The sequence below is a fragment of the Brevundimonas sp. UBA7507 genome (genome assembly GCF_002478355.1).
In the GTDB taxonomy this organism is placed as follows: domain Bacteria; phylum Pseudomonadota; class Alphaproteobacteria; order Caulobacterales; family Caulobacteraceae; genus Brevundimonas; species Brevundimonas diminuta_D.
This window is the reverse complement of record NZ_DLNP01000014.1, coordinates 89815-144919: the sequence shown is the minus strand read 5'-3', so window position 1 is coordinate 144919 and position 55105 is coordinate 89815. Positions and strand designations below refer to the sequence as shown.

Below are 55105 nucleotides of genomic sequence, written 5' to 3'. Positions count from 1 at the left end.
CAGCGCATAGGCGCTGTCCAGGTCCAGCCCCGCATCGGGCCGCAGCAGGACGATGGCCCGCCGCCCCTCGGCGTCGGTCATCACCGCATCGGTGGCGAAGGGCACGGCCTCGGCCAGGCGGTTGCGCAGGGCCGCCGCCGGATCAGGGGCCGCCGACTGGCTGGTCTGCACGGCGCGCGCCGCCGCCTGCGGATCGGCCACGACGATTTGGTCCAGGGTCGCCGACACCGGCACGTGCAGGGCGCCCGTCAGCCGCTCCTGCAGCCGCGCCTGGGCGTCGGCCACCAGCTTGCGCGTGCTGACCAGGGCCGAGACCGTCACGCCGCGCCCCTCGCTGCGCGCGTCCAGCAGGGTGATGCGCGACTCGGCGCCGGCGAAGATGTCCTCGACCGCCACCCGGGTCTCGGCCGTGGCCCGGCTCTCCAGGGCTATGCTGCGCAGCGACAGGGCCAAGGGCGCGGCCAGCAGAACGAATACGACCATGACCGCCACCCCGCGCCAGGGCTTGGGCCGCTCCAGCAGACGCGGCCGGAAGCCGTAGAAGCCCGCCGTCACCGTCGCCGCCAGGGCGATGGCCACCAGGTTGGTCATGAACAGGAAGAAGGCGCCCCCCGCGATCGACAGGTCGCCGGTCCCCAGGCCGAAGCCCACCGTCGCGACCGGCGGCATCAGTGCGGTGGCGATGGCCACGCCGATGATGGTCTCGCCGCGCTGGCGGATCACCGCATAGGCGCCCGCGATCCCGGAGAAAACCGCGATCAGCAGGTCGAAGAAGTTCGGCCGGGTGCGGGCCAGGATCTCGGCCGTCGGCTCCTTCAGCGGCGACAGCAGGGTCAGCAGGATCGCCACGAACAGGGCCAGCCCCACCCCGACGCCCAGCGCCGTCAGCGACTGCTTCAGCTCGTTCCAGTCCAGCAGGGCCAGGGAGAAGCCCAGGGCCACGATCGGCCCCATCATCGGCGACACCAGCATGGCCCCGATCACCACCGCCGGCGACGACAGCATCAGACCCAGGGCCGCGATGGCCGCCGAGATCACCGTCATCATCAGATAGCGGCCGCTCAGCCCGCCGTTCTCATAGACGGCGGCGGCCGCCTCGGCGTGATCCACGCCGCGCCGGGCGCCGACCAGCAGGCGGCGCAGCAGGTTTCGGGTCTGGGCGGCGGCGGGCGTTTCGGCGGTCATGCCCGTTTCATATCCCTCCACGCAGCGTGACGGAACGACAGGCGTCGCGAAATCGGGAATCAGCGCCTAAATAGGAGTCATGACCCAAGCTAAAGCCCCAGCCCGCACCGTCCGCGTCGCCATCATCGGTTCCGGCCCCGCCGGCTGGACCGCCGCCATATACGCCGCCCGCGCGTCGCTGAACCCGGTGGTCATCGCCGGCCTGCAGCCCGGCGGGCAGCTGACCATCACCACGGACGTAGAGAACTATCCCGGCTTCGCCGAGACCATCCAGGGCCCCTGGCTGATGCAGCAGATGCAGGCCCAGGCCGAGCACGTCGGCACGGAGGTCATCCACGACATCGTCACCCAGGCCGACCTGTCCCAACGCCCCTTCCGCCTGACGCTGGACTCGGGCGCCGAGATCCTGGCCGAGACCGTCATCATCTCCACCGGCGCCCAGGCCAAATGGCTGGGCCTGGACTCCGAGGCTGAGTATCAGGGCTTCGGCGTCTCGGCCTGCGCCACCTGCGACGGCTTCTTCTATCGCGGCAAGCAGGTAGTCGTCGTCGGCGGCGGCAACACCGCCGTCGAGGAAGCCCTGTTCCTGACCAACTTCGCCGAGACCGTCACCGTGGTTCACCGCCGCGACGAGTTCCGCGCCGAGAAGATCCTGCAGGACCGCCTGTTCGCCCACCCCAAGATCAAGGTGATCTGGGACGTGGCCGTCGAGGAGATCGTCGGCGTCGTCGACGGCGTGGCCCGCAACGTCACCGGCGTGCGCCTGAAGAACGTCAAGACCGGCGAGATCAGCGAAATCCCCGCCGACGGCGTCTTCATCGCCATCGGCCACGCCCCCTCGTCCGAACTGTTCAAGGGCCAGCTCGAGACCAACTCCGGCGGCTACCTGCGGGTCAAGCCGGGCACGGCGGCGACCGCCATCGAGGGCGTCTGGGCCGCCGGCGACGTCACCGACGACGTCTATCGCCAGGCCGTGACCGCCGCTGGCATGGGCTGTATGGCCGCGCTGGAAGCCGCCCGCTTCCTCGCCGAGGAAGACCACAAGGCCGCCCAACACCCCATCAGCCACAAGGAAGCCGAGAAGATCGGCGCCTGGTGAGTCCTCAGGCCCCGCCCTGATCCGACAGGGCGGGCGCCGCCCGCGGCAGGCGCACCGTCGCCCGCAATCCGCCCTCGGGGCGATTGTTCAGAGCCACGCCGCCGCCGCTGCGCTCGATGATCGAACGGCTGATCGCCAGGCCCAACCCCGCCCCGCCCGTGGCGCGGCTGCGCGACGCCTCCAGCCTGTGAAAAGGCGAGAACACCGCTTCCAGCTGATCTGGCGGCAGGCCCGGCCCTGAGTCGTCGATGATGCAGACGACCGCGCCCTTCTCGGACGTCACGGCGACCTCGGCCCGATCGCCATACAGGACGGCGTTGTCGATCAGATTGGACAGCGCCCGGTCCAGTTGGTCCCGATCGCCGTTGACCAGATGCTCTGCGTCCGCCGTCAGCCTCACGGCCCGCCCCATCGCGACCTGCCGCGCTACGACCTCGTGCGCCAGATCCGCCAGGTCGACAGGCTCGACGGTCCACGGCGCATCCTCGCCCCGCACATAGGTCAGCAGTTGGGCGATCAGCCGCTCCATGCGCGCGATGTCGGCCGCCGCCGCCTCGCGCGGCGCGGCCGCCAGCCCCTCGACCCTCAGACGCAGGCCGGTCAGCGGCGTGCGCAGGTCATGGGCGACGGCGGCCATGATGGCGGTGCGCTCTTTCAGCGCCTCGCCCAGACGCTCTCGCATGGCGTCCAGCGCCTGCGCGGCGTCCTGCGCCTCGCGCGGACCGCCGACGAAGGCCGCCGCACGACGGTCCCCCCGCGCCGCCTCGGCCAGGCGTTGAAACGGCGCAGTCAACCGTCCGGCGCCCCACAAGGCCAGCGGCATCAGGACAGCGGCGGCGATCAGGAAGGCCAGCGCCATGCGCAGGCGCTGCGGCGTCAGCCAAGGCGACGGCGGCGTCGCCACGACCCAGCGCCCGTCCGCCTGACGCGCCGCCGCCTCAAAGGGCGCAAAGCTTATTCCCGGCGACAGGGCCATGCCCGCCAGCAGGGCCTTCAACCTCTCGGACGGCGGTCCTGACGGCGCGGGCGGCCCGCCCGCCGGGGCGCGCTCGGGGCTCGACGGCCGCACCCGCACCTCAGCGTCCAGCAGCACCGCCAGCCCGGCCTGAGCCACCAGGGCCTGCCCCTCGTGCGCCGCCTTGAACGGCGGCGCGGCGACGACGCGACGCCGCCAGCCGGTCTCCGCGTCTCCCGTCACAGCCGCCTCGGCCTCGGCCAGCGTCACCCGCGCAGGCGGCGGGGCGGGAAAGGCCAGGGCGATGACGAAGGCGACCGTCAGACTCAGCAGGATAGCCGCGACGGTGAAGCCCGCCGCCAAGGTGCGAATGGACAGGCTGCGGATGCTCATCCCCGCACCGGCGTTCGGAAGCGATAGCCCGCCCCGCGCACCGTCTCGATCAACGGCGCCTGTCCCGGCCGGTCCAACTTGCGCCGCAGGCGGCTGACCGCCAGATCGACCGCTCGGTCGAAATTCTCGGCCAGCGGCCCGTGGGTGTTCTCCAGAATCTGATCGCGGCTGAGGATGCGCCCAGACGATCGCAGGAAGGTCAGCAGCAGGGCGAACTCGCCCCCTGTCAGCTCGACCGGCGCCCCCGCCGGATCGGTCAGGCGCCGCGCCTCGACCTCCAGCGTCCAACCCTCGAAGATCAGCGGCCGATCCGTCGCCTCGTCCAGAAGGGTCGGGCGACGCAACACGGCGCGGATGCGGGCTAGGAGCTCGCGCGGCTCGAACGGCTTGGGCAGATAGTCGGCGGCCCCGACCTCCAGCCCGACGATGCGGTCGGTGGTCTCGCCCATGGCGCTCAGCATCAGCACCGGCGCCCGTCCCTGCAGCCGTCGACAGATCGACAACCCGTCCTCGCCCGGCATCATCACGTCCAGCACGACCAGATCGGGTATGGCCTCGGCCAACCGCGCGTCCAGCGCCGCGCCGCCGTCAGCGGTCCGCACGGCATAGCCGGCGCCCGACAGATAGTCCTGCAGCGCCGCCCTCAGGCTGGCGTCGTCATCAACGATCAGAATGTCGGCCGTCGCGTTCATGCTCCCCCTTTTCTTCTTCCCCCTTGTATCTCTCGTGTGTCGGAGCGCCCTCGGCAAGCGCCCGCAGCCGACATGAAGGCGATACGAACGCCCACGAGCCTGTCTTCCCATCTTCGGAGACGCCCATGCTCGCCCTCGTCCTGCTGCTGACCTCGACCGCCCCCTCCGCAGTCCCCGATCCGATGTGCGCCCGCGCCCTGCGCGTCGCCCCCGCTCTCAGTTGCGCGGCGGCGGATCACGGCGTCGTCCTGGCCTCAGCCCAGCCGGAGGCGGACCGGCTTGCGACCTACGCACGCGCGGGCGAAATCCGCTTCAGCACCCGCTTCGAGCGCGACATCGCCCCCTATGTCGTCGTCTCGACCCCGCCCCTGCCCGACCGGGCCGCGCTGAACGCCGCGGGCTTCTCTCACATCCTGCCCTGGCCCGCGCCACGGGCGTTCGACGAGGCGGCGCGCCGCAGCGTCGAACAAGGCGCGCGCCGTTTCGCCGCCTCCCAGAACATGAGCCCGGCCCAGACCGAGGAAGTCGTCGCCCGCGCCCTTTCCCAGATCCCCGACGCCAAGGCCCAGGCCGCGCTGGACGCCGGCATGGTCCCGCATGAACTGGGCCACCTGTGGTTCACCGCCGCCTTCTGGCCCGAGCGCCCCGAGACGGACACCAAGACGGACCCCGGCGCCCCGCGCCATTACGGCGGCCCCGGCCCCGACTGGCTGGACGAAGCCGCCGCCGTCATTCTGGAAGACGAGCCGACCGCCGCGCAGCGCCGCGACCACTTCCGCGCCCTGATGAAAGGAGAGGCGGTCCCCGCCGTCGGTCCCATCGAGGGCCGCGCCATACTGCTGGACCTGCCCGGCTTGCTGGCGCGCGAGCATCCCGGTCTGGCGCGCGCTGTCGCAGTCGCGCCCGAACTGGCCGTCAAAGGCGGCGTCGGCGTCAGCTTCACCCCGGCGGGCGCCGGTCCTCGCCCGGCCGCGCTCGAGCGCGTCTTCTACATCCAGACCCGTGTCTTCGCCGACTATTTGATCCGCACCACAGACCGCCCGGCCATCCTGGCTGATATCGCTCAAGCGATGGCGGGCGGACGCAGCTTCGAAGACTGGTTGGCGTCTGACGGCGCAGCCCATGGCCTGCCCTCGACCCTCTCCGCCCTCAGCGACGACTGGCGAGACTACGCCTTAGGCGTTTAGGCGATCGCCCGCCCTCAACCCTGCGGCTTGCCGACCTCTTCGACCGCCATCGGGGTGACGCCCGCAGGCGGCGGAGCGGTCACGGTCACGCTGGGGACGGCGCCGCTCTCGAAAGCCTTGAGCCGTTCGTTGATGGCGGCGATCTCATCCTTGCCGGCCTGGCGGCGGCCGCCCAGGCTGGCGACGCCCACCACGCGGGTCTGGCCGTCGATCTCGACCGTGCGCAGTTCGCCCGACTTGGCGCCCTCCAGCGCCGCTTCCACGCTGTCGGCGGCCGTGGCCAGCAGGATGCGCGACTGGGCGAAGCGGGCCTCGTCGATCGACGGCTCGCGGCCGGAATAGGCGGTGACGAAGGCGGCCGTCTCTCCGGCCGCGCCCTTCCAGCGATAGAAGATGTGCGCCCCGACCTGGGTGATCTTGGCCAGGCTGGGCGACCACCAGGGGTGGACGTAGTCGGCGTGGTAGTGGGTCGCCGTGCCGACGCGCTCGGACACATGGCCGTTCAGGGCGCGCGCCGCGACCCGCTCGGCCCGGTCCCAGGCCCAGCGCACCGGCCCGCGCGCCAGGGAGCCGTCGCAGGTGAAGCTGAACTGGCAGCCCGTGGTCCGCTCGGCGCCCTGATAGACGACGCCGCAGACGCTGGAGGGATAGTTGGGATCGCGCACCCGGTTCAGCACGACCTGGGCCACGCCCTCCTGCCCCTCGGTCGGCTCCAGCGCCGCCTCGTAATAGACCGCCTGAGTCAGGCAGCGCAGGGCGCGCTTGCGCGACGCCTCGTCCGCCGGGCGGAACAGGAAGGGCCGCGCGGGCTGAAGCGCGCCCAAGGCGTTGGGCATGGCGGCGTTCAACTGCTGCGCCGCGACGCCGGCCACGCCCTGATCCAAAGAGGGCTTGCCGCCCAGGGTCAGGCTCTCCCAGCCGGGGGTCAGGCCGTAAAGCTCGGGCAGGCCAAGAGCCGGGTCGTGCCGACGCGCGATCGCCAGCTGCCCCGCATCCATCCGCGCCGTCACCGCCGCCAGGCCGTCCGGCCCCAGGTCGCCGCCCGTGGCGCGGGCCACGGCTTCGGCGGTGCGGTCGATGTCGGGGCGCGGGGTCGAACTGGCCGACATGGCCACGCCCATCGCCGCCAGGGTCACGGCCATGGCGGCGGGCGCCGCTGCCACAGCCCGGCGTCCGGTCGTCTTCAGCGGCGTAAGGCGGCCGAGATTCATGCGGTATCCGTATAGCGGCGTCTGACGGCGCCGGAAATCAGCGATCTGCATGACCGCCCAATCCGGCGCTTTTCAGACGCGAAGATTACCGTTCCGTGAGGCGGAAGCGGCGATCTCCTCGCCGCTTAACGATCGCCCAGGCTGGAGCGCAGCATCCAGGCGGCCTTTTCGTGGGCGGCCAGACGCTGCGTCATCAGGTCGACCGAGGCCTCGTCCCCCACCTCGTCGGCGGCGTCCAGGGCCGCGCGCGCGGTCGAGATGACCACGCCGTGGTCCTTGATCAGCTCCTTGAGCATCTCGGACGAATCCTTCTCCGGATCGCCGTCCTTGATCGAGGTCAGATTGGCGAAGGCCGAGGCGCTCTGCGGGGCCAGTTCGCCCAGGGCGCGGATGCGCTCGGCGATGTCGTCCAGGGCGGCCCAGATCTCGCGGTACTGCTCTTCCAGCAGGTTGTGCAGGCTGAAGAACTCCGGCCCGCGCACGTTCCAGTGATAGCCGTGCGTCTTCAGATAGAGGGCGTAGCTGTCGGCCAGGGCCTTGGACAGTTCGCGCGCAACGTCGGCGCGTTCCTTGGGCTTGAGACCGGTGTCGATGGCGTTCATGACGGCTCCCGTTAGCAGTGCTGTGTGAAGATCAGCCTTGCAGTTAGGTCGCCGAACGCACGATCCAAGAGGTCGGCGGCGACGCGTCGCAGGAATCTTCGCCCCTGTAACGCGACGGCCGCTTGAGCGTTGCCCCTCCCGGTCAAGGAGGGGGCATGGCGCGTGCTTAGCGCTGGCGCGCCTTGCGGGCGGCGTAGCGCGCGTCGCGGGCCGCCTTCTGCTCTTCCTTGGTCAGTTGCTTGCGCTCCTTGCGGGCGGCGCGCTTGGCGGCGTCGACCTCTTCCTGGGCGGCCATTTCGGCGGCCAGGCGGGCGGCTTCCTTCTCAGCCTTCTCGCGGCGCGCCTCGGCCTTGGCCAGTTCGTGCTGCTGGCGGATCGCTTCCTTCTCGGCGGCGCGCTTTTCGGCGAGTTTCTCGAACTCGGGATCCTGAACGGTCGGCTTCGGCTTGAACCGGGCCAGCAGGGCTTGTTTGGCGTCTTTCTGGGCGGACAGGCGGTCGTTGAAGCCGGTGTTCTTGAGGTCGCGCATGCTGAGAGGCGGGTGTCCTTGATAGGGAATGGAGACGACGAAAAAGGCCGATCGCCAGGGCGACGGCCGCAGATCGGGCCGGAAGACGCATCTCGACGCGCTCGACCCGGCGCGAGGCCAAAGCCGAATTTCACGCCGAAATCAAGCTCTACGGCCCGTTTTCATGGGATTTAGCGGCGATGGGGCCGCCAGAACGCAGAATACGGCCGCTCGACGCGGCCGCATCCATGTCGATGAATCAATGCGGCTTCTGTGCGTGGCCGACGGCCGCGCCGGCGGCGCCGCCGACCGCCGCCCCGACCGGGCCGGCCACCACGGCCCCGGCGACCGCGCCGGTGGCGGCCTTCTGTTCAATGCTGTGGCCGCAGGCCGACAGGGCCAGGGCTCCGGCGCCGGCCAGCGCCACGACGGCCAGACGGGAAGCGATGCGGGTCATGGGTCAACTCCTTGAAATAGCACAGCTTGCAACGCGAGAGTCGCAGGCAGGTTCCCATCTGTGGCGCGACTCTGACGAACAAGATGTCATACCCTGATCAATAGCTTATTCGCACCCCACGCACATCAGAGCCAATCTTTCATAAGCACATAAATACAGTCTTCGTAAGAAATTCTAAGGCGCAATTTCGTCACGATTAAAAACAATCCAAATAATGACTGAATGTCGTTTTCCCTATGCTGAGGAAATTACAATTCTAGCGAATCAGTCACATTGAGGCCATGATCGGATGGATAAAGGCCCGCCTTCGAGGGCCGGCGTTCAGTCGGCGTTCGCCCGACCTGCTTAAGCGCGACGCGTCCTTGTCGCCGGGGTTCGGGATCTACGGGGGCGGCATCCTCGCCCTGTTGTACAGGACTACGCCTTTGTTTCTCTCCTCGAAGACGCGTGCGCTGATGCACGCCGCCCGCTCATTCCGCCTGCGCCCCACGACGGCTGCGGCGGCGTTCGGCGGCGTCGTCGGCCTCGCAGTCGGAGGGGCCTATCTGGGCGGCCTGGCCGCCCAGGCCTCGACCGTGCGCGCCCAGGCCGAGCGCCTGCAGGACGCCGGCGCCGGCGGCTATACTCAGGAAGCCCTGGCCCAGGCGGCCGGCGGTCTGGACGCCAGCGCCCTGACCATCGCCCATCGCCATGACCCCTATTCCGTCGCCGGCTCGGCCCAGCGCGACCGCCAGGCCGAACTGCTGACCGCCCGCCTGGAGCAGCTTCAGGGCCAGGACGGCCTGCGCCGTGAGTCCGCGACCAAGGTCTCCGCCGCCCGTCCTTTTCGCCTCGACGGCGCCCTGGACCAGTCGCGCGACCTCGATTGCCTGACCCAGGCCGTCTATTATGAAGCGCGCGGCGAAGGCCGCGACGGCATGAAGGCCGTGGCCCAGGTGGTGCTGAACCGCGCCCGCCATCCCGCCTTCCCCAACACCGTCTGCAGCGTCGTCTATCAGGGCGCCAACCGCAGCACGGGCTGCCAGTTCAGCTTCACCTGCAACGGCGCCATGCGCGGCCGCGTCAATCGCGCCGCCTGGAACCGCGCTCGCGAAGTGGCGACCAAGGCTCTGTCGGGCCAGGTCTTCGCCGCCGTCGGCAACGCCACCCACTTCCACACCACCGCCGTCTCGCCGTCATGGCGCAACAGCCTGGTGCGCGTGAACCAGGTCGGCGACCACCTGTTCTACCGCTTCGGCGGCCGCTCGGGCGGCAGCCAGGCCTTCGCCTACAACCCGCGCCCGTCGGGTCCGGCCGAGCAGGCTCCGCGTCTGATTCAGGCCAGCCTCGACCCGGTAGAAACCGCCCGCAACGCCTCGGGCGCCGTGGCCTACACCGCCGTCCTGGCCCGCGAAGCCCTGACCTCCGGCGGCAAGACGGAAGAGCGTCCGGCCGCCGCGTCGCGCGCCTCCACTACGCCCGCAGCGACGGCGACGCCCCCGGCTGCGCCGAAGCCCGCCGCCGCACCCGTCACGGTCAACGCCGAGGCTTGATCGCGCGCCTCAAGGGTGCGTCTGGCGGTGGGTCGTCAGATTCTGCTGCAGATTGCCGTAGCGCCCCTGCTGGCTCAGGTTGACGTCTGCGTCGCCCGGTTGACCGGACTGCACGCCGTTCGCCTGGTCGCGCCGATCAGCGGCGGCCTCATCCTTCAGCTGGGCGCCGCGATCGGCGAAGCTGCGTTGCTCCCTGGGCGGCTGTGGGGCCCTGGTCATGGCGTCTCTCCTTCGAGGTCGCGCCCTCCCGCCCCACGAAAACGGCCCCCCGCCGGGCCCGTTCCCCGAAAAACCCTGGTCCGCGTCCGCTCAGCCGGCGTCCAGGCCGATATCGAGCTGCATGACCGAATGGGTCAGGGCGCCCACGGAGATGACGTCCACCCCCGTCGCGGCGATGTCGGCCACCGTGCTCAGGTTCACCCCGCCCGACGCCTCCAGCACCACCGGCCCGAAGGCGCTGTCCCGCACCCGCCGCACCGCCTCGGCCATGTCGTCCAGGCTGAAGTTGTCCAGCATGACGACGTCCGGCCGCTCGGGCAGCACCTCGTCCAGCTGATCCAGGCCGTCGACCTCGACCTCAACCTTCATCAGATGGGGCGCGAAGGCCCTGGCGCGGCGCACCGCCTCGCCCGCCCCGCCGCAGACGGCGACGTGGTTGTCCTTGATCAGGATGGCGTCATCCAGCCCGAAGCGATGGTTCAGCCCCCCGCCGCAGGCGACCGCGTGCTTCTCCAGCGCCCGCAGGCCGGGCGTCGTCTTGCGCGTGTCGGCGATGCGCGCCCTGGTCCCCTCGACCGCCTGCACATAGGTCCGCGTCAGGGTGGCGATGCCGCACACTCGGCCCAGCAGGTTCAGCGCCGTCCGCTCGGCCGCCAGCAGGGCGCGCGCGTTGGCCTCGACCGCGACCAGCACCGCTCCTGCCTCGAACGCCTCGCCGTCGGCGACCTTCACCGTCACCGTCGCCTGCGGGTCGAGCGCATGGACGGCGATCCTGACCACCGCCCCGCCCGCCATCACCCCGGCCTGCCGCGCTGAAAACACGGCGCTGAAGCGTGCGTCCTCGGGGATGCAGGCCTGCGCCGTCACATCGCCCGTGCGGCCCAGATCCTCAGCCAGCGCCATGCGCACCACGGGCTCGATCAGCAGGTCCGGCAGGGTTCGGGTCACGGAAACGTCCTTCGTCATTCAGATCACGGCCGCTAGGGCGGCGAGCGTCGCCGCCTCGGCCTCCTCGTCGCGCGCCGGCGCCGGCGCTGCGCGCATCCGCGTGTGCTCGGCCTTCGGCAGGCTGTCGGGGAAGTCGCGGCGATAGTGGCCGCCCCGGCTCTCGCGCCGGTTCAGCGCCCCTTCTGCGACCAGCCGCGCCGCCGTCAGGCACGCCGCCGTCGGATGGCCCTTCGCCAGGTCGTCGATCAGGGCCAGCAGCGCCGTCAGCCCCGCCTCGTCCCGCACCACGCCCGCATGGCGCGTCATGGCCGCGCGCAAGGCCGCCAGCGCCTCGGGCGGCAGATCCGTCATCGCCTGCGCCGCCGCCAGCGGCCGCCGCTCGGGCTGGACCTCGCCCGCCGCCGCCCGCCCCGTACGCCGCCCGAAGGCGCCCGCCTCCAGCAGGGAGTTGGACGCCAGCCGGTTGGCCCCATGCACCCCCGTCGCCGCGCACTCGCCGATGGCGAACAGGCCTGGGACGGTCGTGCGCCCCTCGTCGTCGGCGACGATCCCGCCCATGTGATAGTGGGCCGCCGCCGCCACGGGGATAGGGCTGACGCGCGGATCCAGCCCAGCCCTCATGCAGGCGGCGAAGACAGCCGGAAACTCATGCGGAAAAGCCTCGCCCACCGCCTGGGTCGCATCAAGGAAAGCCCCGCGCCCCTCGACGCGAGCCGCGTGCACCGCCCGCGCCACGATGTCCCTCGGCGCCAGATCGGCGTCAGGATGATCCCCCAGCAGGAAGGCGCCGCGCCCATCGACCAGCCGCGCACCCTCGCCGCGCAGCGCCTCGGTCGCCAAGGGCGCCGGGTCCAGCCCCACATCGATCGCCGTCGGGTGGAACTGCACGAACTCGGGGTCCAGAATCTCGGCCCCGGCCTGATAGGCCAGCGCCAACCCCTCGCCGCGCAGGGCCGACGGATTGGTCGTCGCCTCTAACAGGCCGCCGATCCCCCCGGTGGCCAGCACCACGGCGGGGGCGAACACTTCATCCAACCGGCCGCCGCGCCGCTCGATCACCGCGCCGCGCACCCGGCCGTCGACGTCGCGGATCAGGCCGCGCAGCCGCCCGTCTTCCCAGATTTCAATGGCCTTCGTCGCCCGCGCGGCGGCCACCACAGCCGACAGTATGGCCCGGCCCGCGCCGTCGCCGCCGACCCGCGCCACGCGCGGCAGGCTGTGCGCCGCCTCCAGACTGACGGAAAAGCCGCCGTCGGCGTCGCGGTCGAAGGGCGCGCCCAGCGCCGCCAGCCACTCGACCGTCTCGCGCCCCCGCGTCGTCAGGGCGCGCGCCGCTTCAGCCTCGACCAGACCCGCGCCCGCGCCTTCGGTGTCCTTGGCGTGCAGGGCCGCGCTGTCCTGCGGCGACAGGGCCGCCGCCATCCCGCCCTGCGCCCAGGCCGAGGAGCAGGCGTTCAGCAAGGGCTCGGGCGTCACCACCAGCACCTTGCCGTCCGACCCCAGCGCCTCGGCCGCCTCCAGCGCCGCCGAGAGGCCCGCCAGCCCGCCGCCGATGATCAGAGGACCGTCATGCCGGATGCGCGCCATTCGCCTAGCGGCCTCCCAGCCCGAAGAACCGCAGGCCCATCTCGAACGCCGGTTCGACCGCCCCGCCCGTCAGCGGCAGCAGGGCGCCGATCGCCGCCGCCGCGCAGACCACGGCCGTCAGCAGGTAGAGGGCCAGGCTGCGCCCCGCCTCGGGCCAGCTCAGCCGCCCCCAGGCCGCGCGCCAGACGCCGCGCTTCAGATGGCCGAACACCGCCAGTCCCAGAAACACCGCCAGGATGAACCGCCCCGTCGACACGCCCCACCACACGGCCAGGCCGCCGATGAGCAGCAGCACGACCTGCTCCAGCCGCGGATGCACCCGCGTCAGCACCGGCCCCAGCGCCTTTGACCCGTCCAGCGGCGGCGCCGGCAACAGGTTCAGCAGATTGATCATGGCGATGAAGAAGGCTCCCCTCAGCCAGTCGGCCTCGCGCAGCACCAGCCCCGCCGCCACGAAGGGGATCATGGCCAGCAGGCCGAACGCCGGTCCCGCCAGCGACACCAGCACCCCGTGCCACTCGCTCTTCGGTTCGCGCTGGCCCTTCGCCAGCCCGCCCAGGAAGGGGATGATGTAGATGCGCGCCGGCCCCATGCCGACCCGGTTCATCGCCAGCACATGGCCGTACTCGTGCACGAACAGGCCGAACAGAACGGCCCCCGCCACCACCCAGCTGCCGGTCAGGAACCACAGGAACCCCGCCATCAGCAGGGTCGAGACCACCGCCCAGACCGGGTGCTGGCCCTTGTCCTCCTGCGGCGTTTCATGGCGCGCGCTGTAGCGCGGCGTCTCGCGCGCAGGCTCAGGCGAGGAGCCGTCGCGCGCGCCCCAAGGCCCCTCGACGCTCATCCTTCTCCCCTCGGGGGAGAAGGTGGACGGCGGAGCCGGACGGATGAGGGGGATGCCAGCCACCCCCTCGCCGTCTCGCCCGTATCCGACAGCCCCCTCATCCGAGGCGCTGCGCGCCCCACCTTCTCCCCCGAGGGGAGAAGGATTGCGGACAGGGCCATCAGATCAGCTCCACATCGACATGATGCCGCGCCTTGACCAAGTCGTAGCGCGCGGGCTTCGACGGCGGCGGCAGGTCGATCATCCGCTGCACCGCCAGAGCCGCCTTCTCCAGCATCTCTTCCGGCACCGTCACCTCGAACTGCATGTGCAGCAGGCAGTCGCGGATGTTCTCCAGCGTGATGCGCTTCATGTGCGGGCACAGGTTGCAGGGGCCGACGAACTCCACCTCGGGCACGTCGCCCTTGATGTTCGAGGCCATCGAGCATTCGGTGATCAGCACCACCCGCTTGGGCCGGCGCTGCTCGACATATTCGGTCATGGCGGCGGTCGAACCGGCGAAGTCGGCCGCGCGCAAAATCTCTTCGGGGCATTCCGGGTGAGCCAGCACCTCGGCGTCCGGCCAGGCGTCGCGCATGTCGGCGATGTCCTGCGTGGTGAAGCGCTTGTGCACCTCGCAGTGGCCCGCCCAGGCGATGATGCCCACCGTCGTCTGCGCCGCGACATTGCGCGCCAGATATTCGTCGGGGATCAGGATGACCTTGTCGACGCCCCACTCCTTCGCCGCCCATTCGACGACCTGAACGGCGTTGGCGCTGGTGCAGCAGATATCGGTTTCGGCCTTCACATCGGCCGTGGTGTTAACATAGGTGACGACCGGCAGGCCCGGGTGCCGCTCCTTGATCAGTCGCACGTCCGCCCCCGTGATCGAGGACGCCAGCGAACAGCCCGCGCGCAGGTCGGGAATCAGCACCGTCTTGTCCGGTGACAGGATCTTGGACGTCTCGGCCATGAAGTGAACGCCCGCCTGAACGATCACCTTGGCCTTGGACTTGGCGGCCTCCTTGGCCAGCCCCAGGCTGTCGCCGACATAGTCGCCCACGCCGTGGAAGATCTCGGGCGTCATATAGTTGTGGGCCAGGATGACGGCGTCGCGCTCGCGCTTCAGCCGGTTGATCTCGCTGATCAGCCGGGCCTGCTGCGGCCACTCCAGCGGGGTGACGTGGTCCTTGACCTTCTCCCACACCGGGGCGGTCTCTTCCGCCAGTTCCTTCGACAGACCGAAAGCGCCGTCCGCCATCGTCCCTACTCCCTATCGGCCGTCTACGCGGCCCCGACTTATGCTCAAACTTAGCATAAGCAGGCGCAATGTAGGCTCTTCCGCACACGGCGCAAGGGAAATCGGCTCAGTCTTCCAGGGTGAACAGGGCGTCCAGCGGCGCGCCCAGCGCCTGCGCCAGCGTCAGAGCTACCAGCACCGAAGGGGTGAAGACCCCGTTCTCCACCGTATTCACCGTCTTGCGCGACAGCCCGGCCCGGTCGGCCAACTCCTGCTGCGTCAGGCCCGCCGCCGTGCGCGCGGCCTTCAGCTTCACGACCAGACGCGGATCAGCCACCGGCGGCCCGCCGATCCAGCTGCCAGTAACGCAGCCCCGCCGCCGAGGCCGTGACGAACATCAGCCCCGGCATGGCCGCCACTGCCGCCTGCGGCTTCCACAGACCGAGGGCGAAGACGACCACCATCCCCGCCAGCGCCACGCCCAAAGCTGCGTTCAGCGCCGAACGTCTGAATGACAGGGTGAGTTCGTCCTCCAGCAGTCGCTTCATCTTCTTGTCGCCACGAATATCGAAACCCGTGACCATCATCAGGTGCACCGCCGACATCATCGGCGACAGCGCCACCATCTTCCAGTTCAGCGCCTCGCCCTGACCTCCGGCGATAGCCCAGGCCGAGATCGTGCCCTGATAGACAAGAAAGAGCGACGCAAACGGCATGAACGCCATCGCCACAGCCCGCTTCTTCTGAACGCGGTCGCGATAGCCCCCTTTGGAGCGCTCCACCCGGATGGTGTCGGAATCCGGCCCATTGTGCATTCCGAGCACCGCCGAAGCGACGACAGCGCAGAGTCCGAGCAAGGCCAGGATAGCTCCAACGGTCGCTGCGTGCTCTTCGCTACGCTGGGCCAGAAATACACCGCAGAAAGCAACTGCAAGACCAACACCGCCCAGCGCCGCGATCATCCGCAGCCGCCGCACCCGCCGTCGCTCATTCATCTTCGCCCGCTTCAGCTCGTCGTCCATCGGCGCCTCCGGTGATACCTACAGGTTACATATCACCTATGGGTTACATCGCAAGCCCAAGCTTCCTTCTCCCCTTGTGGGAGAAGATGGCTCGCGCAGCGAGACGGATGAGGGGTCTCGCCCCGCCTTCCATTGAGCGAAAGCCCAGTGCTCAAGGTTGAGAGACCCCTCATCCGACGGCCTTCGGCCGCCACCTTCTCCCACAAGGGGAGAAGGGCCGATTCGCAATTTTCGTTCTCATGCGCCGCAGCATCGCCTAGACCGGAACACGCTTCATCCTCCCCTGCGCCGCCTGACCGAGATCATCGTGCAAGATACTGTCCGCCGCATCCTGACCGCCCGCGTCTATGACGTGGCTGTAGAGACCCCGCTCGATCCGCTGAGGCGGCTGTCGGCCCGCATCGGCCGCCCCGCCCTGCTGAAACGCGAGGATCTGCAGCCGGTCTTCTCGTTCAAGATCCGCGGCGCCTACAACAAGATCGCGGCCCTGAGCGAGGCCGAACTGGCGCGCGGCGTCATCTGCGCCTCGGCGGGCAATCACGCGCAGGGGGTGGCGCTGGCCGCGGCCAAACGCGGCGCGGCGGCGACCATCGTCATGCCGACCACCACGCCAGGCATCAAGGTGGCGGCGGTCCAGGGGCTGGGCGGTCAGGTGGTGCTGCACGGCGAAAGCTTCGACGACGCCTACGCCCACGCCCGCGCGCTGGAGAAACAGACCGGCGCGACCTTCGTCCATCCCTTCGACGACCCCGACGTCATCGCGGGGCAAGGCACGGTCGGGCTGGAGATCCTGCGCCAGCACCCGGACCCGATCGACGCCGTCTTCATTCCCATCGGCGGCGGCGGGCTGGCGGCGGGCGCAGCGGCCATCGTCCGCTTCCTGCGGCCCGAGACGCGGCTGATCGGCGTCGAACCCGCCGAGGCCCCGACGATGAAGAGCGCCATCGAGGCGGGGCGCGTGGTCGATCTGGATCAGGTCGGCCTGTTCGCCGACGGGGTGGCGGTGCGCCGTGCGGGCGAAGAGACCTTCCGCCTGTGCCGCGACCTGCTGGACGAGATCGTGCTGGTCGACACCGACGCCATCTGCGCGGCGGTGAAAGACATCTTCGACGACGTGCGCGCCGTGGCCGAACCGTCAGGCGCCGTGGCGCTGGCGGGCCTCAAGGCGTGGGCCGCGCGCAATCCGGGATCAGGCGCGCTGGTCGCGATCAACTCGGGCGCCAACGTCAACTTCGACCGCCTGCGCCACGTCGCCGAGCGGGCCGAGATCGGCGAGGGCGCCGAGGCGCTGTTCGCCGTCTCCATGCCCGATCGGCGCGACGACTATCACAGCTTCCTGCGCAGCCTGGACGGCCGCTCGATCACGGAATTCAACTACCGCTGGTCCGGCGACGGCGCGGCCCAGATCTTCGTCGGCGTAGCCCTGCGCAACGGCGCCGCCGAGCGCGAAAGCCTGCTCAAACGTCTCACCGCCGACGGCTACCGCGTGGTGGACATGAGCGACAATGAAACGGCCAAGCTGCACGTCCGCCACATGGTCGGCGGGCGCACCATCGGCCTGCCGCACGAACGGCTGCTGCGCTTCGAATTCCCCGAACGGCCCGGCGCCTTCCTGCGCTTCCTCAACAGCCTTCAGCCCGCCTGGGCCCTGACCCTGTTCCACTATCGCAACCACGGCGACGACGCGGGCCGGGTGCTGGCGGGGGTCAGCGTCCCGCCGGATCAACAGGCGGCCCTCAGCGCCGCGCTGGACGAACTGGGCTACCCCTACGTCGACGAGACGGACAACCCGGCTTGCCGCCTGTTCCTCGACGGGGCGGCCTAGCCGCGCGGCCGGGCGAAACAGCGCCAGACGAACAGCACCACGATCACCCCCATCGTCGCAAAGGCCACCGCCCCGTGCGACATCTCCAGAAAGCTAGTCTGCCAGGGATGTTCGGCGCGGGTGGCGGCGTCGAACGTCCACCATGTGTCCGATCCCCGGACGCCGGCGCCCCTGCGGATCATCTCGCCGCCGAGGCGCTCCGCCATGACCGGCCTCAGCACGGCATTCAACAGGACGCCGATCGCCAGCGGGATCAGATACCAGAGAGAATCGATCAGGGCCTTGCGCCGCGGCGTCGTCATGGCTGGAACCAGAAAAGCCCCGCAGGCCGATGTCAACGCCGCCGCGCGGGTCTTTACGCTCGGCTGATCGCCTCGGCGATTTCCTCGGCGGGGCGGCCGGCCAGATCCTTGGCGATCTCGCCGACCAGGCGCTGCTCCAACGTCTTGTGCCAATGCTTGCGCAGCTGGCCCAGGGTCTTGGGCGCGGCGACGACGGCCAAGGCCTCGATCTTGTTGGTCAGGGCCATGTGGTTCAGCGCCTCGGCCACGCCCATGGCGAAACCGTCCTCGGCCTGGGTGTCGTTGTCGGGGTTGGCGTCGCTGGATCGGCGGCCCGGCGCGCCGGACAGGCGTTCGGGAATTTCGGGCGTCGCCATCGGCTTGAGCTGGATGTCGAGGTTGTGGCCGGTGTTGCGGAACAGGCTCAGCTTCTCGCCGTCGGCGACGGCGACCAGGGCCCCGTTGGGCAGGTTCATCATCAGACTCCCGAAATGAGCGCCGAAAGGGAGGGCGCTGTCAGTCCAGCGCAAACGCCCCCTGTCCTGTTCCATCCTGCGACGCTTCGTGCGCCAGCAGCCACCGCTTGCGCTCCAGCCCGCCCGCATAGCCGGTCAGGGTTCCATTGGCGCCGACGACCCGGTGGCAGGGCACGATGACGCCGATCGGATTGGCCCCGTTGGCCAGGCCCACGGCGCGCACGGCGGCGGGCTTGCCGATGGCCTGGGCCAGTTGGCCGTAGCTCCAGGTCCGGCCCGCCGGAATGGTCCGCAGCGCCGCCCAGACCGCGCGCTGGAACTCCGTGCCGCCGGTCTTCACGGCGAGGCCGTCCAACGCCGTCAGATCGCCGTCGAAATAGGCGACAATGGCCTTCCGCACCGTTTCGGGCGCGCGCCCCGGCGTCAGCCGAACCTCGCCATAATGGCGGGCCAGCAGCTTCATCATCCGCGCCTCATAGTCGGTGAAGTCGAAGGCGCGCACGGCGCCGTCCGCGTCCACGACCAGCAGCACCTCGCCCACCGGCGTGGCGATGCGGTCCAGGGTGAGGGCTTCAGGCTGCGTCTTTTTCATCGTCGTTCTCCATGATCGTCATGCCGTCGATCCCCGCCTCGCGCAGGTGCAGCACGCCATAGGCCCGCCAGGGCCGCCATCGCTCGGCCCGCCCCGCCAGCCGCTCGTCTTCCAGCCGGTCGCTGGCCATGTCGGCCGCTTCGTCGTTCCAGACGCCCGGCAGCCGCAGGCCCGGCCGCGCCTTCACCAGCGGCGCCAGCGCAGGGTCCGCAGACAGGTCGCGCCGGATCGCCTCGGGGTCGGACGACAGGTCGAACAGCCGCCGCACCCGCGCCAGCACCCCCGGCAGGGCCTTCAGGTCAACCAGCGCCGCCGTGACCGCCAGCCGGTCGCCCGCCTCGAACCGGGCCGAAACCTCGCCCGCCGCCCCGTCCGTCGCCAAGGCCAGAACGCGGCGCCAGACCCCGCCCTCGACCGTCTCGCCGTTCGCCTTCAGGGCGGCCAGCATGGCCTCGACCTCATAGGGCGGGCGATAGGGCAGGCTCAGCCGCACGCCTCCATCCCACGGCCGCTCGGCCCGCGCGCGCAGCGCCGACGGCGGCCGTCCATACAGGGCCTGAAACGTCTCATTGAAGCGCCGCACGCTGCCGAAACCGGACGCCATCGCCACCTCGGCCATCGGCAGGTCGGTCTGGTGAATCAGGGCCTTGGCCAGCAGGACGCGGCGCGTCTGGGCCACGCTGACCGGGGCGGCGCCCAGGTGCTGGCGGAACAGACGGCGCAGGTGCCGCTCGCCCACCCCCAGCCGCGCGGCCAGGGCGTCGACGTCGCCCTCATCCAGAGCCCCCGCCTCAATCAGGTTCAGCGCCCGACTGACGGTGTTGGAGGTGCCGCGCCACGCGCCCATGTCGGGCGCGGTCTCCGGCCGACAGCGCAGGCAGGCGCGAAACCCGGCCTCCTCTGCCGCCGCCGCGCTGGCGACGAAGCGCATGTTCTCACGCTTGGGCGTCCGCGCCGGGCAGACCGGGCGGCAATAGATTCCAGTGGACTTCACACAGGTGAAGAAGCGCCCGTCGAAGCGCGGGTCGCGCGTCAGGACGGCCCGGTAGCAGGCCTCCTGATCCAGACTGTCGCGGGCGTTTTCCATGCCCGCAACATGCGCCCGCCGCGCCGCCCTGTCTCGCGGTTTTCGGACATGGCGGCGCCGCAGCCAGTTAATCTCTTGCTATCGTCACTCGCCACATCTGCCGCAGGATATCCACCGCCAGCCCCAGCATCAGCGCCGCCAACACCCAGCTCAGCACCGTCGACAGCGTCATGGCGGTGTCGATCACGCCTCGCCCAGCGTCGTTGATGGCGCCCAGAGCCTCCATGCTCAGATGGGTCGGGCGTCCTTCGATCGGCGCCGTCTGATCGCCCTGCGCCAGGGTGAACCAGCTATCCGCCTGGAACAGGCGCCAGCCTAGCCACAGCCCCGCCGCCGCCACCGGAATCTTGAGTAAGGCCCGCAGCCGTTCCGCATGGGGCCAGAACAGGCCGGTCACATCCACGGCGATCCCCGCTACGGCCCAGGCCAGGATCGGCGCGAACAGGACACCCCAGATCGGCGCGGCCGTCACCACGACGTCGCCGCCCCTCATGCCAAAATTGTGCAGGCCGGGGATATGCAGGGCGCCGATCCACCACAGGACGAAAACGCCGCCGCCGATCAACGACCACAGAGCCTCGGCCGCGGGGGGCGTCTGGCCCCTCAGGCCCCAGACCTTGGCGTCCCTCGGCAGCCATTCGGCCTTGGCCTTGTCGGTTCCGGCCATCGACGCGCCCCACTTCGCCGGGTCGGCCAGACCGAAGGCCGACAGGTCGCGCACCCGCCATTTCGTCAGCCAAGTCGGCTTGATGCCGTAATATTCCCAGATCGCCCCGGCCAGGGTCAGCGCCCCCAGCAGGGTCAGCGCCCCGGAGAAGAAGCCGTGGAAAGCCTGGCTGATCGCCCGCCCGAAATCGGCCGGAGCGCCCAGCACGGCAATCAGCAGCCCCAGCGCCTGCACCGCCGCAATGACGATCAGCCCGGCCTTGGCCCCGAACAGCCAATAAGGGAACAGCTCCGGCCCGATCAGGCTGTCGGGCCCCTTGCGATAGCGGGCGGCGACGATCAGCGGGTGGCCGATCTCGTGCAGGATCGCTTCCTTCTCATCATCCGTCAGCGCCCGGCCCAGTTCCTCCTCGCGCGCCTCGACGCGGCTCAGGATCAGATCGCGCAGCTCGGCGACGATGTCCTCGCGGTCCTCGGTCGGCAGTTGCGCGGCCACGGCCTCCAGATAGCGTTCGATGATGTCCATCGCGCCCACTCCCATCCCTTTTAGAGAATCCGTTCCAGCGAGGCGTTGATGCCGCGCCATTCCTCGGTCAGGGCGGTCAGCATGGCCTCGCCCCCCGGCGACAGGACGTAGAAGCGCTTCTTTCGCTTCTCCTCCTCGCGCCACTCGCTGGTCAGCAGCCCCTGCCCCTCCAACCGCCGCAGCAGGGGGTAGAGGGTGGATTCCTCCATCTCCAGCCCGTCCGCCGCCAGCGCCTGCCGCAGGGTGTAGCCGTAGCGTTCGGTCCGCAGGCAGGCGAGCACCGCCAGGACCAGCGTCCCGCGCCGCAGCTCCAGCCGCATCGTCTCGAACAGTTCCCGATCCACGTCGCCGCCTCACTCGTCGCCACATAGTGTGTGACATACAGTATGAGACTGTCAACAACCTTCGCTAGCGGCACGAGAATCCCAAAGCTTGAAGCGCCGCCCCGAAGCGCCCAAAGTGGTTCCATTCAGCGTCTATGCAGGCGTCGACAGCCGCTCGCCAGAGACCTGACGATGAAGGCTCAGTTCTTCTCAATGAGAACCGGTGACGCCTTCATCGCCTACCTTGATCAGCTCGCAGCACAAGCCACCGACGCGGTTCGTCGATATGCCGAAGAGGCTTATGGCGTGACCTAGTCGTTGGGTGGCGGCCGGCGTCTATGTCGCGTTCGTTATACCTACTTGGGTAGCCGCGGCCGATGTCGACTAGGTCGTGTCTGCGTCTGCGGGTAACAAGGCATGGCGTGTCCTGACCTTCGATAACACATTCTCTTCGTGACAGGCTTCGAAGTCAGCGACGCTGGAGATGGAATGGGCAAGGAACCCCGTAAGCCGGTCCTCGGCGATCATGTTCCGATGAAGCGCCGACTCATTCCGCCATTCGTAAGTGCGTTTGGAGGCAAGCTGGCCCAATACTCTTGGACCCGGCAACTCGTTCCAGAGGCGCTGTGGCTCGGGCTCGTTATCGACCGGTTAGGTTGGTCGCAAAGCATAGCTGCCCCCCCAGGTCGCTACTTGCTTGGGAATGCATCGACCGCCTGAGTGAGCTCGAACCAGATAAAAGCTGGCCTAACGCCATCTTGCCGCGCGGAACGTCCACTATGGGATGGAGGTTCAGTACGCGAGACTGGTCGATCAATGGATCCGTTTAATCGACCTGGAGCCTGCGGCTTACGGCACCCACAGCCTCAGGCGTACGAAGGTCTCACTCGTCTACAAGAAGACCGGTAACCTGCGCGCCTGCCAGCTACTTCTTGGTCACCGCAAACTCGAAAGCACTGTCCGCTACCTCGGCATCGAAGTTGATGACGCCTTGGAGCTCTCCGAACAGATCGATCTCTGACAACGGCCGGGTTCGCTCTGCGGACCCGGCACTCGTCCACAATGGGTGGCAAGCGGACATTCCGAACCACCGCAATGAGTCATTATATCGACTTGCTAAAAAGAAATCGTAACGCGGATCATAATTTATCAATAAGCGACCGAAGGCGTCGCAACAGGGGAGTCGTGACGTCCTGGGCCGCTGCTTTCCTGCAGGGAGGCCTGGGGGGAGCCCCTGTGGGCGGGAATGTTCCTGAGCTTTAGCGAAGGACCGGTGCCGGTCATATCGGAGCGGTTGCTAATCGAGGTTCTGGCGCAGCTGCCAGACCACTATAGTCCAGGCCCCCGTCAGGCTCGATTGCATCCTCAGGCAGGAAGGGTGGACGCAGGCGTCAGCCGCCAGCCGGGGCGCCGGCCCGCAGCCCACTCAATGAAAACGACATCGCCGAGACGGCTGAGGTTTTTTTGCCTGCCGCTAGCGGCCGGCACATCCAACTCATGATTGTTCGCGAGCCGCACCCTGAGGCCGCCCCGGGAGAGGAGTGCGACGACATGGGCCGCCATGTCGATTGGAGTGTAAGCTCGAGGGGCTTGCCACGTCGCCGTGATATCGACATTAGTCATTCGCTTGTCTTTGGGGCTTGGCCGCAGCGCCGATAGGAACTGCCACTCCATCGACGACGAGCGTCGCCTTCGCTCCGGCCTGAATGTCTTCGAGTGCGATGGCGAGCGCAGTTTCGAAGGCGGCGCTACGATCCATGTAGTCGCCGATATGCCGTCGCGCGCGGCTGACTTCCCATACTCCGCTGCGGGGTTTGACGACGACCGGGATTTCATTCGTGCCGATAGGCGGCTCTGTCCGAGAGTTCGTCGTTGCCAACGAAGGAAGGCGCGAGGGTAGGTCGCTCCGCTGTTCGTTGAGCTTCAGAACTTGCCGGACAAAGGCTTCGGCGTAATCCTCAGTATCGGTATGGTCATGCTGGTAGGAGTTTCGACCTTTGGGCCAGAAGGCCATGGTGAGGCGGTCTGCAAGCGAGGGGTCGGCTTGCGCCAGCTCCGCCAGGAGAAATTGGAGGATGCGCTCGTGTGCGAGGACGCGACGCTCCAGATCGGTTTCTTGAGGTGGCATTGGGGAATGGGGAGAGGTCAAGTCTCCCGCTCGCGGTTCAGCTGCCTGTCTGGAAAAGGCGTGCAGGCGGCCATAAGACAAATAGGAACGCCGCGCACAGAACCAGCGTCACAGCAGAGATTCAATAAGCGCTATCCGCGCCCGCCAAATCATATTTCGCAGATAGCGGGTTGCGGCCTCATTTGCCGGGGCTTGCCCTGTTAGGGTTTCCAGGCACACGAGAGGTAAGAGCGATGAAAGAATCCAAGGGAAAGCCAAAGAAGGTCAAACCTAAGACCAATGTTTCCAATCCGAGCGTGAAGAACTTGGTCGACAAGGCTTCCGCCGGGTCGAAACAGTCGAAATAATTCAGGCCCGCTGGTTAACGGCAGGCCTTCATTATCAGACTTACGCGCGATTATTATTTTTCTGACCTTGCGTCGACAATGGTCCGCTCCCATATCCAATCTGTCGCTCTTCTTGCGTAACGCTGCTGCCCTTTTCTGCACGACGCACAGAGGTTCAAAAGCCGATCCCATCCAGACCCGACAGGCTTCAGAGGTTTTCTCTGCCGCCAACGCTATATGGAGGTCTGAAAATGGCTACCGGCACAGTAAAGTGGTATAATTCAATCAAGGGTTACGGCTTTATCGCCCCCGACGACGGAGGCAAGGACGTCTTCGTGCACGCTTCCGCGATAGAAGCCTCCGAGTTTTCCTCTCTTAATGAGGGGCAGAAGCTCGACTTCGAGGTCGAACTGGACGCTCGCAGCGGTAAGGAATCCGCAGCCCGCCTTGCGGTGGCGGCCTAGGGCGACATCGTCTCCTTTCGCGATGACAGAATCTCGTTCGACGGCGTGGTGACTGGTCTGCTTCCTCTGGGAGCACGCCGAGTCAGGTTGGAAAACGGCCATGTCATCACGGTCCTGCCCAGCCTTAATCGACCGCTCAGGACCAGCGTTCTGGGGGACGAGGTCAGGGTTGAGATCGGCTTCAACCAGTTGAAGGGGTGGCGCTTGACGCGTCGCCCCGACCCTCCGGCGGAAGGACGCGCCTGTGCCGCCTCTGGCTGAGAAACTTCCCCTGATGAGTGATACGGACTTGTCGGCCCTGCGCGTCAATGCGCAGCGGCTGGTTCTGCATGGTTTGCCGCCTCAGATCGCGGCGGCGGCTGAGCTTCTTCCGCTGATCGACGCCGAGGCCGCCAGGCGCTCCGCTCTTCTCAAGGCGCCTGCGATGAAAGCGGCTCGCATGCCCCGGAAAAGGGCGACCTCGCCTGCGTCGGGGCATCAGACGGCCTTGCCGTCGCATTCGAAAGACTCCCGATGATCGAAGAAAATTTCGTGCGACTGTACGCCTATGATTTTGTCCAGATGGCTGTGCGATCGGGTCTGGGGCAGGATGTCGATGCGGCATTGCAACGACGACTGGCGGAAGCGCGAACCCATGCCGTCGTTATGGATAATCACAAAAGCAAGGGGCATCTCGCCGCCTTGATCAACCGAGTTCGAGACGAGGCGAGCCGTGTCGACAGGGAGGCGACCTTAATGGAGGTTGGCCATGCGCCAGTCTGACCTGTTCATTCAACCCAAGCGGCCGTGGAATGCTGGCCGCCTCATCGGCCCCAAGGGTCGCGAGGTCGACGCCGTCGGCGATGTAAGCTGCATTGGGGTCGCTGAGGACTTGGGGCGCGACGCCGCGCCAGTCCGAAGCGCGCCGTTTGCACTCGGACAGGTGCGTAGTGATCTGCGCGTCCACGTCACCGGTGAAATCGACCAAGAAGTCTTTCCAGTCGTCGTCCTTGAGGCGGCTGGCGGCATGCCGGGACTGCCGAGCGCGAAGGCTCTCGGGCGCTTGGTTCTGGCGCAGATCCTTCACCTCGTCCTGAAGGGCCAGAAGGGCCTGCTCCTGGCCAGCAAAATGACGCAGGTAACCACGCACCTTTTCCGCCGCCGCTGTAAGCTCCGTGAGCCGCCCGACCCGTTGTTCGCTGCCGGGCGTCACCAGTTTGGCGCGGTCGTTGACATAGCCTTCGATCAGCTTTGTCTTCTGCCCGATCGACGACTCCAGTCCCGAGACCTGGCGGTGTTTCTCCAGCTCAGTTCCGATTCGGTCGGAAAGGACGACTAGGCTCTGCTGCTCCCGCTGACGGGCTTGGACGAAGCGATCCGCGCGCAGAGACAGCAGTTCCTGGAAATTGACGGCGCCGTCTCGGCTCAGAGGGTCGTGGGCTTCGTAGATCACGCGCTCGACCTCGGCCATCAGAGCGTCGGTCATGCCTTCGGCCGAGCACAGCTCTTCGACGAATTGCTGGGAGAGATAGCGAACACGCTCGATGGCGAGGCTACGGGGCGCGGTTCGGTGTGGCGTCGGTGGGATCCGCATATCCATGCGCCTGGCACGCTGTTCAACGACCAGTTCGCCGGCGACGATCCCTGGGAGGAGTATCTAGCCAGTATTGAGACGTCCGAGCCGCGCATCGAGGCCATCGGGGTCACGGACTACTACGGGACCGAAACCTATCGAAAGCTGCTCGAGTACAAGGGCAACGGACGACTTCCCGACGTCGGCCTGCTGTTTCCCAACATCGAGCTGCGGCTCGACATTGCCACCGTGTCGGGCAACTGGGCCAATATCCACCTGCTGGTCAGTCCCGAAGATTCAGACCACCTCAAGGAGGCAGAGCGCTTCCTAAGCAGGCTGACGTTCGAAAGCCCGGTCGGGAAATATGCCTGCACGCCAGACGACCTCACCCTCTTGGGGTTCAAGCTCGACCCCAAGATCAGCGATGCCAAGGCCGCGCTTCGTTATGGAGCTTCGCAGTTCAAGGTGAATTTGGCGCAGCTTCGCGACGAGTTCCGGGCCGATGGTTGGCACAAGACCAACATCCTGATCGCCGTGGCGGGTTCGAAAACCGACGGAACTTCGGGCGTGCGCGAGGCTGGAGATACGACGCTACGCCAATCGATCGAGCGCTTCGCCCACATCATTTTCGCCAGCAGCGTGGCGCAACGAGAGTTCTGGTTGGGCCGGCGGGCGGACAAGCCCGAGGAGATCCGGGAGCGTTACGGCTCATTGAAGCCCTGCCTTCATGGTTGTGACGCCCATGACAACGACAAGGTGGGAAAGCCCGAGGGCGATCGCTTTTCGTGGGTGAAGGGCGCGCCGGTGTTCGACGCGCTGCGCCAAGCCGGCATTGATCCGGCCAGCCGCGCCTATGTAGGCGCGGTGCCGCCGAGCGGCGCGTCGCCGTCCCAAGTGATCCGGGAAGTTCGCATCCAGGATGCACCGTGGGCCAAGACACCCGTGATCCCGCTGAACCGGGGCTTGGTGGCGATCATCGGAGCGCGGGGTTCGGGCAAGACCGCTCTGGCCGACCTGATCGCCGCCGGCGCCGACGCCCTGCCCATCCCCTCCGACGCCGAACGGCCCAGCGCCTCCTTCCTAGCGCGGGCCGGCGATCTCCTGGATGGAGCGAGCGTCGCGTTGGATTGGGGTTCGGGTGACTCGGTCACGCGCGGACTGACCGGTGCAAAGCCGAGCTTCAACCATCCTGCTCCCCCCGTTGTCCCCACCCAGAATAGTCTCAAGGCTTGGCTCGTGACTACCAGCGTCGATTGCAATCAGCCTTCAAGTCGCGCTTGCCGGGTCAGACTAGGGCGACCCACCTTGATATTTCCGGCAGCCTCAGGACCAACCGCCCGCCCGACTCTGGTTTTGAGCTGCCTTTGCGATCGGGGCCCGAATGTAGCGTTGCTGGAGGCAACCCGGCGGCCGCTCTTGGCGCATTCCAGCCAAATGCGTTGCAACTCGCCAAGTTAAGACTGTCGCGTCCCGCGAGCCCCAGGTGCGGATTTATTCCGTTGTTTTTAAAGATATTTTCCAAAACGCTAGGACAGTCTTAGCTGGTCTAGGGCAGTCTTAGCTTGGAAACAGGACAGTCTTAAGTTGTCCCGACAAAAAAGAATGGCGACCCCGGGAGGACTCCAACCTCCGACCTCGGCTTTAGGAAAGCCTTGCTCTATGCAGCTGAGCTACGGGGCCACGGCGTCACTGCCTAAAGGAGGTTGCGGCGTCAGGGAAGCCCCTGCGGCTTCCCTTCGCTTCACCGGCCTCGTGCGGCGGCTCCGCCTTGTGGTTAAGGGCCGTTAAGCTACAATCCCTAGTATGGAACAAAGCCTGAATCGGCGGACGTCGCCGATTCGGTCATGATTCGTTTCGCCCGTGTTCCAGCAGGCGGTAAGGTTCCGCTTACGATTCGCCCCTGCCCTAGACATTCACGATCGTCCCTCCCTCCGCGCCGCTTGTGAAGGCCTGCAGGGTTCGCCACCTTGGGCCGGTCATGAGCGACCGTTCCGCAGGCATGGCCCCTTCGCGCGTCACGGCGATCCTGGGCCCCACCAACACCGGCAAGACCCATCTGGCGGTCGAACGGATGCTGGGTCACGCCTCGGGCATGATCGGCCTGCCGCTGCGGCTGCTGGCGCGCGAGATCTATGAGCGGATCGTCAAGCGGCGCGGGGTGGCCTCGGTCGCCCTGATCACCGGCGAGGAGAAGATCGTCCCGCCGCGCCCCGCCTATTTCGTCTGCACGGTCGAGGCCATGCCGCTGGAGCGGTCGGTCGATTTTCTGGCGGTGGACGAGATCCAGCTGGTCGCCGATCCCGAGCGCGGCCACGTCTTCACTCAGAGGCTGCTTCACGCGCGCGGCCGATTCGAGACCATGTTCCTGGGCGCCGGGACGATGGCGCCGTTGATGCGGGCGCTGGTTCCGGACGCGGAGATCGTCACCCGCGACCGGCTGTCGACGCTGAGCTACGCCGGATCGAAGAAGCTGACCCGCCTGCCGCGCCGCAGCGCCGTCGTCGCCTTCTCGACAGAGCAGGTCTACGCCATCGCCGAACTGCTGCGCCGTCAGAGGGGCGGGGCGGCCGTGGTCATGGGCTCGCTCAGTCCGCGCACCCGCAACGCCCAGGTCGAGCTGTTCCAGTCGGGCGAGGTCGATTTTCTGGTCGCCACCGACGCCATCGGCATGGGGCTGAACATGGACGTGGACCATGTGGCGTTCGCCGGTTTGAGGAAGTTCGACGGGCGGCGCACGCGCTGGCTGCACGCCGCCGAGATCGGCCAGATCGCCGGGCGCGCGGGGCGACACCTGCGCGACGGCACCTTCGGCGTCACCGGCGAAGCGGAAGAGCTGGACGAGGATCTGGTCGAACAGGTGGTCGAGCACCGCTTCGACCCGGTCGAGGCGGCCGAGTGGCGCAGCGGGCGGCTGGACTTCGATGCGCTGCCCGATCTGTTGCGGTCGCTGACCGTGACGCCGGACCGGCAGGGGCTGCGGCTGACCGCACAGGCGCTGGACGAGACCCTGCTGCGGCGCTTTGCGGCCGATGAAGACGTCAAGAAGATCGCCCGTTCGCGCGGCGCCCTGATGCGTCTGTGGGAGGCCTGCCAACTACCGGACTTCCAGAAGACGACCCTGGACGAACACGCCCGCCTGTCGAAGGAGATCTTCACCGCCCTGACCAGTCGTCGCGGGCGGTTGACCGAGGACTGGGTGGCGCCGCGCTTCAACGATCTGGATCGCGACGACGGCCAGATCGACCAGCTATCGGCGCGGCTGTCGGGGGTGCGGACGCTGAGCTACATCGCCAACCGGCCCGACTGGATGGCGGGCGCGCAGGAGTGGCGCGACCGGACCAAGGCGCTGGAGGAACGGCTCAGCGACGTGCTGCACGAGCGGCTGACGGCTCGTTTCGTCGATCGGCGCACGGCGGCGTTGATGCGGGCGCTGAACGTGCGCTCCGACGTGCTGGCGGGCGTGGCCGAGGACGGCGAGGTCACGGTCGAGGGCGAGGTCGTCGGCCATCTGGACGGCGTCTGCTTCACCGTCGATGCGGGCGGATCGGCGCTGGCCGACCGGGCGCTGCGGCAGGCGGCGACGCGGGCCGTGGGGCCGGAGGTGGCGCGGCGGCTGGGGCGACTGGCGGCGGATGAGGACGCGGCCTTTTCCGTCACGCCCGACGGCGGGGTGCTGTGGAACGGCGCCCTGACCGGCCGCATCGTCAATGAAGACCCCTTCTCGCCGCGCGTCCGGCTGCTGGGCGAACTGGGCCCCGCCCCGGCGCGCGAGCGGGCCGAGCGGCGCATGGAGGCCTGGCTGGCGGCCGAGGCGGGGCGGGCGCTGAAGCCGCTGAAGCGGCTGCGCCAAGCGATCGAGAGCGGCGCCCTGACCGGCCTGCCGCGCGGGCTGGCGTTCCGACTGATCGAGGCGGGCGGCCTGATCCCCCGGCGCGAGGTCGAGCGCGATCTGGCGGCTTTGAGCCAGCATGAACGGCGCACGCTGAAGACCTTCGCCATCCGGGTCGGCGCCCATTCGGTCTGGCTGCCCGGCGTGATGAAGCCGCGCGGCGCAGCGTTGGCGCAGGCCTTCCTGCCGCGCGAGGCGACGAACGGGCTGGCGGGCGATGGCCTCCTAAATCTGCCGGAGCCGCCGCCGTCAGCGCGCGCCCTGTCGGCGTTCGGACGACGCGCCGTCGACCGTTGGACCGCCCCGGTCGAGGCGTTGGAGGCGTTGGCCGAGGCCCAACGCGCGGCGGGCAAGGCGCCGCTGTCGGATGAAGCGCTGAACGCGCTCGGCTGGACGGGGGATCAGGCCAGGGCGATCCACGCCGCCCTGCGCACCCCGCGCGCCGATCGGGCGCCGCGCCCCGGCAAGCCGGCGCCGCCGCCCAAGGATTCGCCCTTCGCCGCCCTGGCCCAACTGACGCAACCCCCGCGCCCCGCCGCCAAGCCCAAGACGGCGCGCAGGCCACGTCGGCGTCCTCGGCGGGCGACGGGCGGCAAGGCCGCTGAATGAGCCTGGAGAGCTGCCGCATCGACGTCTGGCTGTGGCGCGCGCGCTTCGCCAAGACGCGCAGTCTGGCCGCGGCCATGGTCGAGCAGGGCGCAATCCGCCTGACGCACAACGGCGCCCAGTCCCGGCTCGACAAGCCCAGCCGCAGCGTCCATCCCGGCGACGAAGTGCTCTTCGCTCAGGGCGGTCGCCTCATCGCCGTGCGCGTGGTGCGGATGGGCGAAAGGCGCGGCCCGCCCGAGGAAGCCCGCGCCCTTTATGAGCCGCTGGACGCGCCGCCCTAGCCCGCCGCCTTAACGAACTCGCCTTCGATGTGCAGCTTCACCTCGTCGCCCAGGGCGGGCAGGCCGAAATTGATGCCGAAGTCGGACCGCTTGATGGTCGCCTCTCCATCGAAGCCGGCCTTGTAGCCGCCGCGCGTCGGGCCGGCCTGATTGAACTCGACCTCCATGACCACCGGACGGGTGACGCCGCGCAGGGTCAGTTCGCCATGGACCGTGGCCTCGTCGCGATCATCGGCATCGACCGTGATCCGGGTTGAGCGAAAGGTGGCGACCGGATGGTTGGCGGTGTCGAAGAAGTCCGGCGTCTGCAGATGGCGGTTCAACCCGTCGGAGTTCGACGCCACATCCGTCAGGGGAATGGTCGCAGTCAGGGTGCCTGCGGACAGATCAGCCGGGTCCAGCTTCAGCTCGGCCTGAACGTTCACGAACTGGCCGACATAGGTCGAGAAGCCCAGGTGATCGACCGACCAGGTGATCTTGCCGTGCGCCGGGTCCAGTTTGTAGTCGCCGGACTGGACCTCGGACGGAACCTTGGTCAGGGCGGATTGGGCGACGACCGCGCCGCCGGCCAGCAGACTGAGCGCCAGGCTCGCGGCGCCGAGACGGCCAATGGCTGAGTGAGTGATGAAACGCACGGTGGAGCCTCCTGATGGACGATGATCGGGCGTCACGAATGTGGAGCGGGGCCTGGCGACATCGGGCCTGAACAGCTTTGCAACAGCGCCTTCGGTTGACAGTTGGTTCCGTCAGGGCCATGTGCCCGCCCTCGACCTCCCTCGCTGCCACAGGCCCGCCCGAACGCCATGACCTACATCGTCACCGACGCCTGCGTGAAATGTAAGTTCATGGACTGCGTCGAGGTGTGTCCGGTGGACTGCTTCTATGAGGGCGAAAACTTCCTGGTCATCGCGCCGGACGAGTGCATCGACTGCGGCGTGTGCGAGCCGGAATGCCCCGTCGACGCCATCGTCCCCGACACCGAGGACGAGCCCGACGGCAAGTGGCTGCAGGTCAACGCCGAATACGCCAAGGTCTGGCCCAACATCACGGTCAAGGGCGTGCCCCCGGCGGATCGCGAACAGTATGAGCGCGAAACCGGCAAGTTCGAGAAGTACTTCAGCCCCAAGCCGGGCAAGGGCTCCTAAGAATTCGCCACAATACGGTCACAATGCGCCGGTCTTCGCCGCTCGCCCTGTGGATGTTTTGAGATTTCCTAATTTTATGATAGGTTCCTCCCTATTCGAAACGGGCGGTTCCGCAAGTCTGCGCGCCGCCCGCATTTACGACAGAACCTCGCCGCTAGAGACGAGGTCGGCCAGGGGTTTGGTGATCCGTTTTCGCGTCTGACAGTGCGATCCTCCGCCTCAACCGCCGGGCCCAGCGCTCGGCGGAGGGGCGGTTTTTCACTATCTGCGCGGCGACGCTCTCATCCCTACGGTTCGGGAAAGGAATGACATGACGAGCAAGACCGGTCTGGAATTCAAGGTTGGTGATGCGGTGGTCTATCCCGCACACGGCGTCGGCAAGGTCGCCGCGATCGAGACTCAGGAAGTCGCCGGCATGGCGCTGGAAGTCTATGTTGTGACCTTCGAACACGAGAAGATGACCCTGCGCGTCCCGACCAAGAAAGCCAAGACCGCCGGTCTGCGCACCCTGGCCGCCGACGACACCGTCTCCAAGGCCCTGACGACCCTGAAGGGCCGCGCCCGCGTCAAGCGCACCATGTGGTCGCGCCGCGCCCAGGAGTATGAAGCCAAGATCAACTCGGGCGACCTGATCTCGATCGCCGAAGTGGTCCGTGACCTGCACCGCGCCGAGACCCAGCCGGAACAGTCCTATTCCGAGCGCCAGCTCTATGAATCGGCCCTGGACCGCATGGCTCGCGAAGTCGCCGCCGCCAACAAGATCGACAAGGACGCCGCCATGGCCCTGCTGGGCAAGTCGCTCAGCGCCAAGAAGCCGGTCGCCCCGGCCGCCGAGGCTGAAGCCGAGGCCGCCTGACCTCAGGCGATCCGCAAACGACGCGAAAGGCCCGGCGGCGACGCCGGGCCTTTTTTCATGAGCGCCTTCGACAAGCGCTCGGTGAAACCGAATGGTCTGGCGAAATGGCCATGAATGGACAGGTATGACCGGCCATTGATCCTCTAGGAGCGCGCGCATCGTCGTCGTTCGCAGAGGCCCTCCCGATGTCCATGCCCGCCCCGTCTCCACCCTTGCGGTGGAGCGACCTACTGCACCCCGTCGTCGCCGGACTGATCTCGGTCATCGTCAACTATGGCGGCACCTTCATCCTGGTGTTCCAGGCGGCCAAGGTCGCGGGCCTCAGTCCTGAGTTGACCGCCTCCTGGGTCTGGTCGATCTCGATCGGCGTGGGGACGACGGGCCTATGGCTGAGCTGGCGCTACAAGGCGCCGATCATCACCGCCTGGTCGACGCCCGCGGCGGCCTTCTTGGTCACGGCCCTGGCGGCGACCTCCTACGCCGAGGCGATCGGCGCCTATCTGATCTCGGCGGCGGCCTTCGTCGTCCTAGGGCTGTCCGGCGGGTTCGACAAGGTGATCCGCCTGATCCCGCCCCCCATCGCCGCCGCCCTGCTGGCGGGCATACTGCTGCCCTTCGGGGTGCAGGCGTTCGGCGGCGTCGGCGTCGACCCCGTTCTGGCGGGCCTGCTGATCCTGACCTACGTCGTGCTCAAGCGGTTCACGGCGCGCTATGCGGTCGTGGGCATCCTCGTGCTGGGGCTGGGTTTCTTGCTGATGCAAGGGCGGGTCGACCTGTCGGGGCTGGAGCTGAAGCTGGCGGCGCCGGTCTTCACCATGCCCGCCTTCTCGTTCAAGGCCCTGCTCAGCCTGGCCATCCCCATGTTCCTGATCACCCTGACGGGCCAGTATATGCCGGGCATGCTGGTGCTGCGGAACGACGGCTATGCGGTCAACGCCAATCCCCTGGTCACGGTGACGGGGCTCGGGTCGCTGCTGGCGGCGCCGTTCGGCTCGCACGCCTTCAATGTGGCCGCCATCACCGCCGCCATCTGCACCGGCAAGGAGGCGCATGAAGACCCGTCCAAGCGCTGGATCGCGGGCGTGGCGGCGGGGGTGTTCTACATTCTGATCGGCGTGTTCGGCGTGACCCTGGCGGCGGTCTTCATGGCCCTGCCCTCCGTCTTCATCACCACCCTGGCGGGGCTGGCCTTGCTGGGCGCCATCGGCGGCAGCCTGGCGGGCGCCCTGGTCGAGCCGAAGTCCCGCGAGGCGGCCCTGATCACCTTCCTGGCGGCGGCGGCCAACATCCAGCTGATCGGGATCGGCGGGGCCTTCTGGGGCCTGGTGATAGGGCTGATCGCCTATGCGGCCCTGAACGGCGGCCTGGCGGCCTTCGCCAAGATCCTGCTGCCGGCCAGGCCCGCGCCCGAGCGTCCGGCGGAATAGGGCGCAAAGGAACAGAGGCCGGGACGCGCGTCCCGGCCTCTTCCAAAATCAGATCAGAAATACTCCGCCCCGGCCGGGCACTGGGCGGCCAGGCGACGGGCAGTGATACTGGCCGGAATATAGGGCGTGCCGCGCGCCAGCTGGGCGCCGCCGTTGAAGCGAAAGGCCTGCTCTTCATAGGTGCCGTTCAGCCGCACATTGATGCGGCGGCCCTTGCGGTCCTGACAGCTGCCTTCAAAGCGCGCGCGGCCGTCGCCGACCTGGCGGGTCGGATAGGTGCACCGCCACTTGCGCGTCGACAGACCGCCGAAGAATCGATTGATCTCGCTGGGCCGCACGCACTTCTGCTCGGTGTCGCGGGCGCCCATGACGCTGGTGGTGTACTCCCAGTAGCCGGGCAGAACCTCGGATTGGGCGGCCGACTGGGCCTGAGGCGCGGACGCAGGCGCGGCCAGCATCACGGCGCCGGCGGCCACAGGGGCGACAACAGCCATCAGCCGCGCGAAGGGGATCAAGGTCTTCATGGATTTGCCGTTCATGGGACTCATCATGGGTCTGCTCTATATAGTCACGCCTTGAACGACTGCTGAACGAAGGCGATCCCTTGCCTTCACAATGACTCTTGGCCTTCAGAATGACTCTGTCGCGCCGGACGACGACTCCAGCCTTGACGCCCGGCGAGTCCTTCCTCTATACGGCCCCCTCTCGCGCGGGCCTCCTTGCTCGCTGCGTCCCTGTTTCATGCGTCCGCACCGGTATCGCGGATGTGACCTTGAGGATCTTCAGATGTCGCGTCGCTGCGAACTCACCGGTATCGGCCCCATGGTCGGCCATCACGTGAGCCACTCCAACATCAAGACCAAGCGCCGCTTCCTGCCTGCGCTGAAGACGGTCAAGGTTCAGTCGGAAGCTCTGGGCCAGACCTTCTCGCTGCGTATCTCGAACGCCGCCCTGCGCACCCTGGACTTCAAGGGCGGCCTGGACGCCTTCATCGTCAAGGCTCGCGACGAGCAGCTGTCGATCGCCGCCCTGCGCATCAAGCGCCAGGTCCGCGCCAAGCTGGCCGAGCAAGCCGCCGCCTGATCGGCGTCGACTGACGGATTTTGAAAAGGCCGGTGGAGACGCCGGCCTTTTTCTTTTGCGCGCCGCGCGGCTAACCTCAGGGTTCGTCCTGCCGGAGCTTCAGCCTTGCGTCCTCTCGTCGCCCTCTGCCTGACCACGGCCCTGCTGTCGTCGCCCGTTCTGGCGCAGGAGACGCCACGCGAAACCACCGCCTTCACCCTATCCAGCGGCGCGCCGCGCACGGCGGAGCAGTTGGCCCTGCGCTTCGACAAGGCCGACCTGTCCTTCAGACTACTGCCGGAGACTCAATCCCTCGAAGGCGTCGCCGTCCTCGACTTCACCGCCACGGCGCCGACTTCGGCGGTCGTGGTCGAGCTGGACGCGGTCTTCGCCATCGCCGCCATCACCGTGGACGGGCAGGCGGTCGCCGACTGGTCCAACCCCGAGGGGCGGCTGACCATTCCCCTGCCCCGCCCCCTGACGGCGGGCGACAGCGTTTCCGTTCGCATCGCCTATTCGGGCCGCCCGCATCAGGCCCAACGCGCGCCCTGGGACGGCGGCTTCGTCTGGACCACGACGCCCGACGGCCAGCCGTGGATCGCCAGCGCGGTGCAGGGCGAGGGCTGCGACCTTTTCTGGCCCTGCATCGACCACCCGCAGGGCGAGCCGGAGCGGGTGGATCTGCACATCACCGTCCCCTCAGGCCTCAGCGCCCCCGCCAACGGCCGCTTTCTGGGCAAGTCCGACAACGGCGACGGCACGACGACCTGGAACTGGACCGCGCGCCAGCCCGACACCTACGCCATCAGCCTGAACGTCGGCCCCTATGTGGAGATGGCCGCCGACTATCGCAGCCGGTTCGGCAATGTGATTCCCTTGCGCTTCTGGCGGCTGGCCTCGGCCGATCCGGCCAAGGCGCTGGCGCTGTTCGACGAGTTCCCGCAGATGCTCGACTTCTATGAGGCAAGCATCGGCCCCTTCCCCTTCGGCGACGAGAAGATGGGCGTGGTCGAAACCCCGCACCTGGGCATGGAGCACCAGACCATCAACGCCTACGGCAACGGCTACAAGCTGGACGGCAAGGGCTACGACTGGCTGCTGCAGCACGAACTGGCGCACGAGTGGTTCGGCAATCAACTGACCAACGCCGACTGGGACGACATGTGGCTGCACGAGGGCTTCGGCACCTATATGCAGCCGCTCTACGCCCGGTGGTTGAACGGTGAGCGGGCCATGCAGGCCGAACTTCAGACCATGCGGCTGGCCCTGGCCAATCGCTTCCCGGTCGTGTCCGGCAAGCCGCAGGACGCCGGAACCGTCTATGACGACAAGACCGGCCCGGCGCTGGATCTCTATTACAAGGGGGCGCTGATCGCCCACACCCTGCGCCTGCACATCGGCGACGACGCCTTCTATGAGAGCCTTCGTCGTCTGGTCTACGGCCGCGCCGATCCGCAGCCGGGGAACTTCCGGCCGCGCTACGCCACGACGCCGGACTATGTGGCCATCGTCAATGAGGTGACGGGCCGCGACATGGGCTGGTTCTTCGACGCCTACCTCTATCAGGCGGCCCTGCCCGATCTGGTCATGACGCGGCAAGGCGAGCAGGTGACGCTGGAGTGGAAGACCGCAAACGGCCGCCCCTTCCCCCTGCCGGTCGAGGTCGAGGTGGACGGCGCCTTACGCTCTCTGCCCATGACCGACGGCCGCGCGACGTTCGAAGCGCCGCCGGGCGCGCACATCCTGCTGGACCCCGGCTCAAAGGTGCTGAGGCGGTTGGAGTATCTGGAGCGGTGGAAGGCGGCTGCGGCCGCCGACTGACGCTCAGGCCGCTTCCAACTGCCGCCGCCCCAGGGCCGCGAACCGGCGCCAGTCGGCGTTGTCGGCCCAGACGGCGGCCAGAGCCTCCAGCAGATGATCCTCGTCATCGTCGTTGTGCAGCGGCGTCGGCGTGACGCGCAGCCGCTCGGTTCCGCGCGGCACCGTGGGGAAGTTGACCGGCTGGATATAGACGCCGTGCTCATCCATCAGGGCGTCCGTCACCGCTCGCGCCGTGGCCGCATCTCCGATCATCACCGGCAGGATATGGCTGGGGCTGGGCAGGACCGGCAGGCCCAGTCGCTGCATCCCCGCCTTGATCGAGGCGGCGCGCGCGGCCAGCGCCCGGCGCGGCGCGCCGTCGGCCTTCAGATGCTGTAAAGCCGCCCGCACCCCAGCCACGACCGAAGGCGGCAAGGCCGTGCTGAAGATGAAGCCCGGCGCGTGACTGCGCACGAAGTCGACCGCCGCCGCATCGCCCGCCACATAGCCGCCCATGGCGCCGAACCCCTTGCTGAGGGTGCCCTGAATCATGCTGATGCGGTGCGACTGGCCGTCGCGTTCGGCCACGCCCGCGCCGCGCGCGCCGTACAGACCCACGGCGTGAACCTCGTCCAGATAGGTGAAGGCGCCGTGCTTTTCGGCCACATCGCAGAGGGCGGCGATGGGGGCGAAATCGCCGTCCATCGAATAGCAGCTCTCGAAACAGACCAGCTTGGGCCGATAGCGGCAGACCCCGCTCATCAACCGGTCCAGATCGCGCCAATCGTTGTGGGCGAAGATGTGCTTCTCCACGCCCGAGCGGCGCATTCCCTCGATCATGGAGGCGTGGTTCAAAGCGTCGGAAAAGATCACGGCGCCGGGCAGGCGCGAGGCCAGCGTCGACAGCGCCGCGTCATTGGCAGCATAGCCCGAGGTGAACAGCAGCGCCGCCTCCTTGCCGTGCAGATCGGCCAGATCGCGTTCCAGCAGGACGTGTTCGTGGCTGGTGCCTGAGATGTTGCGCGTCCCGCCCGCGCCCGCGCCATAGGTGCGGATCGCGCTTTGCGCCGCCTCGACCACCTCGGGGTGGACGCCCATCGACAGATAGTCGTTCGAGCACCAGATGGTGATGGTCCGCCCGCGTCGGTGATCGCGCGCATAGGGGGTGTCAGGGGCCAGCCGCTCCAGATCGGCGAAGACGCGATAACGGCCCTCCTGCTTCAGATCGTCCAGATCGCGGCTGAAGAAGTCGGCGAAATCGAAAGCGCCCATGACATCACATCCTATCACAGGACGGGCGGCGACATTGCCATCCCGCCGGGGGCGTGACACCTAACGCTGGATTGGCTGGATCAGTCCGGCCACTTTGGAAAGAAGCCGCAGACCATTGCTGAAGCGCGCCCAGCTGGAATCCGTTCAGGCCTTCATGGACCACCCGGCCCAGTCCGGCCTGCCCCTGCACGCCCGCATCCAGCGCGCTGTGCGCCAGTTGATCGTCGAGCGGTCGCTGACGGCGGGGCGGCCCCTGCCCTCGTCGCGGACGCTGGCCCGGTCGCTGGGCGTGTCGCGCGATACGGTCGAGACGGCCTATGCCCAGCTTCACGCCGAGGGCTTCATCGAGCGGCGCGTCGGCAGCGGCAGCTTCGTCTGCGAACTGACCGAACTGGGCCTGAAGCGCGGGGTGCTGCGCCCGGCCGGCCGCCGTCCCGCCCTGCAACCGGCGACGGCGCCGCCCCTGAGCAAGCGCGGGCAGGCGATGGCCGACAGCGGGGGCCTGCGCGACCCCTACGCCCCGCTGGCCTTCTCGCCCGGCGTGCCGGAGACGCGGCTGTTTCCCTTCGCCCAATGGGACCGGCTGCACCGCCTGACCCTGCGCGAGGAGGGCGCCGCCGCCCTGCACCACGGCGACCCGCAGGGGCATCCGCGCCTGCGCCGCGCCATCGCCGGCTATGTGAACCTGGAACGCGGCGCGCGGGCCGATCCCGACCAGATCCTGATCCTGACCAGTTCGCAGCAGGCCCTGTCGCTATGCGCGCGTGTGCTGGCCGATCCCGGCGACGGCGTCTTCATCGAAGACCCGGCCTATCAGGGCGCCGCCAAGGCGCTGGATGCGGCGGGGCTGAAGCGGTTGCCCGTGGCGGTCGATGTACAGGGACTGCGGACCGACGACCTGCTGGCCCGACGCGAGGACGGGCGGGCGGTCTTCGTCACCCCCTCGCACCAGTTTCCGACCGGGCGCAGCCTGTCGCTGGACCGGCGGCTGGCCCTGATCCAGTGGGCGACCGAGCATGACGCCTGGATTCTGGAAGACGATTACGACAGCGAGTTCCACTACGCCGGGCGGCCCACCGCCTGCGTTCAGGGCTTGGACCCGCATGACCGGACCCTCTATCTGGGCACCTTCACCAAGTCGCTGTTTCCGGGTCTGAGGCTGGCCTATCTGATCCTGCCGCGCCCGCTGGTCGAGCCGATGGTCGCGGCGCGCAGCCTGATGGACGGCTTCACCGCCTCGGTGGCGCAGCTGACGCTGGCCCGCTTCATCGAGGACGGCCGGTTCGGCGCCTATGTCCGCAGCATGCGCGGCGTCTATGCGGAACGGCTGGACGCGCTGGAAGCGGCGGTGAAGACGCGCCTGTCCCACGTCGTCACGCCCGACCGACCTGTCGGCGGCTTACAGATGCCCTGCTTCCTGAACGACGGCTTCGACGAGGCAGAGACAGTGCGCGCGGCCCGGCGCGTCGGCGTTCACCTGACCGGGCTGACGCCCCTGCACGACGCGGGCGCGGGCCGTCCCGGCTGGCTGATGGGCTTCGCCGCCTCGACCCCGGCCGAGATCGACGCCGCCGTTGATCGGCTGGTGAAGCTGTTTCCCGCGTGATCGACGCTTACAAAGCGGTCTGACGATCTGCGCCGACGTGGCGGGGAATGGCCGGGACACAGGGGTCTAGGGTGCGGAGGTCGGCGGTCAGCCGACGCCGTGAAAGCTTCTATCCCTTGCCTGCCCTCGCCCTGTTCCCGACCGACCAGCCGGGCCGCCGATCCGACCACGGCGGCGGCCGGATACGCGTGTCCTTACGCGCCGTCGCCGCCAACTATCGCGTCATGTGCGATCAGGTCGCCCCCGCAGCCTGCGCCGCCGTGGTCAAGGCCGACGCCTATGGTCTGGGCGCGGCCCGCATCGCGCCTGCCCTCTATGACGCCGGGTGCAGGGCCTTCTTCGTCGCCCATCTGTTCGAGGCGGTGGATCTGCGCCGCGTCCTGCCCGCCGACGCCGAACTGTTCGTGCTGAACGGTCTGGCGCCGGGCGCCGAATACGCCGCCCTGGCCGCCGGGGCCATCCCGGTGCTGAACAGCCGCGAGCAGATGGAGGGCTGGGCGCGTCTGGGTCGGGCCGTCGGGCGGCCGCTGGCGGCGGCGATCCAGTTCGACACCGGCATGTCGCGGCTGGGCCTGCCGCCCGAGGACGCCGCCTTCGCCTTCGGCCCGGGCGGCCCGATCCGCTGGATCGAACCGCGCCTGGTCCTCAGCCATCTGGCCGTCGCTGACACGCCCGGCCACGCGGGCAATGCGCGCCAGCGTCAGGCCTTTGAGCGCATTCTGGCCCACGCGCCGCCGGGCGTTCCGCGCTCGCTGGCCAACTCGGCCGGGTGCTGGCTGGGCCAAGACTATCACTATGACCTGTGCCGGGTCGGGGCGGCCCTGTTCGGTCTGGACGCCTCGCCCTCGGCCAAGGCCATGCAGCCGGTGGTCGAGGTGACGGGCCGCGTCATCCAGACCCGCGCCGTGCCTGCGGGCGCGGGCGTCGGCTACGGTTGGGCGGTCACGGCGCCTGAGGGGATGCGGTTGGCCACCATCGGCGTGGGCTATGCCGACGGCTGGCCGCGTCAGTTGTCGGCCAGCGGCGCCGCTGCATTCGAGGGTCGCTTGCTGCCCTTCGTCGGGCGCATCTCGATGGACAGCCTGGTCGTGGACGTCAGCGCCCTGCCGCCCGACGCGCTGAAGCCGGGCGATCAGGTGGAACTGTTGGGACCGAACCGCACGCCGGAACAACTGGCGCTGGACGGCGCGACCATCGACTATGAAGTCATCGCGCGGCTGGGCCGCCGCCTGTGTCGGGAGTATGTTTCGTGACCCTTTCGCCTGAAAATATCGAACGTTTCGGTCCTGATCCACGCGAGCGGTTCGCCGCCAATCTGGCGCTGGTTCATCGCCGCATCGCCGCCGCCTGCGAACAGGTCGGGCGGCCGATCGACAGCGTCCGCCTGTTGCCGATCACCAAGACGGTTCCGGCCGAGATCCTGCGTCTGGCCTGGGCGGCGGGCGTCACCGACTTCGGCGAGAACAAGCTGCAGGAGGCCCGCGACAAGGCCGAGGCCATGGCCGACCTGTCGATGCGCTGGCACGTCGTCGGCCACCTGCAATCGAACAAGGTCAAATACCTGACCCGTCTGGCGGACGAGTTTCATGCGCTGGACAGCCTCAAGCTGGCCGAGGTCTTGAACAAGCGGCTGGAGACCGACGGCCGCGACATGAACGTCTATGTCCAGGTCAACACCTCGGGCGAGGAGAGCAAGTTCGGCCTGCATCCCGACGACGCGCTGGACTTTATCGAACGGCTGGAGGCCTTCCCCCGGCTGAAGCCGCAGGGGCTGATGACGCTGGCCATATTCAGCGACGACGCGGATCGGGTGCGGCCGTGCTTCACCCTGCTGCGATCCCTGCGTGACAAGGCCGAACGCATCGATGCGCGCATCACCGGCCTGTCGATGGGCATGACCGGCGACTACGAACTGGCCGTGCGCGAAGGCGCGACCGTGGTGCGCGTCGGCCAGGCCATCTTCGGCCCACGCCCGACGCCGAACGCCCACTACTGGCCCGGTCTGGCCTGATCTCACCGGCCTGACTTTCCTCCCCCTCCCCGGAGTAAACGACGCGTGACCATTCCCTTCATCGATCTTCTCAGCCAGCGCCGACGCATCGGCGCGACCATCGACGCCGCCCTGATGGAGGTCGCGGCCAGCGGCCAGTACATCATGGGTCCGGCCGTCGGCGCCTTTGAACAGGCCCTGTGCGACTTCGGTCAGGCGCCGCACGCCCTGTCCTGTTCCAACGGGACGGATGCGCTGGTGCTGTTGATGATGGCGTGGGACGTGGGGCCGGGAGACGCCGTCTTCTGCCCCGCCTTCACCTTCGCCGCTACGGCCGAGGTGGTCGCGCTGGCGGGCGCCACGCCCGTCTTCGTCGACATCCGCCCCGACACCTGGACGATGGACCCCGACCATCTGCGCGCCGCCGTCGCGGCGGTCGAGCGCGAAGGCGTGCTGACGCCCCGCGCCGTCATCGCCGTGGACCTGTTCGGCCAGCCCGCCGACTATCCCGCCCTGTCGCAGATCACGCAGAAACACGGGCTGAAGCTGATCGCGGATTCGGCGCAGGGCTTCGGCTGCACCCTGAACGGCCGGCACCCGATCCACTGGGCCGACGCCACGACGCTGAGCTTCTTCCCGGCCAAGCCGCTGGGCGCCTACGGCGACGGCGGAGCGGTGCTGCTGAAGGACGAGGCGCTGATGGATCAGCTCGTTTCCCTGCGCGTCCACGGACAGGCGACGGCGGCGGATGCGGCGGCGCAGGGCTTTGCGCACGACCCCAAATATCTGAACCCGCGTCTGGGCATGAACGGGCGGCTGGACACGCTGCAGGCCGCCGTCCTGCTGGAGAAGCTGAAGATCTTCCCCGATGAGATCGAGCGCCGCAACCGCATCGCCGACCGCTATGTGCAGGGGTTGGCCGGTCATGTGGCGGCGACGCCGGTCGTCATTCCCGGCGGCCGTTCGGTCTGGGCCCAGTTCACCGTCGAACATGACGACCGCGACGCCCTGGCCGCCCATCTGAAGACGCAGGGCGTGCCGACCGCCGTCTATTATCCGATCCCCCTGCACCGCCAGCCCGCCTATCGCCAGCATCCGGTCGGACCCGGCGGTCTGGCCGTGACCGAGGCCAAGGCCGAGCGGGTCATCAGCCTGCCGATGAGCGCCTATCTGGACGAGGCCGTTCAGGACCAGGTGATCGCCGCCGTCGCCAGCTTCGGGTGAGGGCTTTCAGCCCTCGATCAGGCGCATCTCGAAGGCGCCCGCCGCCTGGGTCCGCAGCAGAACGGTTTGGACTCCGGCGGTGGCGCGGGCGGCGGCTTGCGACAGGCTTTCGCCGCGCATCAGCCAGCCGGTCAGGTATGCGGTGAACAGGTCGCCCGTGCCGCTGGGCCGGATCGGGATGCGGGGGATGGAGGTGCGATGGGCGACGCCGCCCTCGACGGCCAACGTCTCGACCTCGCCCGGCGCGGTGTCGGTCAGGACGCAGCCCGTCACCACCGTCCGTCCCGTGCCGCGTGTGTTCAGGATGCGCGTCGCCTCGATCACCCCCGCGACGGTATCGGGCCGTTCGCCGACCAGTCGGCCCAGCTCGAACTGGTTTGGGGTGATGATGTCGGCCATCGGCGTCAGCTCGTCGCGGAACTGTTCGATCAGGCCCTCGGCGACGAAGACGCCCAGATCATCGTCGCCGATCACCGGGTCGCAGATATGCAGCAGGGCGGGGTTCTTCGCCTTCCAGCGCCGCAGGAAACCCGCCGTCGCCGCCGCATTGGCGGCCGAGCCCATATAGCCCGTCACCACCGCCCCGGCCGTCATCGGCAGGTCGCGCTCTTCGACCCCCAGCAGCAGGTCGGCGACCAGTTCCGTCTCCAGAATCCGGCCGCGCATGGTGGGATAGTGCGGGTGATTGGACAGCAGGGTGGTCGGCACCGCCGCCACCTCCAGCCCCATGGCCTGCATCGGCTGGACCGCCGCGCTGTTGCCGACGTGGCCGTAGACGACCTGGCTCTGAATCGAGATGACCCGCACGCGCGTTCGGAACCTCCTCAAGCGGGCGTCAGCGCCGGTCCGGCGATCGGATAGGCCCGCGTCAGTTCTCTTCCCTGCGCCTTCACCGCCGCGCTGTCGAGATCGCCGTCGCGCAGGCCCTTGAGGATGGTCAGGATCATGCCGCCGACCGTGCGGAACGTCTCGGCGTCGAACCCGCGCGAGGTCGAGGACGGCGAGCCCAGCCGCAGCCCCGACGTCACCATGGGCGAGGCCGTGTCATAGGGGACGGCGTTCTTGTTGGCGATCAGGCCGTGATCCTCCAGCGCTTCGACCGCCGCCTTGCCGGTCAGGCCGAAGGGGCGCAGGTCGACCAGCACCAGATGGCAGTCCGTCCCGCCCGACACGAGGCGCAGGCCACCGTCCGCCAGCGTCTGGCCCAGAGCGCGGGCGTTCTCGATCACCGCCTTTGAATACTCCACGAAGTCCGGTTGCAGCGCCTCGTGGAAGGCCGCCGCCTTGCCCGCGATGACGTGCATCAGCGGCCCGCCCTGGGTGCCGGGGAAGACCGCCTTGTCGATGCGCCGCGCCAGCTCGGGGTCGTTGCACAGGATCAGGCCGCCGCGCGGGCCGCGCAGGGTCTTGTGCGTGGTCGAGGTGGTGACATGGGCGTGCGGCGTCGGATTGGGATAGAGGCCCGCCGCGATCAGCCCGGCGTAGTGGGCCACGTCGGCCACCAGATAGGCCCCGACCTGATCCGCGATCTGGCGCATCCGGGCGAAGTCGATGCGGCGCGGATAGGCCGAACCGCCCGCATAGATCAGGCGCGGCCGATCCTGCAGGACGCGCTTCTCCATGTCGTCATAGTCGATCAGGTCGTCGTCTTCGCGCACCCGATAGGCGCTGACCTCGAACCACTGGCCCGACAGGCTGACCGGCGAGCCGTGCGTCAGGTGGCCGCCGCAGGCCAGGTCCAGCCCCATGATGCGGTCGCCCGGCTTGATCAGGGCGAACAGCACGGCCAGGTTGGCGTTGACGCCCGAGTGCGGCTGGACGTTTGCGTAGGCCGTGTCGAACAGGGTGCAGGCGCGCTCGATGGCCAGCTTCTCGGCGATGTCGACCGCCTCGCACCCGCCGTAGTAGCGGCGGCCGGGATAGCCCTCGGCGTATTTATTGGTCAGGACCGAACCCTGCGCCTGGCGCACGGCGGCGCTGACGATGTTCTCGGACGCGATCAGCTCAATGCTGTCCTGCTGGCGCTGGCGCTCCAGCATCAGGGCTTGGGCCAGTTGCGGGTCCAGAGCCCGCGTCGCCAGGTCGGAAGTCATGCTGTCTCCGTCAGACAAGAAAAAGCGGCGGGTCGGCCGGTGAGGAGGGATCGCCGACCCGCCAAGCAATCCGGCTTCGGGGGACAGAAGCCGGATCGAACAGCATCAACGCAGGGCGGAAAGGTCCGCGCCATGGTTGATGTGATAGACGGCGTCGCCGAGGACGATGGCCGGAACGGACTTCACGCCCGCCGCCTCGGCCTCATCCAGACGCTGAGGCGTCTCGCCCAGATGGACGACCTCGACCTCAAAGGCCGCAGGATTCAGCGCGCCGGCGAAGCGCTGCTCGGCATCGACGCAGACGGTGCAGCCCGCGTGATAGAAAACGGCTTTCTCGGCCATGACCCTATCCTTTGTTTCTGTTCCCGCAGCGGTGTTGCTGCCTGGGAGTGCGCGTGGGATACCCGGCCTATCGGCCCTGTCATAAGAGCCACTTTCCTGAAACCTGGTAGGCCGGATCATGGGACGCAGCGCCGTCGTCATTGAACTGATCGAAGACCCCGCCCGGCCCCTGTTCATCAATCTGGCAGGGTCGGTGATCCGTGAGATCGAGCGCGGTCGGCTGAAGCCCGGCGACCGCCTGCCCGGCACCCGCGCCCTGGCCGGCGCCCTGGGCGTTCATCGCAACACCGTCGACGCCGCCTATCAGGAGTTGGTGCTGCAGGGCTGGCTGACGGCCGAGGCGTCGCGCGGCACCTTCGTCGCCCGCGACCTGCCCGATCTGGGCACGCAGAACTGGGGCGTCCGGCCCGCCGCCGCGCGCCTCGCCTCGCCCCTGCCGCAGACCCGGCCCGCGCCGGCGCCGATGCAGTTCTCAGACGGGGCGCCCGATGCGCGCCTGATGCCGGGGCTGGAGCTGGCCAGGGCCTTCCGCCGATCGATGACCGGGGCCGAGCTGAAGCTGCTGCCCGGATACGGCGATCCGCGCGGCGCGCCCTCGCTGCGGACGGCGCTGGCGCGCTATCTGTCGACCGAGCGCGGCCTGACGATCGGCGCCGACGACATCCTGGTCACGCGCGGCAGCCAGATGGCCCTGTTTCTGGCCGCCGCCGTCCTGAACCCCGGCGACGCCATCGCGGTCGAGGATCCCGGCTATCCCCTGGCCTGGAAGGCGTTTCGCGCGGCCGGAGCCAGGGTGGTCAGCGCCCCGGTCGATGCTCAAGGCCTGGACGTCGAGCGTCTGGAGGCGTTGCTCGCCCGCGACCCGACCATCCGCGCCGTCTATGTCACGCCCCATCATCAGTTCCCGACCACCGTCACCCTGGGCGCCGGGCGACGCCTGCGCCTGCTGGAGATGGCGCGTCGCCACGGCCTGATCATGATCGAGGACGACTATGACCATGAATACCGCTTCGAGGGCCGCCCGGTGCTGCCCCTGGCCGCCCGCGCCCTAGGCAGGAGCCAGGGCCAGGACGGGAACCGCATCATCCATATCGGTTCGGTGTCCAAACTGCTCTCGCCCGTGGTCCGCATCGGCTATGCGACAGGCGCGCCGGACCTGATCCAGGCCATGACCGCGCGACGCGAGGCCATCGACCGTCAGGGCGACCTGCCGCTGGAGCGGGCGCTGGCGCGGCTGATCGACGACGGCGAGTTGGGCCGCCACGCCCGCAAGGCGCGCAAAATCTATGAACAGCGCCGCGATCTATTGTGCGCCGAGATCGCCGCCCGGCTGGGCGATGCGGTCGCCTTCGACAAGCCGGCGGGCGGGCTGGCGCTGTGGCTGCGCGTGAACCCGGACATCGACGCCGCCGCCTGGGCCGCCGAGGCCGAGCGATCCGGCCTGATCCTGACGCACGGCGGCCAGCTTCAACTCCAGCCCGGCCCAGGCCGCAACGCCTTCCGCATCGGTTTCGCCAGCCTGGACGAAGCCGAACTGGTCCGCGCCGTGACAAGGCTGAAAGCGGCCGTCCCCAACTAGGTTATCGAGAATGACTTGCACCTGACCGCCCACCAGCGCATGAACCGACCTCGATAGAGCCGCCCAAGAGGTCATCCGTGTCCGACGTCGACAAAACCGCCGCCACCCTGCCCGAGGGCCAGCCCGTCGGCCGCGTCATCGCCATGCCCGCCGACACCAACCCGGAGGGCGACATCTTCGGCGGCTGGCTGCTGGCGCAAATGGACCTGGCCGGGGCGACCCCGGCGTTCGAGCGCGCGGGCGGCCGCTGCGCCACCGTGGCCCTGGACGGCATGGTCTTCCACCAGCCGGTGTCGGTCGGCGACGAAGTCTCGATCTACGCCAAGATCATCCGCACGGGCCGCACGTCGATCCGCGTCCATGTCGAGGCGTGGAAGCGCGCCCGCGGCCAGGCCGAAGCCCAGTCGGTCCGCGTGACCGAGGGCGTCTTCACCTATGTGGCCATCGACCAGGAGCGCAAGCCGCGCGAAGTGCCGCCCGCCTGAAGCCGGCCGAGAAGTCCGAGCGCCACGGTCGGTAATTCTTGACGTTCGGGGGCGGCGGCCCTACCTCCCCCGCATGGCCATTCGTCGTATCCTGACTATCGATAACGCCGCCGATCTGGCGATCCTGAAGACCGTCGCCGCGCCCGTCGAAGGCGGCGTCACCGACGCCGTGCGCGCCCTCATGGATGACATGCTGGAGACGATGTACGACGCGCCGGGCATCGGGCTGGCCGCGCCCCAGATCGGCGAGTTGACCCGCGTGGTCGTCATGGACCTGGGCGACAAGCCGGTCGAGGGCGCATCCGACGAGCCGCAGACCGAGGAAGAGGCGCTGGAGCGCCGCAACCCGCGCTTCTTCGTCAACCCCGAGATCCTGTGGTCGTCGGAGGAGATGTTCTCCTACGAGGAGGGCTGCCTGTCGGTGCCGACCTATTACGACGCCGTCGAGCGCCCGGCCCGCGTGCGCGTGCGCTACATGAACTATCAGGGCGAGACAATCGAGGAAGAGATCGAGGGCCTCTACGCCGTCTGCTTCCAGCACGAGCTGGACCATCTGAACGGCGTCCTGTTCATCGACCACCTGTCGCGCCTGCGTCGCGACCGCGCGGTCGCCAAGGTCAAGAAACAAGCGAGGATGGCCGCCTGATGGCTCGCAAGACCCGCATCATCGACCAGCGCGGCCGTCGCCGCCTGACCCGCAATGAAAAGGTCGGCGTCGCCGGCGTCGCGACCCTGCTGGCCGTCGCCGCCGTCGGCGTGGTGGCCGGTCTGGTCATCGACCGCCTGCTCGATTTCGACGACGCCCTGGACGCCGGCGGCGAATGGGACGAGGGCGGCGGCGTCTATACCCGCTGGATGTAATCGGCCTCACGGTCTAAAGGCGTGCCCATGCGCCTAGCCTTCATGGGAACCCCCGACTTCGCCGTGCCGTCGCTGGCCGAGCTGATCGCCTCGGGGCACGAGATCGTCGCCGTCTATTCGCAACCGCCGCGCCCCAAGGGCCGGGGCCAGAAGCTGACGCCGTCGCCCGTTCACGCCTTCGCCGAGGCCATGGGCCTGCCGGTCTTCACGCCCGACAGCATGAAGTCGCCGGAGGCCATCGACGTCTTCAAGAGCCTGGACCTCGACGCGGCCTGCGTCGTCGCCTACGGCCAGATCCTCAAGCCTGAAGTGCTGGAGGCGCCGCGTCTGGGCTGCTTCAACCTGCACGGGTCGCTGCTGCCGCGCTGGCGCGGGGCCGCCCCGATCCAGCGCGCCATCATGGCCGGGGACCGCCAGACCGGCGCCCAGATCATGCGGATGAGCGAGGGACTGGACGAAGGCGCCATCATCCTGTCCGAACTAATGGACATCCACGCCGACGACACGGCCGCCTCTCTGGGCGACCGCATGGCCCATGTCGGCGCCGCCCTGTGGCCCCGCGCCCTGGCCGCCATCGAGCGCGGCGGCTTCACCGAGACGCAGCAGGCGGGCGAGCCGACCTACGCCAGGAAGATCACTTCGGCCGAGGCGCGTATCGACTGGACCCGCCCAGCCGCCGAGGTGGACGCCCATATCCGCGGCCTGTCGCCCTTCCCCGGCGCCTGGTTCGAGGTCGAAGTCGACGGCGAGCCGGTGCGCGTCAAGGCCCTGATGTCGGTTCTGGCCGACGGGCAAGGCGCGCCCGGTCAGGTGCTGGACGACGCGCTGACCATCGCCTGCGGAAGCGGCGCCGTGCGCCTGACTCGCGTCCAGCGCCCCGGCAAGGCCGCGCAGGCCGCCGACGAAATGCTGCGGGGCTATCCCATCCCCGCTGGAACCGTACTGGGCTGATGCCCCGGTATCGCTTCACCGTCGAATATGACGGCTCGGCCTATAATGGCTTTCAGGCTCAGCTCGGCCAGCCGACCGTGCAGGGTGCCATTGAGACGGCGATCACCGCCTTCAGCGGCCAGAGCGTGCGGATCGCCGCCGCCGGGCGCACCGACACAGGCGTCCACGCCACGGGCCAGACCTGCCATGTCGATCTGGAGCGCGACTGGCCGGCGCAGACGGTGATGAACGCCCTGAACGCCCATCTGGTGAAGGAGGCCGTGGCGGTGCTGGACTGCACGCCGGTCAGCGACGACTGGCACGCCCGCTTCACCGCCAATGGGCGCAAATACCTGTATCGCATCCTGAACCGGCCCGGCCGTCCGGCGCTGGATCGAGGCCGGGTCTGGCACGTCAGGAAGCCGCTCGACGCCGAGGCCATGCACGCGGCGGCGCAATACCTGACCGGCCCGCACGACTTCACCACCTTCCGCGACGCGGCCTGTCAGTCGGCCAGTCCCGTGAAGACGCTGGACGTGGCCCGCGTGAACCGCGTCGGCGAAGAGGTGCATCTGGTGTTCGAGGCGCGCAGCTTCCTGCATCGCCAGGTGCGCTCGATGGCGGGCAGCATCGCCGAGGTCGGCCTGGGCCGCTGGCGCCCCGCCGACCTGGCCGAGGCGCTCGAGGCGAAGGACCGCGCGCGATGCGGCCCGGTGGCGCCGTCAGACGGGCTTTATCTGACGGGCGTCACCTATGAGGCCGAAGCCTAGCGCTTGAACAGGCCGCCCAGCGCGCCGCCGAGGCCGCCCGGCAGGTTGTCGAGCAGGCCGCCCAGCATGTCGTCGGCGCCGTCGACGGAGCCGCCCGGCGTCAGGCGATCGACCGCTTCCGGCAGCAGGCCCGCCAGGGTCTCGCTGGCCTGTTCCGGCGAAATGCCCAGCTTCTGGGCGAAGTCGGCGATCGGACCCGAGCCGATGACGGCGGCGATCTGCTCCGGCGAGATCGCGGCGTTGCCGCCCTTGCCGATCCACGAGGCCGCCACGTCGCCCAGGCCGTTCTGACCGAACTTTTCGGCCAGGCCCGCCACGCCGCCCTGCCCCTTCAGCAGGTCGGCCAGGCCGCCGGCGGCGTCATCGCCGAGGCCGCCCAGGATATTGTCCAGAAGTCCCATCTCAATTCCTCCGATTGCGCCGTCAGAATGACGGACTTCGTCTGCGGATTTGTGGCGAAAAGGCAAAACAAGGCAACGCCTCGCGCCTTCGCCCGACGTCAGCTCTTGGCCCGCTCCGAGCCCGAGGTGACGGCCTGACCGGCGGCGGACAGGTCGCGGCCGATGCCCGACACCGTGTTGCAGGCGGCGGTGGTCAGGGCGGCGGCGATGACGCCGAGAACGATGAGCTTGCGCATGATGACATCCCCGTGGATCGATTTGGCGCTTCGACATGAAGCTTGACCATAAGGTTGCATGGCCAATTCATCCTTCAATCTGCTAACGGCGAAAGCATGACGCAAGCTTCCGGAACCGCCGCCCGCCGTTTGGTCGAAACCCTGGTGATGAACGGGGTCGACAAGGTCTTCTGCGTGCCGGGCGAGAGCTATCTCGCCGTGCTCGACGCCCTGGCTGACGTGCGAGATCAGATCGAGGTCATCGTCTGCCGCCACGAGGCCGGCGCCGCCAACATGGCCGAGGCCTACGGCAAGCTGACCGGCCGCCCCGGCGTCTGCATGGTCACGCGCGGGCCGGGCGCCACCCACGCCTCGATCGGCGTGCATACGGCGCACCAGGATTCGACGCCGATGATCCTGTTCGTCGGTCAGATCGCCCTGACCGACCGCGGCCGGGGCGCCTTCCAGGAAGTCGACTACCGCGAAGTCTTCGGCGGTCTGGCCAAGTGGGCGACCGAGATCGAGAGTCCGGAGCGCACGGTAGAGGTGGTCGAGCGCGCCTTCGCCACGGCCCAGCAGGGCCGCATGGGTCCGGTCGTCGTCGCCCTGCCCGAGAACATCCTGCACGAGGGCGGCGGCCCTTCCCCGATCCGCCCGGTCGCGCCCGCCAAGGCGGCCCTCGACCCAACCTTTGTCGAACAGGTGCGTGAGCGCCTGTCGCGCGCCGAACGCCCGATGCTGATCCTGGGCGGTTCGGGCTGGAGCGATGAGGCGACGGACGCGATCTCCGGCTGGGCCGAGCGCCTGGGCCTGCCGGTCGCCCTGTCCTTCCGCCGCAAGGATCTGATCCGCAACGACCACCCCGGCTATGTGGGCGACCTGGGCCTGGGGCCCAACCCCAAGTTGGTGGCGCGGGTCAAGGAGGCCGACCTGCTGCTGGTGATCGGCGCGCGCATGGGCGAGAATCCGACGCAGGGCTATACCCTGCTGGACCGGACGAAGACGGCGCAGACCCTGATCCACATCCATCCGGGGCCCGAAGAGCTGGGCCGCGTCTGGGCGCCCGCCCTGTCGGCGGCGGCGGACAATTCGCTGGCGGCGCTGGCCCTGTCGACCATCGAGCCGGGCCGCGTCTGGACCGAACAGGGCGCGACGGCCCATGCCGACTTCCTCGCCTTCTCCTCGCCCATTGAGGTCAAGAGCGCGGTCAATATGAGCGAAGTCATCGCCCATCTGGCGCAGGCCCTGCCCGAGGACGCCATCCTGACCAACGGCGCAGGGAACTTCGCCGCCTGGCTGCACCGCTTCCACCGCCACCAGGCCCGCCGCACCCAGTTGGCCCCGACCTCGGGCGCCATGGGCTATGGCTATCCGGCGGCGCTGGGGGCCAAGGCGGTCCATCCGTCGCGCGAAGTGGTCTGTATCGCCGGCGACGGCGACTTCATGATGAGCGCCAATGAGATGGCGACCGCCGCCCAATATGGGCTGGGCGTCGTCGTCGTCGTCGTGGACAACGGAACCTTCGGCACCATCCGCATGCATCAGGAGCGGGAATACCCGACCCGCGTCATCGCCACGGAGCTGAAGAACCCCGACTTCGTGAAGTTCGCCGAGGCCTTCGGCGCCTTCGCCGTGCGCTGCGAGACGACCGGCGACTTCCCGGCGGCCCTGGCGGCGGCGCGCGAGGCGGCCAAGGGCGGGCGGCCGGCCCTGGTCCATCTGATCACCGACGCCGAGCAGATCGCGCCGGGGCGGACGATCACGCAGCTGCGCGGCGGGTAAGGCGCCCCCTCTCCCGGCGGGAGAGGGCTGCCTCCCGGCTTGCGTCCCGCCACGCTTCGCGAAAGAGTGCCCCCTTATTGTACCGAGGGGGGTCTTTCTCATGCGTCGTCTTCTGATTTCATCCGCCGCCGTCCTGGCGCTTTGCGCCGCCGCGCCCGCCGCCATGGCAGAGGGGGCCGCGCCCGTCGCCGCGACCACCCAGGCCCAGAGCGAGGACGCCCGGCTCAACGCCTTCTTCGAACAGGCCTTCGAGGCGCGCGTGGCGCTGAGCCCCCAGCGCATGACCTCGCTGGGCCGCAAGACAGACTATGACAAGCTGGACGACGTCTCCGACGCCGCCGCCGAACGCTCCCTGGCCCTGCAGGAAGCCCAACTGGCCCAGATGAAGGCACAGTTCGACCCCACCAAGCTGAGCGAGCAGAGCCGCCTATCCTGGCGCCTGTTCGAACACGGGGTGCAGCAGGCCCGCCTGTCGAACCAGTGGCGCGACTGGGGCTTCCAGTTCGCCGCCAACGGCAACCCGACGACCAGCCTGCCGGTCTTCCTCATCAACAACCACCGCATCGGCAGCGTCTCGGACGCCGAAGCCTATGTCGCCCGCCTGAACGCCGCCGAGCGCTATATGGGCCAGGTGGCCGACACCCTGACGGCGCGCGCCGGCAAGGGCGTGGTCTCGCCGCGCTTCGTCTTCGAGCCCTCAATCGACAACACCCGCGCAGTGATCGCCGGCGCCCCGTTCGACGGCGGCGCCGACAACCCGGTTTGGGCCGACTTCCAGAAGAAGATCGCCGCCCTGGACGCCGATCAGGCGACCAAGGACCGCCTGCTGGCCTCGGCCCGCGAAGCCCTGACCGGCCCCTACAAGCGCGGCTTCGACACGGTTCTGGCGGCGCTCGGCCAGGTGCAGACCCAGGCCGACAGCGACGCGGGCGTCTGGCGCCTGCCGCAGGGCGAGGCCTATTACAACGCGCGCCTGCAACTCTCGACCACCACCGACCTGACCGCCGACCAGATTCACCAGATCGGCCTGGACGAGGTCGCCCGCATCCAGCGCGACATGGAGACGATCAAGACCCAGGTCGGCTTCACCGGCTCGCTGCAGGACTTCTTCGCCTTCCTGAAGAGCGATCCCCAGTTCCAGTATCCGAACACGCCGGAAGGCAAGGAAGCCTATCTGACCGACGCCCGCGCCTTCGTGGCCCAGGTCATGGCCGTGGCGCCGCAGTGGTTCTCCAACCTGCCTAAGGCCCCGCTGGAGGTCCGCGCGGTCGAGCCCTTCCGTGAGGCGACCGCCTCCATCGCCTTCTACAACTCACCCGCGCCCGACGGCTCGCGCCCCGGCATCTACTACGTCAATCTGTCGGACATGACCCAGGTGCTGAAGCCCCAGATCGAGGGCATCAGCTATCACGAGGGCGCGCCGGGCCACCACTTCCAGATCGCCTATGCGCAGGAGATGGAGCACCTGCCCAGCTTCCGTCGCTTCGGCGGCTACGGCGCCTATTCCGAAGGCTGGGGCCTGTATTCCGAGCGTCTGGGCAAGGAGATGGGCTTCTATCAGGATCCCTATTCCGACTTCGGCCGACTCTCGACCGAGCTGTGGCGCGCGGTGCGTCTGGTGACCGACACCGGCCTGCACGCCAAGCGCTGGAGCCGCGAGCAGGCGATGGACTACTTCCGCCACAACTCCCTGCTGTCCGAGCGCGACATTCAGAAGGAAGTCGAGCGCTACATCACCAACCCCGGCCAGGCGACCAGCTACAAGATCGGCGAGCTGAAGATCGAGGAACTGCGCGCCAAGGCCGAGGCGGCGCTGGGCGACAAGTTCGACATCAAGGACTTCCACACCGTGGTCCTGGGATCGGGCGCCGTGCCGCTGGACGTTCTGGGCGACCTGGTCGACGCCTGGATCGCCAAGGGCGGCGGCGCGCCCAACTAAGTCTTCCTTCTCCCCTCCGGGGGAGAAGGCGGGCGCCGGAGGCGCTCGGATGAGGTGGAGGTTTCAGCGCACGCGCGGCTGACGTCTCGCCTTCATCCGCCCGCCCCCTCATCCGTCATGCTGACGCATGACACCTTCTCCCCCGAGGGGAGAAGGGCTAGGAGGCTGCCCATGCCCTTTACCGCCACCGTCCTGACCATGTTCCCCGAGGCCTTTCCCGGACCGCTGGGGGTGTCGCTGATCGGCGCCGCCTGGCGCGAGAAGGGGCTGTGGGACTTGCAGACGCTGGACATTCGCGCGTTTTCCGAAGATAAGCGCGGCTTCCTGGACGACACCCCTGCGGGCGGCGGTCCCGGTCAGGTGCTGAAAGCGGACGTGGTGGCCAGGGCTCTCGACAGCCTGGAAGGCCCGCCTAGGCCGCTTTTGTACATGAGCGCACGCGGTCGACCCCTGACGCAGGCGCGAGTAACGGAATGGGCCAAGGCCGGCGGCGTCGTCGTCCTGTGCGGTCGTTTCGAGGGGGTGGACCAACGGGTGCTCGACGCCCGGGGGTTCGAGGAGGTCTCCGTCGGGGACGCGGTGCTCGCCGGCGGCGAGGCGGCGGCCATGGTGGCGATCGAGGCGTGCGTCCGGTTGGT

General features: G+C 68.5%; 58 protein-coding genes, 1 tRNA gene and 1 pseudogene (1 of these 60 cut by a window edge). 28 read left to right on the top strand and 32 right to left on the bottom strand.

The window, feature by feature from the left end; genetic code table 11:
- Positions 1 to 1185, bottom strand: partial view of a TIGR00341 family protein gene (locus B3D50_RS11380; RefSeq protein ID WP_286951283.1) — the 5' portion only. Its footprint begins 321 nt before the window's first position; only the first 1185 of its 1506 coding nucleotides appear in the window; it begins with the start codon at positions 1183 to 1185; the stop codon falls past the left edge of the window.
- A 79-nt stretch (positions 1186 to 1264) separates the two neighbouring features.
- On the opposite strand from B3D50_RS11380, the gene trxB reads away from it, so the two are divergent.
- Positions 1265 to 2284, top strand: a complete 1020-nt coding sequence (gene trxB / locus B3D50_RS11375; RefSeq protein ID WP_286951282.1) for a thioredoxin-disulfide reductase — start codon at positions 1265 to 1267, stop codon at positions 2282 to 2284.
- 4 nt (positions 2285 to 2288) lie between these two features.
- Here trxB and B3D50_RS11370 read toward each other — a convergent pair whose 3' ends face one another.
- On the bottom strand, positions 2289 to 3632 hold the full coding sequence (locus tag B3D50_RS11370; RefSeq protein WP_286951281.1) for a sensor histidine kinase: 1344 nt from the start codon (positions 3630 to 3632) through the stop codon (positions 2289 to 2291).
- Entirely contained in the window at positions 3629 to 4324 is a 696-nt protein-coding gene (locus tag B3D50_RS11365; protein ID WP_269298806.1) for a response regulator, read from the bottom strand. The genes B3D50_RS11370 and B3D50_RS11365 overlap by 4 nt, the downstream gene beginning before the upstream one ends.
- A gap of 125 nt (positions 4325 to 4449) precedes the next feature.
- Here B3D50_RS11365 and B3D50_RS11360 point away from each other — a divergent pair, with 125 nt between their 5' ends.
- Complete coding sequence (locus B3D50_RS11360) at positions 4450 to 5511, top strand: hypothetical protein (protein WP_286951280.1); 1062 nt, start codon at positions 4450 to 4452, stop codon at positions 5509 to 5511.
- Between the two features lie 14 nt (positions 5512 to 5525).
- Here the strand turns inward: B3D50_RS11360 and B3D50_RS11355 are convergent, their stop codons facing one another.
- The 4 genes from B3D50_RS11355 to B3D50_RS11340 form a co-directional block, all read right to left on the bottom strand.
- Positions 5526 to 6773, bottom strand: a complete 1248-nt coding sequence (locus B3D50_RS11355; RefSeq protein WP_286951279.1) for a cell wall hydrolase — start codon at positions 6771 to 6773, stop codon at positions 5526 to 5528.
- Between the two features lie 74 nt (positions 6774 to 6847).
- Positions 6848 to 7324: a Dps family protein gene (locus B3D50_RS11350; protein WP_128115073.1), complete on the bottom strand. Its 477-nt coding sequence runs from the start codon at positions 7322 to 7324 to the stop codon at positions 6848 to 6850.
- Between the two features lie 166 nt (positions 7325 to 7490).
- A complete protein-coding gene (locus B3D50_RS11345; RefSeq protein ID WP_003166083.1) occupies positions 7491 to 7853 on the bottom strand; it encodes a DUF6481 family protein in 363 nt (120 codons plus the stop codon).
- A 238-nt stretch (positions 7854 to 8091) separates the two neighbouring features.
- Entirely contained in the window at positions 8092 to 8289 is a 198-nt protein-coding gene (locus B3D50_RS11340) for a hypothetical protein (RefSeq protein WP_286951278.1), read from the bottom strand.
- Positions 8290 to 8744: 455 nt separating this feature from the next.
- On the opposite strand from B3D50_RS11340, the gene B3D50_RS11335 reads away from it, so the two are divergent.
- Entirely contained in the window at positions 8745 to 9821 is a 1077-nt protein-coding gene (locus B3D50_RS11335; protein WP_286951277.1) for a cell wall hydrolase, read from the top strand.
- 9 nt (positions 9822 to 9830) lie between these two features.
- Here the strand turns inward: B3D50_RS11335 and B3D50_RS11330 are convergent, their stop codons facing one another.
- From B3D50_RS11330 to B3D50_RS11300, 7 genes are all read right to left on the bottom strand, one after another.
- Positions 9831 to 10040 carry a hypothetical protein gene (locus B3D50_RS11330; protein ID WP_286951276.1) on the bottom strand — a complete coding sequence of 70 codons (210 nt, stop codon included), beginning with the start codon at positions 10038 to 10040 and terminating at the stop codon, positions 9831 to 9833.
- 90 nt (positions 10041 to 10130) lie between these two features.
- Complete coding sequence (gene nadC / locus B3D50_RS11325; RefSeq protein WP_286951275.1) at positions 10131 to 11006, bottom strand: carboxylating nicotinate-nucleotide diphosphorylase; 876 nt, start codon at positions 11004 to 11006, stop codon at positions 10131 to 10133.
- Positions 11007 to 12575 (bottom strand): L-aspartate oxidase, encoded by a 1569-nt coding sequence (locus B3D50_RS11320; protein ID WP_286951274.1) that lies wholly within the window; start codon positions 12573 to 12575, stop codon positions 11007 to 11009.
- Between the two features lie 4 nt (positions 12576 to 12579).
- Complete coding sequence (locus tag B3D50_RS11315; protein ID WP_286951272.1) at positions 12580 to 13422, bottom strand: metalloprotease; 843 nt, start codon at positions 13420 to 13422, stop codon at positions 12580 to 12582.
- A gap of 160 nt (positions 13423 to 13582) precedes the next feature.
- Entirely contained in the window at positions 13583 to 14662 is a 1080-nt protein-coding gene (gene nadA / locus B3D50_RS11310; protein ID WP_286951271.1) for a quinolinate synthase NadA, read from the bottom strand.
- A 106-nt stretch (positions 14663 to 14768) separates the two neighbouring features.
- On the bottom strand, positions 14769 to 14978 hold the full coding sequence (locus tag B3D50_RS11305) for a helix-turn-helix transcriptional regulator (protein ID WP_286951270.1): 210 nt from the start codon (positions 14976 to 14978) through the stop codon (positions 14769 to 14771).
- Positions 14971 to 15663, bottom strand: coding sequence for a hypothetical protein (locus tag B3D50_RS11300; protein WP_286951269.1), 693 nt, complete (start codon positions 15661 to 15663; stop codon positions 14971 to 14973). The genes B3D50_RS11305 and B3D50_RS11300 overlap by 8 nt, the downstream gene beginning before the upstream one ends.
- Before the next feature lie 307 nt (positions 15664 to 15970).
- Here B3D50_RS11300 and ilvA point away from each other — a divergent pair, with 307 nt between their 5' ends.
- Positions 15971 to 17488, top strand: a complete 1518-nt coding sequence (gene ilvA / locus B3D50_RS11295; RefSeq protein ID WP_286951267.1) for a threonine ammonia-lyase, biosynthetic — start codon at positions 15971 to 15973, stop codon at positions 17486 to 17488.
- On the opposite strand, the gene B3D50_RS11290 is transcribed toward ilvA, so the two are convergent.
- From B3D50_RS11290 to B3D50_RS11265, 6 genes are all read right to left on the bottom strand, one after another.
- The gene (locus B3D50_RS11290) at positions 17485 to 17790 is read right to left on the bottom strand and encodes a hypothetical protein (RefSeq protein ID WP_286951266.1); all 306 of its coding nucleotides are present in this window, start codon (positions 17788 to 17790) and stop codon (positions 17485 to 17487) included. The genes ilvA and B3D50_RS11290 overlap by 4 nt on opposite strands.
- A gap of 53 nt (positions 17791 to 17843) precedes the next feature.
- The gene (locus B3D50_RS11285) at positions 17844 to 18245 is read right to left on the bottom strand and encodes a host attachment family protein (RefSeq protein WP_223850887.1); all 402 of its coding nucleotides are present in this window, start codon (positions 18243 to 18245) and stop codon (positions 17844 to 17846) included.
- 40 nt (positions 18246 to 18285) lie between these two features.
- The gene (locus B3D50_RS11280) at positions 18286 to 18837 is read right to left on the bottom strand and encodes a methylated-DNA--[protein]-cysteine S-methyltransferase (protein ID WP_286951265.1); all 552 of its coding nucleotides are present in this window, start codon (positions 18835 to 18837) and stop codon (positions 18286 to 18288) included.
- The gene (locus tag B3D50_RS11275; RefSeq protein ID WP_286951263.1) at positions 18818 to 19924 is read right to left on the bottom strand and encodes a bifunctional transcriptional activator/DNA repair enzyme AdaA; all 1107 of its coding nucleotides are present in this window, start codon (positions 19922 to 19924) and stop codon (positions 18818 to 18820) included. Before B3D50_RS11275 ends, B3D50_RS11280 begins: the two co-directional genes overlap by 20 nt.
- Positions 19925 to 19991: 67 nt before the next feature.
- The gene (locus B3D50_RS11270; protein ID WP_286951262.1) at positions 19992 to 21116 is read right to left on the bottom strand and encodes a hypothetical protein; all 1125 of its coding nucleotides are present in this window, start codon (positions 21114 to 21116) and stop codon (positions 19992 to 19994) included.
- Between the two features lie 20 nt (positions 21117 to 21136).
- The gene (locus B3D50_RS11265) at positions 21137 to 21436 is read right to left on the bottom strand and encodes a PadR family transcriptional regulator (protein WP_286951338.1); all 300 of its coding nucleotides are present in this window, start codon (positions 21434 to 21436) and stop codon (positions 21137 to 21139) included.
- Positions 21437 to 21631: 195 nt separating this feature from the next.
- On the opposite strand from B3D50_RS11265, the gene B3D50_RS11260 reads away from it, so the two are divergent.
- Together B3D50_RS11260 and B3D50_RS11255 are read left to right on the top strand one after the other, a co-directional pair.
- On the top strand, positions 21632 to 21754 hold the full coding sequence (locus B3D50_RS11260) for a hypothetical protein (RefSeq protein ID WP_286951261.1): 123 nt from the start codon (positions 21632 to 21634) through the stop codon (positions 21752 to 21754).
- Positions 21755 to 22232: 478 nt separating this feature from the next.
- Positions 22233 to 22460, top strand: a pseudogene (locus B3D50_RS11255) (integrase); the annotation flags it as partial.
- A gap of 594 nt (positions 22461 to 23054) precedes the next feature.
- Here the strand turns inward: B3D50_RS11255 and B3D50_RS11250 are convergent.
- Entirely contained in the window at positions 23055 to 23588 is a 534-nt protein-coding gene (locus B3D50_RS11250; RefSeq protein WP_286951260.1) for a hypothetical protein, read from the bottom strand.
- A gap of 556 nt (positions 23589 to 24144) precedes the next feature.
- On the opposite strand from B3D50_RS11250, the gene B3D50_RS11245 reads away from it, so the two are divergent.
- Entirely contained in the window at positions 24145 to 24357 is a 213-nt protein-coding gene (locus B3D50_RS11245; RefSeq protein WP_112999684.1) for a cold-shock protein, read from the top strand.
- A 477-nt stretch (positions 24358 to 24834) separates the two neighbouring features.
- Here the strand turns inward: B3D50_RS11245 and B3D50_RS11240 are convergent, their stop codons facing one another.
- Positions 24835 to 25029, bottom strand: coding sequence for a hypothetical protein (locus B3D50_RS11240; protein WP_286951259.1), 195 nt, complete (start codon positions 25027 to 25029; stop codon positions 24835 to 24837).
- A gap of 13 nt (positions 25030 to 25042) precedes the next feature.
- The gene (locus B3D50_RS11235; protein ID WP_286951258.1) at positions 25043 to 25822 is read right to left on the bottom strand and encodes a hypothetical protein; all 780 of its coding nucleotides are present in this window, start codon (positions 25820 to 25822) and stop codon (positions 25043 to 25045) included.
- On the opposite strand from B3D50_RS11235, the gene B3D50_RS11230 reads away from it, so the two are divergent.
- On the top strand, positions 25772 to 27367 hold the full coding sequence (locus tag B3D50_RS11230; RefSeq protein WP_286951257.1) for a hypothetical protein: 1596 nt from the start codon (positions 25772 to 25774) through the stop codon (positions 27365 to 27367). The two genes, B3D50_RS11235 and B3D50_RS11230, sit on opposite strands and share 51 nt — an antisense overlap.
- Before the next feature lie 145 nt (positions 27368 to 27512).
- Here B3D50_RS11230 and B3D50_RS11225 read toward each other — a convergent pair.
- Positions 27513 to 27589 (bottom strand) — tRNA-Arg (locus B3D50_RS11225).
- A gap of 298 nt (positions 27590 to 27887) precedes the next feature.
- Between B3D50_RS11225 and B3D50_RS11220 the strand changes: the two genes are divergently transcribed.
- Positions 27888 to 30407 carry a helicase-related protein gene (locus B3D50_RS11220; RefSeq protein WP_286951256.1) on the top strand — a complete coding sequence of 840 codons (2520 nt, stop codon included), beginning with the start codon at positions 27888 to 27890 and terminating at the stop codon, positions 30405 to 30407.
- Positions 30404 to 30688 (top strand): RNA-binding S4 domain-containing protein, encoded by a 285-nt coding sequence (locus B3D50_RS11215; RefSeq protein ID WP_286951255.1) that lies wholly within the window; start codon positions 30404 to 30406, stop codon positions 30686 to 30688. The genes B3D50_RS11220 and B3D50_RS11215 overlap by 4 nt, the downstream gene beginning before the upstream one ends.
- Here B3D50_RS11215 and B3D50_RS11210 read toward each other — a convergent pair.
- Complete coding sequence (locus B3D50_RS11210) at positions 30685 to 31323, bottom strand: YceI family protein (RefSeq protein ID WP_286951254.1); 639 nt, start codon at positions 31321 to 31323, stop codon at positions 30685 to 30687. The genes B3D50_RS11215 and B3D50_RS11210 overlap by 4 nt on opposite strands.
- A gap of 168 nt (positions 31324 to 31491) precedes the next feature.
- On the opposite strand from B3D50_RS11210, the gene fdxA reads away from it, so the two are divergent.
- The 3 genes from fdxA to B3D50_RS11195 all read left to right on the top strand — a co-directional run bounded on the left by fdxA (position 31492) and on the right by B3D50_RS11195 (position 34116).
- Positions 31492 to 31833 carry a ferredoxin FdxA gene (gene fdxA, locus B3D50_RS11205; RefSeq protein WP_003166185.1) on the top strand — a complete coding sequence of 114 codons (342 nt, stop codon included), beginning with the start codon at positions 31492 to 31494 and terminating at the stop codon, positions 31831 to 31833.
- Positions 31834 to 32143: 310 nt separating this feature from the next.
- Complete coding sequence (locus B3D50_RS11200; protein ID WP_046652322.1) at positions 32144 to 32689, top strand: CarD family transcriptional regulator; 546 nt, start codon at positions 32144 to 32146, stop codon at positions 32687 to 32689.
- A gap of 185 nt (positions 32690 to 32874) precedes the next feature.
- Entirely contained in the window at positions 32875 to 34116 is a 1242-nt protein-coding gene (locus B3D50_RS11195; protein ID WP_286951253.1) for a benzoate/H(+) symporter BenE family transporter, read from the top strand.
- 53 nt (positions 34117 to 34169) lie between these two features.
- Here B3D50_RS11195 and B3D50_RS11190 read toward each other — a convergent pair whose 3' ends face one another.
- Complete coding sequence (locus tag B3D50_RS11190; RefSeq protein WP_223850613.1) at positions 34170 to 34655, bottom strand: DUF3617 domain-containing protein; 486 nt, start codon at positions 34653 to 34655, stop codon at positions 34170 to 34172.
- Between the two features lie 247 nt (positions 34656 to 34902).
- Here B3D50_RS11190 and rpmB point away from each other — a divergent pair, with 247 nt between their 5' ends.
- Both rpmB and B3D50_RS11180 read left to right on the top strand, forming a co-directional pair.
- Positions 34903 to 35199 carry a 50S ribosomal protein L28 gene (rpmB, locus tag B3D50_RS11185; RefSeq protein ID WP_040346215.1) on the top strand — a complete coding sequence of 99 codons (297 nt, stop codon included), beginning with the start codon at positions 34903 to 34905 and terminating at the stop codon, positions 35197 to 35199.
- A gap of 105 nt (positions 35200 to 35304) precedes the next feature.
- The gene (locus tag B3D50_RS11180; RefSeq protein ID WP_286951252.1) at positions 35305 to 36999 is read left to right on the top strand and encodes a M1 family metallopeptidase; all 1695 of its coding nucleotides are present in this window, start codon (positions 35305 to 35307) and stop codon (positions 36997 to 36999) included.
- A gap of 3 nt (positions 37000 to 37002) precedes the next feature.
- On the opposite strand, the gene hemA is transcribed toward B3D50_RS11180, so the two are convergent.
- Positions 37003 to 38250: a 5-aminolevulinate synthase gene (gene hemA / locus B3D50_RS11175; RefSeq protein ID WP_286951251.1), complete on the bottom strand. Its 1248-nt coding sequence runs from the start codon at positions 38248 to 38250 to the stop codon at positions 37003 to 37005.
- A gap of 115 nt (positions 38251 to 38365) precedes the next feature.
- Between hemA and B3D50_RS11170 the strand changes: the two genes are divergently transcribed.
- From B3D50_RS11170 to B3D50_RS11155, 4 genes are all read left to right on the top strand, one after another.
- Entirely contained in the window at positions 38366 to 39856 is a 1491-nt protein-coding gene (locus B3D50_RS11170; protein WP_286951250.1) for a PLP-dependent aminotransferase family protein, read from the top strand.
- A 116-nt stretch (positions 39857 to 39972) separates the two neighbouring features.
- On the top strand, positions 39973 to 41109 hold the full coding sequence (alr, locus tag B3D50_RS11165) for an alanine racemase (protein ID WP_286951248.1): 1137 nt from the start codon (positions 39973 to 39975) through the stop codon (positions 41107 to 41109).
- On the top strand, positions 41106 to 41867 hold the full coding sequence (locus B3D50_RS11160) for a YggS family pyridoxal phosphate-dependent enzyme (RefSeq protein WP_286951247.1): 762 nt from the start codon (positions 41106 to 41108) through the stop codon (positions 41865 to 41867). The genes alr and B3D50_RS11160 overlap by 4 nt, the downstream gene beginning before the upstream one ends.
- A gap of 45 nt (positions 41868 to 41912) precedes the next feature.
- The gene (locus tag B3D50_RS11155) at positions 41913 to 43070 is read left to right on the top strand and encodes a DegT/DnrJ/EryC1/StrS family aminotransferase (protein WP_286951246.1); all 1158 of its coding nucleotides are present in this window, start codon (positions 41913 to 41915) and stop codon (positions 43068 to 43070) included.
- Between the two features lie 6 nt (positions 43071 to 43076).
- Here the strand turns inward: B3D50_RS11155 and pdxY are convergent, their stop codons facing one another.
- The 3 genes from pdxY to B3D50_RS11140 all read right to left on the bottom strand — a co-directional run bounded on the left by pdxY (position 43077) and on the right by B3D50_RS11140 (position 45505).
- Positions 43077 to 43877, bottom strand: coding sequence for a pyridoxal kinase (gene pdxY, locus B3D50_RS11150; protein ID WP_286951245.1), 801 nt, complete (start codon positions 43875 to 43877; stop codon positions 43077 to 43079).
- Between the two features lie 17 nt (positions 43878 to 43894).
- A complete protein-coding gene (gene glyA / locus B3D50_RS11145) occupies positions 43895 to 45163 on the bottom strand; it encodes a serine hydroxymethyltransferase (protein WP_286951244.1) in 1269 nt (422 codons plus the stop codon).
- 105 nt (positions 45164 to 45268) lie between these two features.
- Positions 45269 to 45505, bottom strand: a complete 237-nt coding sequence (locus B3D50_RS11140) for a thioredoxin (RefSeq protein ID WP_278449327.1) — start codon at positions 45503 to 45505, stop codon at positions 45269 to 45271.
- Positions 45506 to 45623: 118 nt separating this feature from the next.
- Between B3D50_RS11140 and B3D50_RS11135 the strand changes: the two genes are divergently transcribed.
- The 6 genes from B3D50_RS11135 to truA all read left to right on the top strand — a co-directional run bounded on the left by B3D50_RS11135 (position 45624) and on the right by truA (position 50130).
- A complete protein-coding gene (locus tag B3D50_RS11135) occupies positions 45624 to 47084 on the top strand; it encodes a PLP-dependent aminotransferase family protein (RefSeq protein WP_286951243.1) in 1461 nt (486 codons plus the stop codon).
- A 77-nt stretch (positions 47085 to 47161) separates the two neighbouring features.
- Positions 47162 to 47569, top strand: a complete 408-nt coding sequence (locus tag B3D50_RS11130; RefSeq protein WP_003166199.1) for an acyl-CoA thioesterase — start codon at positions 47162 to 47164, stop codon at positions 47567 to 47569.
- A gap of 73 nt (positions 47570 to 47642) precedes the next feature.
- Entirely contained in the window at positions 47643 to 48215 is a 573-nt protein-coding gene (gene def, locus B3D50_RS11125; protein WP_087140509.1) for a peptide deformylase, read from the top strand.
- Positions 48215 to 48430 carry a hypothetical protein gene (locus B3D50_RS11120; protein WP_286951242.1) on the top strand — a complete coding sequence of 72 codons (216 nt, stop codon included), beginning with the start codon at positions 48215 to 48217 and terminating at the stop codon, positions 48428 to 48430. Before def ends, B3D50_RS11120 begins: the two co-directional genes overlap by 1 nt.
- 27 nt (positions 48431 to 48457) lie before the next feature.
- Positions 48458 to 49381, top strand: coding sequence for a methionyl-tRNA formyltransferase (gene fmt / locus B3D50_RS11115; RefSeq protein WP_286951241.1), 924 nt, complete (start codon positions 48458 to 48460; stop codon positions 49379 to 49381).
- Positions 49381 to 50130: a tRNA pseudouridine(38-40) synthase TruA gene (truA, locus tag B3D50_RS11110; protein ID WP_286951240.1), complete on the top strand. Its 750-nt coding sequence runs from the start codon at positions 49381 to 49383 to the stop codon at positions 50128 to 50130. The genes fmt and truA overlap by 1 nt, the downstream gene beginning before the upstream one ends.
- On the opposite strand, the gene B3D50_RS11105 is transcribed toward truA, so the two are convergent.
- The gene (locus B3D50_RS11105; protein ID WP_223850615.1) at positions 50127 to 50597 is read right to left on the bottom strand and encodes a YidB family protein; all 471 of its coding nucleotides are present in this window, start codon (positions 50595 to 50597) and stop codon (positions 50127 to 50129) included. The genes truA and B3D50_RS11105 overlap by 4 nt on opposite strands.
- A gap of 32 nt (positions 50598 to 50629) precedes the next feature.
- On the bottom strand, positions 50630 to 50767 hold the full coding sequence (locus B3D50_RS11100; protein WP_003166208.1) for an entericidin A/B family lipoprotein: 138 nt from the start codon (positions 50765 to 50767) through the stop codon (positions 50630 to 50632).
- Between the two features lie 96 nt (positions 50768 to 50863).
- Here B3D50_RS11100 and B3D50_RS11095 point away from each other — a divergent pair, with 96 nt between their 5' ends.
- The 3 genes from B3D50_RS11095 to B3D50_RS11085 form a co-directional block, all read left to right on the top strand.
- Positions 50864 to 52528, top strand: a complete 1665-nt coding sequence (locus B3D50_RS11095) for a thiamine pyrophosphate-binding protein (RefSeq protein ID WP_286951238.1) — start codon at positions 50864 to 50866, stop codon at positions 52526 to 52528.
- A 100-nt stretch (positions 52529 to 52628) separates the two neighbouring features.
- Entirely contained in the window at positions 52629 to 54467 is a 1839-nt protein-coding gene (locus tag B3D50_RS11090) for a DUF885 domain-containing protein (RefSeq protein WP_286951237.1), read from the top strand.
- Positions 54468 to 54638: 171 nt separating this feature from the next.
- On the top strand, positions 54639 to 55105 hold a 467-nt coding region (locus B3D50_RS11085), incomplete at its 3' end, for a tRNA (guanosine(37)-N1)-methyltransferase TrmD (RefSeq protein ID WP_286951236.1).

Coding starts and splice junctions, on each gene's coding strand:
- trxB (WP_286951282.1), top strand. CDS start 1,265: ATGACCCAAGCTAAAGCCCCAGCCCGCACCGTCCGCGTCGCCATCATC.
- B3D50_RS11370 (WP_286951281.1), bottom strand. CDS start 3,632: ATGAGCATCCGCAGCCTGTCCATTCGCACCTTGGCGGCGGGCTTCACC.
- B3D50_RS11365 (WP_269298806.1), bottom strand. CDS start 4,324: ATGAACGCGACGGCCGACATTCTGATCGTTGATGACGACGCCAGCCTG.
- B3D50_RS11360 (WP_286951280.1), top strand. CDS start 4,450: ATGCTCGCCCTCGTCCTGCTGCTGACCTCGACCGCCCCCTCCGCAGTC.
- B3D50_RS11355 (WP_286951279.1), bottom strand. CDS start 6,773: ATGCAGATCGCTGATTTCCGGCGCCGTCAGACGCCGCTATACGGATAC.
- B3D50_RS11350 (WP_128115073.1), bottom strand. CDS start 7,324: ATGAACGCCATCGACACCGGTCTCAAGCCCAAGGAACGCGCCGACGTT.
- B3D50_RS11345 (WP_003166083.1), bottom strand. CDS start 7,853: ATGCGCGACCTCAAGAACACCGGCTTCAACGACCGCCTGTCCGCCCAG.
- B3D50_RS11340 (WP_286951278.1), bottom strand. CDS start 8,289: ATGACCCGCATCGCTTCCCGTCTGGCCGTCGTGGCGCTGGCCGGCGCC.
- B3D50_RS11335 (WP_286951277.1), top strand. CDS start 8,745: ATGCACGCCGCCCGCTCATTCCGCCTGCGCCCCACGACGGCTGCGGCG.
- B3D50_RS11330 (WP_286951276.1), bottom strand. CDS start 10,040: ATGACCAGGGCCCCACAGCCGCCCAGGGAGCAACGCAGCTTCGCCGAT.
- nadC (WP_286951275.1), bottom strand. CDS start 11,006: ATGACGAAGGACGTTTCCGTGACCCGAACCCTGCCGGACCTGCTGATC.
- B3D50_RS11320 (WP_286951274.1), bottom strand. CDS start 12,575: ATGGCGCGCATCCGGCATGACGGTCCTCTGATCATCGGCGGCGGGCTG.
- B3D50_RS11315 (WP_286951272.1), bottom strand. CDS start 13,422: ATGAGCGTCGAGGGGCCTTGGGGCGCGCGCGACGGCTCCTCGCCTGAG.
- nadA (WP_286951271.1), bottom strand. CDS start 14,662: ATGGCGGACGGCGCTTTCGGTCTGTCGAAGGAACTGGCGGAAGAGACC.
- B3D50_RS11300 (WP_286951269.1), bottom strand. CDS start 15,663: ATGGACGACGAGCTGAAGCGGGCGAAGATGAATGAGCGACGGCGGGTG.
- B3D50_RS11290 (WP_286951266.1), bottom strand. CDS start 17,790: ATGACGACGCCGCGGCGCAAGGCCCTGATCGATTCTCTCTGGTATCTG.
- B3D50_RS11285 (WP_223850887.1), bottom strand. CDS start 18,245: ATGAACCTGCCCAACGGGGCCCTGGTCGCCGTCGCCGACGGCGAGAAG.
- B3D50_RS11280 (WP_286951265.1), bottom strand. CDS start 18,837: ATGAAAAAGACGCAGCCTGAAGCCCTCACCCTGGACCGCATCGCCACG.
- B3D50_RS11275 (WP_286951263.1), bottom strand. CDS start 19,924: ATGGAAAACGCCCGCGACAGTCTGGATCAGGAGGCCTGCTACCGGGCC.
- B3D50_RS11270 (WP_286951262.1), bottom strand. CDS start 21,116: ATGGACATCATCGAACGCTATCTGGAGGCCGTGGCCGCGCAACTGCCG.
- B3D50_RS11265 (WP_286951338.1), bottom strand. CDS start 21,436: ATGCGGCTGGAGCTGCGGCGCGGGACGCTGGTCCTGGCGGTGCTCGCC.
- B3D50_RS11260 (WP_286951261.1), top strand. CDS start 21,632: ATGAAGGCTCAGTTCTTCTCAATGAGAACCGGTGACGCCTTCATCGCC.
- B3D50_RS11245 (WP_112999684.1), top strand. CDS start 24,145: ATGGCTACCGGCACAGTAAAGTGGTATAATTCAATCAAGGGTTACGGC.
- B3D50_RS11240 (WP_286951259.1), bottom strand. CDS start 25,029: ATGCCCCTTGCTTTTGTGATTATCCATAACGACGGCATGGGTTCGCGC.
- B3D50_RS11235 (WP_286951258.1), bottom strand. CDS start 25,822: ATGACCGACGCTCTGATGGCCGAGGTCGAGCGCGTGATCTACGAAGCC.
- B3D50_RS11220 (WP_286951256.1), top strand. CDS start 27,888: ATGAGCGACCGTTCCGCAGGCATGGCCCCTTCGCGCGTCACGGCGATC.
- B3D50_RS11215 (WP_286951255.1), top strand. CDS start 30,404: ATGAGCCTGGAGAGCTGCCGCATCGACGTCTGGCTGTGGCGCGCGCGC.
- fdxA (WP_003166185.1), top strand. CDS start 31,492: ATGACCTACATCGTCACCGACGCCTGCGTGAAATGTAAGTTCATGGAC.
- B3D50_RS11200 (WP_046652322.1), top strand. CDS start 32,144: ATGACGAGCAAGACCGGTCTGGAATTCAAGGTTGGTGATGCGGTGGTC.
- B3D50_RS11195 (WP_286951253.1), top strand. CDS start 32,875: ATGTCCATGCCCGCCCCGTCTCCACCCTTGCGGTGGAGCGACCTACTG.
- B3D50_RS11190 (WP_223850613.1), bottom strand. CDS start 34,655: ATGAACGGCAAATCCATGAAGACCTTGATCCCCTTCGCGCGGCTGATG.
- rpmB (WP_040346215.1), top strand. CDS start 34,903: ATGTCGCGTCGCTGCGAACTCACCGGTATCGGCCCCATGGTCGGCCAT.
- hemA (WP_286951251.1), bottom strand. CDS start 38,250: ATGGGCGCTTTCGATTTCGCCGACTTCTTCAGCCGCGATCTGGACGAT.
- glyA (WP_286951244.1), bottom strand. CDS start 45,163: ATGACTTCCGACCTGGCGACGCGGGCTCTGGACCCGCAACTGGCCCAA.
- B3D50_RS11140 (WP_278449327.1), bottom strand. CDS start 45,505: ATGGCCGAGAAAGCCGTTTTCTATCACGCGGGCTGCACCGTCTGCGTC.
- B3D50_RS11135 (WP_286951243.1), top strand. CDS start 45,624: ATGGGACGCAGCGCCGTCGTCATTGAACTGATCGAAGACCCCGCCCGG.
- def (WP_087140509.1), top strand. CDS start 47,643: ATGGCCATTCGTCGTATCCTGACTATCGATAACGCCGCCGATCTGGCG.
- B3D50_RS11120 (WP_286951242.1), top strand. CDS start 48,215: ATGGCTCGCAAGACCCGCATCATCGACCAGCGCGGCCGTCGCCGCCTG.
- fmt (WP_286951241.1), top strand. CDS start 48,458: ATGCGCCTAGCCTTCATGGGAACCCCCGACTTCGCCGTGCCGTCGCTG.
- truA (WP_286951240.1), top strand. CDS start 49,381: ATGCCCCGGTATCGCTTCACCGTCGAATATGACGGCTCGGCCTATAAT.
- B3D50_RS11100 (WP_003166208.1), bottom strand. CDS start 50,767: ATGCGCAAGCTCATCGTTCTCGGCGTCATCGCCGCCGCCCTGACCACC.
- B3D50_RS11095 (WP_286951238.1), top strand. CDS start 50,864: ATGACGCAAGCTTCCGGAACCGCCGCCCGCCGTTTGGTCGAAACCCTG.
- B3D50_RS11090 (WP_286951237.1), top strand. CDS start 52,629: ATGCGTCGTCTTCTGATTTCATCCGCCGCCGTCCTGGCGCTTTGCGCC.